This window comes from Halalkalibacter hemicellulosilyticusJCM 9152 (assembly GCF_000513115.1).
GTDB lineage: Bacteria > Bacillota > Bacilli > Bacillales > Bacillaceae_D > Halalkalibacter > Halalkalibacter hemicellulosilyticus.
The window spans coordinates 115343-173013 of the sequence record NZ_BAUU01000003.1 but is presented as its reverse complement, the minus strand read 5'-3'; the positions used below and the strand labels follow the sequence as shown (position 1 = coordinate 173013).

General features: G+C 37.4%; 58 protein-coding genes and 5 pseudogenes (2 of these 63 running past the window's edge). All 63 read right to left on the bottom strand.

Annotated elements, in window-relative coordinates:
- Positions 1-733, bottom strand: a pseudogene (gene truB, locus JCM9152_RS02925) (tRNA pseudouridine(55) synthase TruB); it reaches 189 nt to the left of the window's first position.
- A 62-nt stretch (positions 734-795) separates the two neighbouring features.
- Complete coding sequence (gene rbfA / locus JCM9152_RS02920) at positions 796-1146, bottom strand: 30S ribosome-binding factor RbfA (protein WP_035340663.1); 351 nt, start codon at positions 1144-1146, stop codon at positions 796-798.
- 20 nt (positions 1147-1166) lie between these two features.
- On the bottom strand, positions 1167-1448 hold the full coding sequence (locus JCM9152_RS02915; protein WP_035340661.1) for a DUF503 domain-containing protein: 282 nt from the start codon (positions 1446-1448) through the stop codon (positions 1167-1169).
- Positions 1448-3553, bottom strand: coding sequence for a translation initiation factor IF-2 (gene infB, locus JCM9152_RS02910; RefSeq protein ID WP_035340659.1), 2106 nt, complete (start codon positions 3551-3553; stop codon positions 1448-1450). The genes JCM9152_RS02915 and infB overlap by 1 nt, the downstream gene beginning before the upstream one ends.
- Positions 3554-3569: 16 nt before the next feature.
- Positions 3570-3869, bottom strand: a complete 300-nt coding sequence (locus JCM9152_RS02905) for a YlxQ family RNA-binding protein (RefSeq protein ID WP_035340657.1) — start codon at positions 3867-3869, stop codon at positions 3570-3572.
- A complete protein-coding gene (gene rnpM / locus JCM9152_RS02900; RefSeq protein WP_035340655.1) occupies positions 3869-4141 on the bottom strand; it encodes an RNase P modulator RnpM in 273 nt (90 codons plus the stop codon). The genes JCM9152_RS02905 and rnpM overlap by 1 nt, the downstream gene beginning before the upstream one ends.
- An 18-nt stretch (positions 4142-4159) precedes the next feature.
- Positions 4160-5271 (bottom strand): annotated as a pseudogene (nusA, locus tag JCM9152_RS02895) (transcription termination factor NusA).
- A 32-nt stretch (positions 5272-5303) separates the two neighbouring features.
- Positions 5304-5774 (bottom strand): ribosome maturation factor RimP, encoded by a 471-nt coding sequence (gene rimP, locus JCM9152_RS02890; protein WP_035340653.1) that lies wholly within the window; start codon positions 5772-5774, stop codon positions 5304-5306.
- A gap of 237 nt (positions 5775-6011) precedes the next feature.
- Positions 6012-10309, bottom strand: a pseudogene (locus JCM9152_RS02885) (PolC-type DNA polymerase III).
- A 300-nt stretch (positions 10310-10609) separates the two neighbouring features.
- Positions 10610-12318 (bottom strand): annotated as a pseudogene (locus JCM9152_RS02880) (proline--tRNA ligase).
- Between the two features lie 37 nt (positions 12319-12355).
- A complete protein-coding gene (gene rseP / locus JCM9152_RS02875; protein WP_035340750.1) occupies positions 12356-13612 on the bottom strand; it encodes an RIP metalloprotease RseP in 1257 nt (418 codons plus the stop codon).
- Between the two features lie 28 nt (positions 13613-13640).
- On the bottom strand, positions 13641-14789 hold the full coding sequence (locus tag JCM9152_RS02870) for a 1-deoxy-D-xylulose-5-phosphate reductoisomerase (protein ID WP_035340650.1): 1149 nt from the start codon (positions 14787-14789) through the stop codon (positions 13641-13643).
- Between the two features lie 54 nt (positions 14790-14843).
- Positions 14844-15641, bottom strand: a complete 798-nt coding sequence (locus JCM9152_RS02865) for a phosphatidate cytidylyltransferase (RefSeq protein ID WP_035340648.1) — start codon at positions 15639-15641, stop codon at positions 14844-14846.
- Positions 15642-15655: 14 nt separating this feature from the next.
- Positions 15656-16420, bottom strand: coding sequence for an undecaprenyl pyrophosphate synthase (gene uppS, locus JCM9152_RS02860; protein ID WP_035340646.1), 765 nt, complete (start codon positions 16418-16420; stop codon positions 15656-15658).
- Between the two features lie 145 nt (positions 16421-16565).
- Entirely contained in the window at positions 16566-17123 is a 558-nt protein-coding gene (gene frr / locus JCM9152_RS02855) for a ribosome recycling factor (protein WP_035340644.1), read from the bottom strand.
- On the bottom strand, positions 17123-17842 hold the full coding sequence (gene pyrH, locus JCM9152_RS02850) for a UMP kinase (RefSeq protein ID WP_035340748.1): 720 nt from the start codon (positions 17840-17842) through the stop codon (positions 17123-17125). Before pyrH ends, frr begins: the two co-directional genes overlap by 1 nt.
- 74 nt (positions 17843-17916) lie before the next feature.
- Entirely contained in the window at positions 17917-18798 is an 882-nt protein-coding gene (gene tsf / locus JCM9152_RS02845) for a translation elongation factor Ts (protein WP_035340641.1), read from the bottom strand.
- 148 nt (positions 18799-18946) lie between these two features.
- The gene (gene rpsB / locus JCM9152_RS02840) at positions 18947-19672 is read right to left on the bottom strand and encodes a 30S ribosomal protein S2 (RefSeq protein ID WP_035340640.1); all 726 of its coding nucleotides are present in this window, start codon (positions 19670-19672) and stop codon (positions 18947-18949) included.
- Between the two features lie 154 nt (positions 19673-19826).
- Positions 19827-20294 (bottom strand): DUF6115 domain-containing protein, encoded by a 468-nt coding sequence (locus JCM9152_RS02835; RefSeq protein ID WP_035340638.1) that lies wholly within the window; start codon positions 20292-20294, stop codon positions 19827-19829.
- 11 nt (positions 20295-20305) lie between these two features.
- The gene (locus JCM9152_RS02830) at positions 20306-20614 is read right to left on the bottom strand and encodes a hypothetical protein (protein WP_035340636.1); all 309 of its coding nucleotides are present in this window, start codon (positions 20612-20614) and stop codon (positions 20306-20308) included.
- A gap of 35 nt (positions 20615-20649) precedes the next feature.
- A complete protein-coding gene (locus JCM9152_RS02825; RefSeq protein WP_035340634.1) occupies positions 20650-22032 on the bottom strand; it encodes a flagellar assembly protein A in 1383 nt (460 codons plus the stop codon).
- 17 nt (positions 22033-22049) lie between these two features.
- Positions 22050-22808 (bottom strand): FliA/WhiG family RNA polymerase sigma factor, encoded by a 759-nt coding sequence (locus JCM9152_RS02820; RefSeq protein ID WP_035340632.1) that lies wholly within the window; start codon positions 22806-22808, stop codon positions 22050-22052.
- A 17-nt stretch (positions 22809-22825) separates the two neighbouring features.
- Positions 22826-23314: a chemotaxis protein CheD gene (locus JCM9152_RS02815; protein WP_035340630.1), complete on the bottom strand. Its 489-nt coding sequence runs from the start codon at positions 23312-23314 to the stop codon at positions 22826-22828.
- The gene (locus JCM9152_RS02810) at positions 23307-23945 is read right to left on the bottom strand and encodes a chemotaxis protein CheC (protein ID WP_035340628.1); all 639 of its coding nucleotides are present in this window, start codon (positions 23943-23945) and stop codon (positions 23307-23309) included. Before JCM9152_RS02810 ends, JCM9152_RS02815 begins: the two co-directional genes overlap by 8 nt.
- A 9-nt stretch (positions 23946-23954) precedes the next feature.
- The gene (locus JCM9152_RS02805; protein ID WP_035340626.1) at positions 23955-25025 is read right to left on the bottom strand and encodes a protein-glutamate methylesterase/protein-glutamine glutaminase; all 1071 of its coding nucleotides are present in this window, start codon (positions 25023-25025) and stop codon (positions 23955-23957) included.
- 26 nt (positions 25026-25051) lie between these two features.
- Positions 25052-25906: a MinD/ParA family protein gene (locus JCM9152_RS02800; RefSeq protein ID WP_035340624.1), complete on the bottom strand. Its 855-nt coding sequence runs from the start codon at positions 25904-25906 to the stop codon at positions 25052-25054.
- Positions 25899-27035: a flagellar biosynthesis GTPase FlhF gene (gene flhF / locus JCM9152_RS02795; RefSeq protein ID WP_035340620.1), complete on the bottom strand. Its 1137-nt coding sequence runs from the start codon at positions 27033-27035 to the stop codon at positions 25899-25901. Before flhF ends, JCM9152_RS02800 begins: the two co-directional genes overlap by 8 nt.
- Positions 27032-29068 carry a flagellar biosynthesis protein FlhA gene (gene flhA / locus JCM9152_RS02790; RefSeq protein WP_035340619.1) on the bottom strand — a complete coding sequence of 679 codons (2037 nt, stop codon included), beginning with the start codon at positions 29066-29068 and terminating at the stop codon, positions 27032-27034. The genes flhF and flhA overlap by 4 nt, the downstream gene beginning before the upstream one ends.
- 26 nt (positions 29069-29094) lie before the next feature.
- Positions 29095-30189: a flagellar biosynthesis protein FlhB gene (gene flhB, locus JCM9152_RS02785; RefSeq protein ID WP_035340618.1), complete on the bottom strand. Its 1095-nt coding sequence runs from the start codon at positions 30187-30189 to the stop codon at positions 29095-29097.
- Position 30190: 1 nt separating this feature from the next.
- Entirely contained in the window at positions 30191-30967 is a 777-nt protein-coding gene (fliR, locus tag JCM9152_RS02780) for a flagellar biosynthetic protein FliR (protein WP_035340617.1), read from the bottom strand.
- Complete coding sequence (gene fliQ, locus JCM9152_RS02775; RefSeq protein ID WP_035340614.1) at positions 30967-31236, bottom strand: flagellar biosynthesis protein FliQ; 270 nt, start codon at positions 31234-31236, stop codon at positions 30967-30969. The genes fliR and fliQ overlap by 1 nt, the downstream gene beginning before the upstream one ends.
- Positions 31237-31251: 15 nt before the next feature.
- Entirely contained in the window at positions 31252-31956 is a 705-nt protein-coding gene (gene fliP / locus JCM9152_RS02770) for a flagellar type III secretion system pore protein FliP (protein ID WP_035340610.1), read from the bottom strand.
- Positions 31953-32627 carry a flagellar biosynthetic protein FliO gene (locus JCM9152_RS21210; RefSeq protein ID WP_052015505.1) on the bottom strand — a complete coding sequence of 225 codons (675 nt, stop codon included), beginning with the start codon at positions 32625-32627 and terminating at the stop codon, positions 31953-31955. The genes fliP and JCM9152_RS21210 overlap by 4 nt, the downstream gene beginning before the upstream one ends.
- A 30-nt stretch (positions 32628-32657) precedes the next feature.
- Positions 32658-33020 (bottom strand): response regulator, encoded by a 363-nt coding sequence (locus JCM9152_RS02760; RefSeq protein WP_035340608.1) that lies wholly within the window; start codon positions 33018-33020, stop codon positions 32658-32660.
- A 15-nt stretch (positions 33021-33035) separates the two neighbouring features.
- Positions 33036-34253 (bottom strand): flagellar motor switch phosphatase FliY, encoded by a 1218-nt coding sequence (gene fliY / locus JCM9152_RS02755; RefSeq protein ID WP_035340604.1) that lies wholly within the window; start codon positions 34251-34253, stop codon positions 33036-33038.
- Positions 34246-35238, bottom strand: a complete 993-nt coding sequence (gene fliM / locus JCM9152_RS02750; protein WP_035340597.1) for a flagellar motor switch protein FliM — start codon at positions 35236-35238, stop codon at positions 34246-34248. The genes fliY and fliM overlap by 8 nt, the downstream gene beginning before the upstream one ends.
- A 42-nt stretch (positions 35239-35280) precedes the next feature.
- A complete protein-coding gene (gene fliL / locus JCM9152_RS02745; RefSeq protein WP_052015503.1) occupies positions 35281-35712 on the bottom strand; it encodes a flagellar basal body-associated protein FliL in 432 nt (143 codons plus the stop codon).
- Positions 35713-35925: a flagellar FlbD family protein gene (locus tag JCM9152_RS02740; protein ID WP_035340592.1), complete on the bottom strand. Its 213-nt coding sequence runs from the start codon at positions 35923-35925 to the stop codon at positions 35713-35715.
- 74 nt (positions 35926-35999) lie between these two features.
- Positions 36000-36791 (bottom strand): flagellar basal body rod protein FlgG, encoded by a 792-nt coding sequence (gene flgG / locus JCM9152_RS02735; RefSeq protein WP_035340590.1) that lies wholly within the window; start codon positions 36789-36791, stop codon positions 36000-36002.
- A 71-nt stretch (positions 36792-36862) separates the two neighbouring features.
- Positions 36863-37246: a TIGR02530 family flagellar biosynthesis protein gene (locus JCM9152_RS02730; protein WP_035340588.1), complete on the bottom strand. Its 384-nt coding sequence runs from the start codon at positions 37244-37246 to the stop codon at positions 36863-36865.
- A 13-nt stretch (positions 37247-37259) separates the two neighbouring features.
- Positions 37260-37721 (bottom strand): flagellar hook assembly protein FlgD, encoded by a 462-nt coding sequence (flgD, locus tag JCM9152_RS02725; RefSeq protein WP_035340586.1) that lies wholly within the window; start codon positions 37719-37721, stop codon positions 37260-37262.
- A 12-nt stretch (positions 37722-37733) separates the two neighbouring features.
- A complete protein-coding gene (locus JCM9152_RS02720) occupies positions 37734-39044 on the bottom strand; it encodes a flagellar hook-length control protein FliK (protein WP_035340584.1) in 1311 nt (436 codons plus the stop codon).
- Positions 39045-39086: 42 nt separating this feature from the next.
- A complete protein-coding gene (locus tag JCM9152_RS02715; RefSeq protein ID WP_035340582.1) occupies positions 39087-39659 on the bottom strand; it encodes a MotE family protein in 573 nt (190 codons plus the stop codon).
- Positions 39660-39673: 14 nt separating this feature from the next.
- On the bottom strand, positions 39674-40111 hold the full coding sequence (gene fliJ / locus JCM9152_RS02710) for a flagellar export protein FliJ (RefSeq protein ID WP_035340580.1): 438 nt from the start codon (positions 40109-40111) through the stop codon (positions 39674-39676).
- A complete protein-coding gene (fliI, locus tag JCM9152_RS02705) occupies positions 40108-41430 on the bottom strand; it encodes a flagellar protein export ATPase FliI (RefSeq protein ID WP_035340579.1) in 1323 nt (440 codons plus the stop codon). The genes fliJ and fliI overlap by 4 nt, the downstream gene beginning before the upstream one ends.
- Positions 41427-41990 (bottom strand): flagellar assembly protein FliH, encoded by a 564-nt coding sequence (gene fliH, locus JCM9152_RS22545; RefSeq protein ID WP_235715602.1) that lies wholly within the window; start codon positions 41988-41990, stop codon positions 41427-41429. The genes fliI and fliH overlap by 4 nt, the downstream gene beginning before the upstream one ends.
- Positions 41963-42241, bottom strand: coding sequence for a hypothetical protein (locus JCM9152_RS21200; RefSeq protein WP_052015499.1), 279 nt, complete (start codon positions 42239-42241; stop codon positions 41963-41965). The genes fliH and JCM9152_RS21200 overlap by 28 nt, the downstream gene beginning before the upstream one ends.
- A complete protein-coding gene (fliG, locus tag JCM9152_RS02695) occupies positions 42234-43247 on the bottom strand; it encodes a flagellar motor switch protein FliG (RefSeq protein ID WP_035340578.1) in 1014 nt (337 codons plus the stop codon). Before fliG ends, JCM9152_RS21200 begins: the two co-directional genes overlap by 8 nt.
- Before the next feature lie 11 nt (positions 43248-43258).
- Positions 43259-44845 (bottom strand): flagellar basal-body MS-ring/collar protein FliF, encoded by a 1587-nt coding sequence (gene fliF / locus JCM9152_RS02690; protein ID WP_035340572.1) that lies wholly within the window; start codon positions 44843-44845, stop codon positions 43259-43261.
- A gap of 52 nt (positions 44846-44897) precedes the next feature.
- Positions 44898-45196 (bottom strand): annotated as a pseudogene (gene fliE / locus JCM9152_RS02685) (flagellar hook-basal body complex protein FliE).
- 13 nt (positions 45197-45209) lie between these two features.
- A complete protein-coding gene (gene flgC / locus JCM9152_RS02680; RefSeq protein ID WP_035340570.1) occupies positions 45210-45668 on the bottom strand; it encodes a flagellar basal body rod protein FlgC in 459 nt (152 codons plus the stop codon).
- A 2-nt stretch (positions 45669-45670) separates the two neighbouring features.
- Positions 45671-46072, bottom strand: coding sequence for a flagellar basal body rod protein FlgB (flgB, locus tag JCM9152_RS02675; protein ID WP_035340568.1), 402 nt, complete (start codon positions 46070-46072; stop codon positions 45671-45673).
- A 426-nt stretch (positions 46073-46498) separates the two neighbouring features.
- Complete coding sequence (gene codY / locus JCM9152_RS02670) at positions 46499-47278, bottom strand: GTP-sensing pleiotropic transcriptional regulator CodY (protein WP_035340566.1); 780 nt, start codon at positions 47276-47278, stop codon at positions 46499-46501.
- Between the two features lie 78 nt (positions 47279-47356).
- Positions 47357-48745 carry an ATP-dependent protease ATPase subunit HslU gene (gene hslU / locus JCM9152_RS02665; protein ID WP_035340563.1) on the bottom strand — a complete coding sequence of 463 codons (1389 nt, stop codon included), beginning with the start codon at positions 48743-48745 and terminating at the stop codon, positions 47357-47359.
- 19 nt (positions 48746-48764) lie between these two features.
- Positions 48765-49307 (bottom strand): ATP-dependent protease subunit HslV, encoded by a 543-nt coding sequence (hslV, locus tag JCM9152_RS02660; protein ID WP_035340561.1) that lies wholly within the window; start codon positions 49305-49307, stop codon positions 48765-48767.
- Positions 49308-49331: 24 nt separating this feature from the next.
- On the bottom strand, positions 49332-50231 hold the full coding sequence (xerC, locus tag JCM9152_RS02655) for a tyrosine recombinase XerC (RefSeq protein WP_439644188.1): 900 nt from the start codon (positions 50229-50231) through the stop codon (positions 49332-49334).
- Between the two features lie 159 nt (positions 50232-50390).
- Entirely contained in the window at positions 50391-51698 is a 1308-nt protein-coding gene (gene trmFO, locus JCM9152_RS02650) for an FADH(2)-oxidizing methylenetetrahydrofolate--tRNA-(uracil(54)-C(5))-methyltransferase TrmFO (RefSeq protein ID WP_035340557.1), read from the bottom strand.
- A 114-nt stretch (positions 51699-51812) separates the two neighbouring features.
- Positions 51813-53885 carry a type I DNA topoisomerase gene (gene topA / locus JCM9152_RS02645; RefSeq protein ID WP_035340555.1) on the bottom strand — a complete coding sequence of 691 codons (2073 nt, stop codon included), beginning with the start codon at positions 53883-53885 and terminating at the stop codon, positions 51813-51815.
- A 136-nt stretch (positions 53886-54021) separates the two neighbouring features.
- Entirely contained in the window at positions 54022-54906 is an 885-nt protein-coding gene (gene dprA, locus JCM9152_RS02640) for a DNA-processing protein DprA (RefSeq protein WP_035340552.1), read from the bottom strand.
- Between the two features lie 237 nt (positions 54907-55143).
- Positions 55144-56058, bottom strand: coding sequence for a succinate--CoA ligase subunit alpha (gene sucD, locus JCM9152_RS02635; RefSeq protein WP_035340551.1), 915 nt, complete (start codon positions 56056-56058; stop codon positions 55144-55146).
- 18 nt (positions 56059-56076) lie between these two features.
- Positions 56077-57237 carry an ADP-forming succinate--CoA ligase subunit beta gene (sucC, locus tag JCM9152_RS02630; protein ID WP_035340549.1) on the bottom strand — a complete coding sequence of 387 codons (1161 nt, stop codon included), beginning with the start codon at positions 57235-57237 and terminating at the stop codon, positions 56077-56079.
- 214 nt (positions 57238-57451) lie between these two features.
- Entirely contained in the window at positions 57452-57610 is a 159-nt protein-coding gene (locus JCM9152_RS22540) for a hypothetical protein (protein WP_156314974.1), read from the bottom strand.
- A 55-nt stretch (positions 57611-57665) separates the two neighbouring features.
- Positions 57666-57671: the final stretch of an EscU/YscU/HrcU family type III secretion system export apparatus switch protein gene (locus tag JCM9152_RS02625; RefSeq protein WP_035340546.1), read on the bottom strand. It continues 282 nt past the right edge of the window; 6 of the gene's 288 nt are visible here — the last part of the coding sequence; the start codon falls outside the window, past its right edge; the stop codon is at positions 57666-57668.

Genomic DNA, 57671 nt, shown 5'->3' with positions numbered 1-57671 from the left:
GACCTTCGGAAAATGGTTAATGGCTGTTTCAAAAGGCTGTAAAACCGTATGAAGACTTCCTTTTTCCTTTAAAGATTCTAGTTGCTCAAACGTAAAACTGTCTTCTAATTGATAAGGACCTGCGCCGACTCGAACGAGATCAGACATATGAGCCGGATACCCTAGACGTTTTCCAATATCAACCGCTAATGTTCTCACATATGTACCTTTACTGCATAGAACATTAAACCGAAATACAACTTGATCATTTTTGAGCTCTACATCAGATGTTAGCTGTAATCGTTTAATTTGTACATGACGTTTCGGACGTTCAATCACTTTTCCTTCTCTAGCATACTCATATAATCGCTTCCCGTTCACTTTCACAGCTGAATACATCGGAGGAACTTGAACAATAGAACCAATGAATTCGTCGAGAACCCTCTCAATTTGCTCTTTTGTCCATGATTCAGTAACAGCCTGACTCTCTAATATGTCACCACTTCGATCTTCTGTCGTTGTGGAATAACCAATCGTCAGCTCACCATTGTACTCCTTCTCATACCCTGACATATATTCAACAACTTTCGTTCCCTTACCAATACAAATAGGCAATACACCATTAACATCTGGATCTAAAGTACCTGTATGCCCGACTTTTTTTTGTTTGAAAAATTCTTCTTATTTTCATGACACAATCATGTGAAGTATAGCCTCTTGGCTTATGTAATACAAGAATTCCGCTCTGTTCCATACATAACCTCCACTTAAACCTTAAAAGAGGATAGACGGAAACCTCCTCTATCCTCCTACAAATTAATTATCTTTGCGATTTACATCTTGTAAAAGCGTCTCGATGCGATTACCATATTCAATTGACTCATCAAACTCAAACAGAAGCTCTGGAGTTTTTCGTAACCGAATTCGCTTGCCAATCTCAGTACGGATGAAGCCCTTCGCTTTCGATAATCCTTGTATCGTTGCCTCTTTTTCTTCATCATTACCAAGTGCTGTAATAAACACTTTCGCTTGTTGCAAATCACCCGTTACATCTACTCCCGTAACCGTAACAAACTTCACACGAGGATCCTTTACTTCTCGCATAATAATGTCGCTTAATTCTTTTTTAATTTGTTCACCGACACGATGCGATCGAACATTACCCATGTTTTTTCACTCCTATAAGCCTACAACCATTCAAAGGTCATCACAGTTCGTTCAATAGCAGGTATAGAATCAAGTAGCGCCAATGCCCGTTGCAGTTCTCGTTCACATACTTTTTTATTCATAGACACCGTCACAATCCCAAGTTCAGCGCGTTGCCAAACATCGTGATGACCTACCTCTGCTACTGACAGGTTGTATTTTTGCTTTAATTTTGATTGCACACTTTTAATGACAGAACGCTTTTCTTTTAACGATTGCACATCATATATAAGGAGCTCTAAGCGTACTGAGCCGATAACCATTATCTTTCGATTTCTTGCATGACGTACGCTTCGATGACATCACCTTCTTTAATGTCATTAAAGTTCTCAAGTGTAATCCCACACTCATACCCAGCAGAAACTTCCTTAGCATCATCTTTGAAACGCTTTAGAGCATTGATCTGGCCTTCATAAATGACAATGCCATCACGAATAAGACGAACGGTTGAATCTCTAGTTACTTTTCCATCAGTGACATAGGAACCGGCAATCGTTCCAACTTTAGAAACTTTAAATGTCGTACGAACTTCAACCTGACCAATGACTTTTTCTTCATACTCAGGATCAAGAAGACCTTTCATAGCTGCTTCGATTTCATCAATTGCATTATAAATAACACGGTGTAGGCGCACATCTACTTTTTCTGAGTCTGCTGTGCGTTTTGCATTTACATCTGGTCTAACATTAAAGCCAATCACTATTGCATTAGATGCAGAGGCTAACATTACATCGTATTCATTAATCGCTCCAACACCCGTATGAATAATTTTTACTTTCACGCCGTCCACTTCAATTTTCTCAAGTGAACCTCTCATCGCTTCAACAGAACCTTGTACGTCAGCTTTGATGATAATATTGATTTCCTTTACCTCACCTTGCTGAATTTGATCAAATAAATCATCCAGGCTCACTTTTGAACTAGAAGCAAGATTTGCTTCCCGCTGACGGCTCATACGTACTTCACCGATTTGACGCGCTTTTCTTTCATCTTCAAATGCCTGGAATTGGTCTCCAGCCAGTGGCACTTCATTTAAACCGGTAATTTCAACCGGTGTAGAAGGTCCAACTTGCTTCACACGACGCCCGAGATCATTTACCATAGCTCGAACACGACCAAAAGCTGATCCAACCACAATTGGGTCTCCTACTTTTAATGTCCCTGCTTGGACGAGTAAAGTGGCAACTGCTCCACGTCCTTTATCTAGTTCAGCCTCAATGACTGTTCCGCGTCCCAGCTTATTAGGGTTTGCTTTAAGTTCCTCGACCTCAGAGACGAGCAAAATCATCTCTAGTAGCTCATCAATACCTGTCCCTTCTAAGGCTGAAACATTTACAAAGATGGTGTCTCCCCCCCATGCTTCAGGTACAAGTTCATACTCTGTCAGCTCTTGCATGACACGATCAGGATTAGCTGACTCTTTATCGATCTTATTCACTGCTACAATAATCGGAACTCCCGCTGCTTTCGCATGGCTAATCGCTTCTTTCGTTTGTGGCATGACACCATCATCTGCAGCAACAACTAGAATCGTGATGTCTGTTACTTGAGCTCCACGCGCTCGCATAGTTGTAAAGGCAGCATGTCCAGGAGTATCAAGAAATGTTACTTTCTTCCCGTTTGATTCAACTTGGTACGCACCAATATGTTGAGTGATTCCACCGGCTTCTCCTTCAGTTACTTTTGTATGACGAATAGAGTCTAATAATGTTGTCTTACCATGGTCAACGTGCCCCATAATGGTCACAACAGGCGGTCTCTCTTCTAAGTCTTCCTCTTTATCTTCATCGATAATACTTTCGAAGTCAGTTTCATCGATGACAATTTCTTCCTCTACCTCAACCCCATAATCACCAGCAATTAATTCAATCGTATCTTTATCTAGATCTTGATTAATCGTCGCCATTACACCTAAGAACATTAACTTCTTAATAATTTCAGATGGCTCTTTGTGTATTTTTGCAGCTAATTCTCCTACAGTTAATGATTCTTGATAAGTAATTTTCTCTGGGAGAGGTTTCGGTGCTTTCGACTGTTGATTTTGTTTTGCTTGTTGTTGATGGCCTTTGTTTTGATGACCTTTTTGTGGTTTCTTTTTATTATTCATGTTTCCTTTTTTCTGCTGCTGATTTTGACTATTTTTTTGGTTTGCAGCACGACTAGGATTATGTTGTATCTTCTCGTTTGTGTCTTCCTTTTTTGTTGACTCATTACTCTCACTTTTCCCTTCGAGAGACTCTAACATTTTTGAGTCAAGAACAGACATATGATTTGACACTTCAAACCCTTTTTCTTTTAACTTTGTAATCACTTCTTTACTTGCTACATTCTTCTCTTTAGCATATTCATATATTCGCATTTTCTTCATGTACTTCCCTCCAACATCATTCATCTATTTGAGCGATCAATTTCTTCGCAAAACCACCATCCATTACAGCGACAACAACTCTTTCTGGCTTTCCAATAGACTGTCCAAGCTCAACTCGATTTGATACGAGTCGGATGGGGATATTATAATATTCACATTTATTCATGATTCGTTTTTTAGTCTGATCTGAACCATCTTGTGCAACTAATACTAGCTTCGCAGACGACCTTCTCACCTCAGTAAGAACAAGTTCTTCACCGGTTACAAGTTTTCGGGCTCTTGCAGCTAAGCCTAAAAGCGAAAGCCATTTAGCCATTATTTCCTTCCTTTCTTACTCGCAAGCTGAAGTTGATCATAGACATCAGAATCAACATGAACTTGTAGGTGCCTTGATAAGACATCTTTCTTCTTAGCTAGTTCAAAACATTCATCACTATTTGTAATGTACGCACCACGACCATTTTTTTTGCCTGAAGGGTCAACGGAGACTTCTCCTTCTGGTGAACGAACAATTCGAATCAGTTCTTGTTTCGGTTTCATTTCATTTGTTACAATGCATTTCCGAAGAGGAATTTTACGTTTCTTCATCTTCCACCATCTCCTCTATTAAAAGGGTTGGTCTGTACTATATACGTCTTCATCATTTTCGACAGTGACAAAGCCTTCTTCATCAAACAAACCTAGCTCCTTTGCATCAGATTCACTTTTAATATCTACTTTCCAACCAGTAAGCTTTGCTGCTAAGCGAGCATTTTGCCCTCGCTTCCCAATCGCTAATGAAAGCTGATAATCAGGAACAATCACCTGTGTCATTTTCTCTTCTTCATTTACTTTTACCTTTAAAACCTTTGACGGACTTAGTGCATTCGCAACATATTCAACCGGATCTTCAGACCAACGAACAATATCAATCTTCTCACCTTTTAATTCATTAACGATCGTTTGAACACGTTGTCCCCTTGGCCCTACGCATGAGCTACTGGGTCCACCTCTGGATTATCAGCGTGTACTGCAATCTTTGACCGGTCACCCGCTTCACGGGAAACCGATTTAATTTCAACTGTTCCATCATAGATTTCTGGAACTTCTAGTTCAAATAATCGCTTTAATAGTCCGGGGTGTGTACGCGATATGAGAATTTGCGGTCCCTTTGTTGTCTTCTCGACCTTCGTAATATAAGCTTTTATGCGATCATTATGACGATACGACTCATTTGGCATCTGTTCATTTAAAGGAAGGAGTGCTTCGACTTTTCCTAAATCGACATAAATAAAGCGGTGATCTTGTCTTTGAACGATCCCCGTCATAATGTCCTCTTCACGATCGATGAAATCAGCATATATAATTCCTCTTTCAGCTTCTCGAACACGTTGTGTAACAACTTGCTTAGCCGTTTGCGCCGCAATTCGACCGAAATCCTTTGGCGTTACTTCAATCTCTACAACATCATCAACTTCATAGTTCGGATTTACCTTTTGCGCCTCATCTAAAGAGATTTCTAGCCTTGCATCAAATACTTCTTCCACGACGGTTTTGCGCGCAAAAACACGAATGCTACCATTTTCTCGATTAACATCGACACGTACATTTTGTACCTGATTAAAGTTTCGTTTATACCCTGAAATAAGAGCAGCCTCAATCGCTTCAATGATGACATCCTTTTTAATACCTTTTTCTTTTTCTAACGTAGCTAGTGCATCCATAAATTCGCTATTCATGGAGTTTATTTCCCCCTTCCAAAATTAAGAGCTTAAAATACAATCGCCAATCTTGCATTGGCTACTTTATCAATCGGAATTTCAATAGCGCTAGTTCGTGTTTTAACCTTCATTTCAAGCTCTAGTGTGCTATTATCAAATGAAGTTAAAAGGCCTTCGAATTCTTTAGCACCTTTAATAGGTTCGTATGTCTTCACATAAATATTCTTTCCAATTGCCTTCGTAAAATCCTTTTCCTTTTTTAGAGGACGTTCTGCTCCCGGTGAAGAGACTTCTAGGAAGTAAGCTTGTTCAATTGGATCAAGCTTATCTAGCTTTTCACTTAAATGTTCACTCACTCTACTACAGTCTTCTAAATCAACTCCACTGTCAGAATCAATGAACACACGTAAAAACCAGTTGGGTCCTTCTTTTTTAAATTCAACATCAACTAATTCCAATTGTAAGCTTTCAAGAATTGGTGATACCAATTCTGCAGCCATTTCAGTTGTCTTTTTACTCATTAGTACCTCCTTGCTAAACAGCAACCAAAGGTTCACTCTTCGCTTTTCATAAGTGAATTCACAAAACCTCATTACATTTAGCAATTTATCATGTTCAATTTCATCCCATGGAACAAAGGAAAGAGTGGGTTTCCCCCACTCTTTCTCGTGAATGTATTCTAAGTATTACCATAAATACAATACCATACTCTATACGTCAATGCAATCCTTTAACAAACGTATCGTTAGAAGGTTTACTTAGAACAATGACAATTGATTAGAATCTGGCATATCACCCAAGCAGCCGTGTTCATCCAGATGTTCTAATACGGTCTTTGTTAACTTTGCACGCTGCTGTAAATCTTCCTTGGATAGGAATTCTCCAGCTTCTCGTGCTTTTTCAATATTTAAGGCGGCATTTGTCCCTACGCCTGTCATCGCATTAAAAGGAGGTAATAAGGTCGTTCCTTCTACTTGGAACTCCGTTGCACTAGAACGATAGAGATCAACCTTTTGGAATGAGAATCCTCGCTCGCACATCTCAAGAGCTAACTCAAGAACGGTTAGTACAGCTTTTTCTTTTGGTGCAGCGTCTAATCCTTTTAAGTTAATTTCTTCAATCTTTGCTTTTATTGCACTTGACCCTTTAATCATCGTATCTAAATCAAAATCATCCGCTCTTACAGTGAAATAAGATGCATAATAAAGAATCGGATGATGTACTTTGAAATAAGCTATTCTTACTGCCATTAATACATAAGCAGCAGCGTGTGCCTTTGGGAACATGTATTTAATCTTTTGGCACGAACCGATATACCAATCTGGTACATCATGCTTTTTCATTTCTTCAATCCACTCAGGTTGAAGGCCTTTCCCTTTACGGACAAATTCCATAATTTTAAACGCCAGGGATGGTTCTAATCCTTTGTATATTAAATAAACCATAATATCATCCCGACAACCAATTACGTCTTTCAACTCACAAATACCTTCATAAATTAATTCATTCGCATTGTTTAACCACACATCTGTTCCATGTGAGAGTCCAGAAATTTGGACTAATTCTGAGAATGTGCTTGGTTTTGTTTCTTCGAGCATTTGTCGAACAAAGCGCGTTCCAAACTCTGGTATTCCTAGAGTACCCGTTTTACACATAATTTGATCTTCCGTAACACCTAGTACATCGGGACCACTAAAGATCTTCATCACCTCAGGATCATCGGTAGGAATGGTTTTTGGATCAATTCCACTTAAATCTTGCAGCATTCGAATAACAGTCGGGTCATCATGTCCTAGTATATCAAGCTTCAAAAGGTTATCGTGAATCGAGTGAAAATCAAAATGTGTCGTTTTCCATTCTGCATTTTTATCATCTGCCGGAAATTGAATCGGGCAAAAATCATGAATATCCATATAATCTGGTACAACAATAATACCACCTGGATGTTGCCCTGTTGTCCTCTTCACACCCGTACAACCAGAGACAAGACGATCAATTTCTGCTCCACGCATCATTAAATTATAGTCACTTTGATAACCTTTCACATAACCATATGCTGTCTTCTCAGCAACGGTTCCAATTGTCCCGGCACGGTATACGTATTCCTCACCGAATAATTCCTTTGTATAATGGTGAGCTCTCGGTTGATAGGCACCCGAAAAGTTCAAATCAATATCCGGGACTTTGTCACCTTTAAATCCTAAGAACGTTTCAAATGGGATATCTTGTCCATCTTTTATATAAGCCGTTCCACATTCAGGACAATCTTTATCTGGTAAATCAAATCCTGAACCAACTGAGCCATCATCAAAGAAATGTGAGTGGTGACACTTAGGACAGACATAATGTGGTGGTAATGGATTCACTTCTGTTATTTCTGTCATTGTTGCAACAAATGATGAACCAACTGAGCCTCGGGAACCAACTAAATAGCCATCATTTAACGATTTTTTAACTAATTTTTGTGAGATTAAATAAATGACCGCAAACCCATGACCAATAATACTTTTCAATTCTTTTTCAAGCCGGGCTTCTACAATTTCAGGCAATGTGTCACCATATATACGTCGAGCACGATTGTAACTCATATCACGCATTTCCTGATCAGCGCCCTCAATTTTTGGAGTATAAAGGTCATCAGGAATTGGATGAATTTCCTCGATCATGTTTGCAATATGTTGGGATGCCTCTATGACCGCTTTTTTGGCCCCATCTTCTCCAAGAAATCGAAACTCCTCTAGCATCTCATTGGTCGTTTTAAAGTGGACTTTAGGCAACTGTTGTTTGTTTAATGGATTAGCACCACCTTGAGAGGCAATCAAGATTTTCCTATGAATATAATCTTGATCTTCAAGGTAGTGAACATTTCCAGTTGCAACAACAGGCTTATTTAGTTTCTCACCAACTTCACAATGTTCGCCACAATTTCTTGCAAAGCAGAATCATTTTTGACTAGCTCCTTCTCAATTAAATGTGCATAATTGCTTAATGGCTGAATTTCTAAATAATCATAGAAAGCGGCAATTTCTTCTACCTCTTGCGGTGATTTTTGCATCATTCCTTCAAAAACTTCACCTTTATCACACGCGGATCCGATAAGCAAGCCAGATCGCAGCTTATTTAACTGTGACCTAGGAATTCTTGGCGTCCGAAAAAAGTAATCGACATGTGACATTGATACAAGTTTATATAAATTTTTAAGTCCTTCTTGAGTTTGTGCAAGGATTATACAATGAAAAGGTCTTTGACGATGAACATTTCCTTGCCCCATATGATCGTTTAACTGGTGATGAGAATGAATCTGACGCTCATTTGCGTCTTTTACCATCTTCCATAATAAATACCCTGTCGCCTCAGCATCATAAATCGCACGGTGATGACTAACTAATTCAATATCAAATTTCTTACATAGCGTATTCAACCGATGATTTTTTAATTCTGGGTACAAAAATCGACCTAATTCTAACGTATCAATGACAGGGTTGGGTACTTCTCCTAACCCCATTTTCCGATAGCCAACATTAAGAAAGCCCATATCGAAACTGGCATTATGTGCGACTAAAATCGCATCTCCCACAAATACTTTAAATTTTTCAAGTACTTCTTCTATTTCTGGTTGCCCTTTTACCATATCATCAGTAATCCCTGTTAGATCAATAATCGTATTCGACAATGGTTCATGGGGGTCGGCAAATGACTCAAACCGATCAATAATTTCTCCATCTTTTATCTTAACAGCAGCTAGTTCAATGATTGTGTTATAAACAGCCGATAAGCCTGTTGTCTCAACATCAAATACGACATATTCATCTTCCATCAGAGTTCGCTCTGCTTCGTTATAAGCAATCGGTACCCCATCATCAACTAAATTGGCTTCAATCCCAAACAACACTTTAACCCCATGCTTCTTTCCTGCTGAATAAGCTTCTGGAAAAGCTTGTACAACCCCATGATCAGTGATAGCAATCGCTTGATGCCCCCATTTAGCTGCCTGTTCAACATAACGGCCTGCCGAGGTGATCCCATCCATTTGACTCATAGTAGTATGCAGGTGAAGCTCTACACGCTTCTCTTCTGCTTTCGCTGTGTCATGCTTCTCTTCAGGAACAATTTGATTAACATCATTTCCAATCATAACTAAATCACGTACAAATGTATCATTCTGGACGCCACCTCTTACCTTTACCCACATTCCTTTTTTTATCGCCTGTAATAAAGGAACATCCTCCTTATCTCGAGAAAACATTTTCACTAAGATTGAATCAGAGTAATCGGTGATTTTAAATGTTAACAACGTTCTACCGCTTCGTAGTTCCCTCGTCTCAGCATCGAATACATAGCCTTGAACAGTTATTCGTCGTTCTTCATCCCGAATGGTCTCTAACAAAACAGGTTCATCTTTAATTGAATAACCAATCATGAGATTTTTATCGCTAACCTTCTTCTCTACTTGTTCTTCTTGTTTTTTCTTTTCCAAAATAGCCTCAACCACTTTAGAGTGATCTTCTTTTTTGCGATTTTCGACAAATTGCTCATACTCCTGCTTCGATTCTTGAACATTTGTCTCAAGCTGGACAATTGGCAAACTTAACCGTTTCAAGACATCTTGTAATGGTTCCGTTACTTTGCGCTTAAGCGCAACGGCTTCTGTTTCATTTCTAACCGTAATCATAAGACGACGTCCATCATAACGTGGAACTTGTTTAGCTAATAAGTGTCTAATCCCCTCTGAGATCGATTGTATCTTTGTCACAATGAACGGCCAATATTCTATCCACTCATCTTCAGACATTTCCTTTTGCACGTACACAAACGTAAAATCTACAGATGCAATATGCTCAAATGCTTGTGTTAATTGAACAGAAAATAGCTCATACACAGAAGAAGGTACGATCGTTTTCAACTCAATATGAAAATGCCATCTACGATTCTTTTTATCTATTTGAAGTTTACGAATAAGCCCATTCTCGAAGTGCTGTTGAATCACCTGCTCAGGAAGTTGGATTTGTTGTAATAATAATAATAACCTTTCTTTACGAACCTGCTCCTCAGGCATCATGAACCCTCCCCACTTTCAACATACGTTCATTTTCATATAAAAACCTTACTATAAGACTACTTTATAGGAGGCCACAAAATAAGGACAAATCAAATTTCTCCATACCTTTGATTGGACTAGCAATGACTTCACTCGTTGCTCGCTTGATACGAGAATCTCGCTCGTATAAGCTTTTCAAAAAAGGCAACGGTTGCGCACATTGCTTAAAGGGCACCAAAAAAGTTAAAACCAAACTTTTTCAGTGCCCTTCTTTATAGCAGGGTCTTTGTCGACATTTCAAGCTAAAGTCTAAGGCGTTCATTTCTCCATTAATTGCTTTATTGTTGACTCTAGTTCGTCAACTTTGACCTCTAACATTTCTCCTGTCATCCTTATTTTTACTTCTACTATTTGCTCAGCAGCCCTTTTTCCAATCGCAATTCGTATTGGCAAACCAAATAAGTCAGAGTCTTTAAATTTAACCCCAGCTCGCTCAGGACGATCGTCAAATAATACATCATAGTTCATGTTTCTTAACTGGCCATATAACTGTTCTCCTAGTTCTCTTTGTGTATCATCTTTCATGTTAATCGTAATGAGATGAATATCAAATGGAGATACATTCTTTGGCCACACAATTCCATTTTCATCATGGTTTTGTTCAACAATGGCAGCAATTGTACGTGAGACTCCAATGCCGTAACAACCCATGATCATTGGTTCTGCTTTACCTTGCTCATTCAAAAAGCTTGCTCCTAGCGCTTCACTATATTTCGTTCCAAGCTTAAACACATGACCTACTTCGATTCCTCTTGCAAAACGGATCGTACCTTTCCCATCTGGTGAAGGGTCACCTTCTTGAATGAAACGGATATCCGCATACTGAAGGTCAGAAACATCTCGATCGACATTCACATTTATAAAATGATAGTCTCTATCATTCGCTCCACAAATTCCATTTACGATCGTTTGAACCGAATGATCAGCAATGATTGAAATAGAATCTTTAACTTGAAGAGGACCGATAAATCCAGGTTCACACCCTAAATATTCATTTGTTTGAGCAATTGTAGCCAATTCAATTGATTGAGCATTAGGATACAAGTGGGCTATTTTAATTTCGTTCACTTCATGATCTCCACGTACAAGTATAAGGACGGGTTCTTCATTAATCATAAACAACAATGATTTAATCGTTTGCGAAGCATCAACATTAAAAAATGCCGTAACCTCTTCAATCGTTTTAACATTAGGAGTTTCCTTCTTCTCAACATCTAATACTTGCTGTTCATTATGATTGGTTACTACAGCTTTCACTGGAGCAATTTCAATATTAGCAGCAAAATCTGATCCATCTGAATAAGCGATTGTATCTTCACCAATTTCACTTAGCACCATAAATTCATGTGTATCAGTACCACCAATAGCCCCAGAATCTGCTTCAACCGCTCTAAAATCTAGTCCACATTTTGAAAAAATACGCTTATAAGCTTCATACATTGCTTTATAGCTTTCATCCAAGCCTTCTTCACTCGTATCAAACGAATAAGCATCCTTCATTATAAATTCACGTGAACGTAAAACACCAAAGCGAGGTCGCCTTTCATCACGATATTTCGTTTGGATCTGATAAACATTTATAGGAAGTTTCTTGTATGACTTTATGTCGTCACGTACAAGAGACGTAATAACTTCTTCATGAGTAGCACCAAGAACAAAATCACGTTCATGTCGATCTTGCAGTCTCATAAGTTCAGGACCATATGCCCTTAAGCGGCTGATTCTTCCCAAAGCTCAGCTGGCTGAATAGCTGGCATTAGTACCTCTTGTGCACCAGTTGCATCCATTTCCTCACGAATAATCTCTTCTACTTTTTTTAATACCCTTTTGCCTAAAGGTAAATAAGAGTAAATTCCTGAAGCTGTTTGTCTAATAAGCCCAGCTCTTAACATCAATTGATGACTTTTAATTTCCGCATCAGCTGGGGTATCACGAAGTGTAGGTGATAAATAAGTACGTTGTCGCATCCTCCAAATTCCTTTCTATTTAGATACTTGTTCGATCCTACATAAATAACGTCGTTATATCATTCCATGTTACAACAATAACTAATAACATTAATAAGACAAAGCCAATAAAATGAACAAAGCCTTCCTTCTGTGGGTCAATTGGCTTTCCACGCAAAGCCTCTAATCCAATAAACGTCAATCGGCCACCGTCCATTGCTGGTAAAGGCAATAAATTAATAATACCTAAATTTACACTTAATGCAGCTGCCCATTGCATTAATACAAATATTCCTAATGCTGCCGCTTCACCTGTGTAATTATAAATACCTACCGGGCCTGAAACGTAGTCTAATTTAAATTCTCCAGTAAACAACATTCCTAACACTTCAAAAATCATTGAAGCAAACATGTATGTTTGAGTGAAACCAAATTGTACAGCTCCTACGATCGAGAATTCAGTCGGACCACGAATACCAACAAAGCCCTCATTTTCTCCAAACTGCCCTTCTCTAACTTCCGGAACAACAGGAATGATTAATGTTTCACCTTCACGCTCTACTTCAAAAATAAGTTCCTCATTTGGGTGTTCTTGAATGATCGACGTCATTTCTTCCCACGTTGATAATGAATGATTATTTATAGACAAGACTACATCATCTTTTTGCAACCCTGCAGCAATCGCTACCCCATCATTAGTCACATCGCCAATTCTAGCTTCATCAACAGGCATACCTTGCAATAAAGCATAAGCAATTAAAATAACAACCGCGAGAACAAAATTCATTAATGGCCCTGCAAATATAGCCATCGCTCGTTGGCCTACGGATTTAGATCCAAACTGACGATTCCACGGTGCAATTTGAGTAGCTTGTTCATCTTGAATATAATGAGCTTTCTCATCAATTTCATATTGAACAAGTTCTCCCTCTTGGTTATAAGCTTCCACAATTAACTGCTTTTCCAAATCTATCCTTTCCACTTGCACAACTTGTGCCTCAGGATGCTTTGATTTGTTATTAATGATTATTTGAGAAACTTTTCCTTTTTGATTAAATACTAAACCAATCTCGTATCCTGGTTTAATATGAATCATCTCAGGGTCTTCACCAGCCATTCGAACAAACCCACCGAGCGGCAAGAGTCTAATTGTATAAACCGTTTCGTTCTTTTTAAAAGAATAAATTTTCGGACCAAAACCGATTGCAAATTCACGGCAAAGTATTCCTGCACGTTTAGCAAAATAAAGGTGTCCCCATTCATGAATGGATACGAGAAGGCCAAAAATAACAATGACCGCTAAAATCGTTTGAATAGATTGCATCTAATGACGACCACCTTTCTTATTTAATCAATGTATCAATAAATTGACGTGTTTCTAAGTCTACTGCTACTATTTCTTCTAGTGATGGTTGTTGAATCGCTTCATGTTCAGTCATAGCTTGTTCTATTACTGACTCAATTCCAAGAAACGACAAACGGTTTTGAAGAAAGTAAGAAACCGCTACTTCATTTGCCGCATTTAACACCGTCGGCATCGTCCCACCAATTCGCCCTGCTTCATATGCGAATTCTACACAACGATAGCGTTCGACATCCATAGCTTGAAAATGTAATTGTCCGATTTCTGATAGTCTTAACCGTTCATTAGTGAAATTTTGAAATCTATTTGGATAAGTCAGAGCATACTGAATCGGTACTTTCATATCAGGCGTTCCTAATTGCGCAATGACGCTTCCATCAATGTATTCAACCATTGAATGAATAATACTTTCTTTATGTAATAATACGTCAATCTTTTCGTATGGTATATCAAATAACCAATGTGCCTCTATAATCTCTAACCCTTTGTTCATCATCGTGGCAGAGTCAATTGTAATCTTAGCTCCCATTGACCAATTAGGATGCTGCAAAGCCTCTTGAACGGTTACGTCTTTTAAATCAGAACGAGAACGGTCTCTAAAGCTTCCACCTGAAGCGGTTAATATTAACTTATCAATTTCGCTTTTTTGTTCACCTTGTAAAGCTTGAAAAATAGCTGAATGCTCACTATCAACTGGCAGTAAAGGAACATTAGCACGTTTTGCTTCATTCGTCACAATATGACCTGCTGTCACAAGAGTTTCTTTATTCGCAATCGCTATCGTTTTCCCTTCACGAATAGCCGCTAACGTAGGAGCTAATCCTACACTACCGATGACCGCATTTACAACTATGCTCACTTTCGAAATAGTTGCAACTTCACTTAGTCCTTCGTTCCCCCAAACGATTTTTGTATCACTTGGAACTTGATGAACTAACTTGTCATATTCAGTCTTTGACATAACCGAAACAACTGACGGCTTAAATTCATGTATTTGTTCAATTGCTAGATCAATATTACGTCCAACTGACATAGCCTCAAGTGAGAATTGTTTAGGAAACTGTCTAATTACATCAAGAGTTTGTGTCCCTATCGAACCTGTCGCACCTAATAAGCTAATATGCTTCAATCTTTTCACCTACATTATTTCAAAGATTCTTCTTACTAAACAAACGATATGATTTTAAATTAGCTGAAGCAAATGTAAAATCGGCATCACATAAATCAAACTATCAAATCGATCTAATATCCCACCGTGACCAGGTAATACATTCCCGGAATCCTTTACAGCATAGTGGCGCTTTAAAGCTGATTCTACTAGATCTCCTAATTGACCGAGTACTGATGCAACAATAATCACAACCAAAGCGAGATAAAAACTAGAAAATAGTGGATATATAAGATGGAAAGTAGAACCGATTAATACCGCACCAATAATTCCACCAATCGACCCTTCGATTGTTTTCTTCGGACTAATATCTGGCCATAATTTATGCTTGCCTAGTGAGCGACCAACAAAATAAGCTGAAGAGTCGGTTGTCCATATAATGAGCAATACAAAGAAAACAAGCATCATACCTACATCGGGTATTTCCCTTGTTACAATTAAGTAGTGAAACCCAAAGCCAACATAGACCGATGACACGATGACAAAGCCAACTTCATCAAATGTAAACGTATTTTTTGTAAGAACCGTAAACATTAGTAAAGCCAAAATCACAAAGATAAACACTTCTACTTTCGTAAATGAAAATGGAATAACTTGATCATACCATACTGTTGGTACAAGTAATAGCCACATTGATAGCAAGCTTATAATTCCCATTAACGAAATTGGTCTGATCTTTTTCATCTTTAAAAGCTCAATCATAGCAATCGATGCGACAATCGTTATAAAAAGTGAAAACAACCAACCACCGATAATGACAAAGCTAACAAATAATGCTCCACCAATGACTCCTGTAATAATTCGCTGCTTCAAAACCTCGCCCCTCTCTATACACCGCCGTATCTTCTCGCACGTTTTTGATAGACGAAGATCGCTTCAACCAAATGCTGCTCACTAAAATCCGGCCACAGTACTTCCGTAAACCAAAACTCACTATAAGCAACCTGCCAAAGCATAAAATTACTTAATCGAATTTCACCACTCGTACGAATGAGTAAATCTGGATCACGTAATTCAGCTGTCATTAAATGCTCAGATAATAAATTCTCATTCACTTCGTCTGACTTAATATTTCCTTGCTCTACTTGTTCACTAATTTTTTTTACCGCAACTGCTATTTCATATCGACTTCCGTAATTAAAAGCAAAGTTTAATATGAGTCCGGTATTACCAGAAGTTTGATCAACGGCCTTGTTAACAGCGTTTTTTGTTTGTTCTGGTAATGCATCAATACTTCCCATTAAACGCACTTTCACATTTTCTTTCATTAATTGTGGCAACTCAGTCGCTAAGAAACGTTCGGGAAGCTTCATTAAGAAATCAACTTCTGTTTTTGGACGCTTCCAATTTTCCGTTGAGAATGCGTAGAGTGTTAAGACTTCAACACCTAACTCATTTGCCTTTCGTACAACTTTATTAATGACCTTCATGCCTTCACGATGCCCAGCAATTCTCGGTAAGCCTCTATTTTTTGCCCAACGACCGTTTCCATCCATTATGATAGCAATGTGTTTCGGTATATTCGTTGATAAATGCATTTCCTCTTCATCATTCGAACGTTTCGTTCTCCAATTTGTTAATTTATCAAGCATGTTAAGCGCCCTCCATCTACTTACAGCAGGTTCAACATCTTACATAACTGTACACTTACTCGTTATATGGTATGGTACAGAATGAAAGTGGAAAAACCCCCTATAAAAAAGAGGGTCTTTAATCTCTATTTTACATGGATCGATCTTACACTTCCATGATTTCTTTTTCTTTATGGTCGGCAACATCATCAACCTTAGCTGTATACGTATCTGTTAATTTTTGCATTTCATCTGTATAGCGACGAAGATCATCTTCGGTTAAGTCACCATCTTTTTGTCCTTTTTTCAGTGTGTCATTTGCATCACGACGTACGTTACGAATAGCAACCTTTGCCTCTTCAGCTGATTTCTTCACTATTTTCACTAAATCTTTACGACGCTCCTCTGTTAATGGTGGAATCGTTATGCGAATAATAGAACCATCATTAGCAGGTGTTAAACCTAACTCTGATTTTAAAATTGCACGCTCAATTTCACCAATTGAAGACTTATCAAATGGTTGAATTGTCAATAAGCGCGCTTCTGGGACCGAAATTGTTGCAAGTTGATTTAATGGCGTTTCAGCTCCATAATACTCAACTGTTATACGATCTAGGAGAGCAGGATTTGCTCGACCAGCTCTAAGCTTAGCTAAATCCCTATTTAATGAATCAATCGCCTTTTCCATTCTTGATTTAGCGTCATTAATAATTTCCTTTGACATTATTCATTCCCCCTGACAATTGTTCCAATTTCTTCACCTATAACGGCTTTTTTAATATTACCTTCTTCCATAATCGAAAATACAATTAATGGTATGTCATTGTCCATACAAAGAGATGATGCTGTTGAGTCCATAACAGCTAAACCTTCTTTTAACACATCCATAAAGGAGAGCGATGTATATTTTTTTGCGGAAGTATCGACTGATGGATCTGCGCTGTAAACACCATCGACTTTATTTTTTGCCATAAGGATCACTTCTGCCTCTATTTCAGCTGCACGTAATGCAGCAGTTGTATCAGTAGAAAAATAAGGGTTTCCTGTCCCAGCAGCAAAAATAACAACACGTTTCTTCTCAAGATGGCGAATAGCCTTTCGACGTATATACGGTTCAGCTACTTGACGCATTTCAATCGAGGTTTGCACTCTCGTTTCAACTCCAATATCTTCAAGCCCATCTTGCAATGCTAATGAATTCATGACAGTTGCAAGCATCCCCATATAGTCAGCAGTCGCACGATCCATTCCTTTTGCACTACCTGCCATACCTCGCCAAATGTTTCCACCACCAACTACAACAGCTACTTCAACATTTAATTCGACAATTTCTTTAATTTGTTTGGCAATAGATTGTATAACTAATGGATCAATTCCATATCCTTGATCACCAGCTAAGGCTTCTCCGCTTAATTTTAAAACTACTCGATTATATGATTTCATAGTGACCTCCGCTCGAACCTGAAGTTTTACCATCTTCTTGTGAAAAAGGGACACACCTTCGTGTCCCTTCATCTTTATTTTTTCACTTGAGACATAACTTCTTCAGCGAAGTTGTCTTCACGCTTCTCAATTCCTTCTCCAACTTCATAGCGAATGAAACCTTTTACTTCAGCACCTTTTGCTTTTACATATTTGCCGACCTTTTGATCTCCATCTTTAACAAATGCTTGATCATTTAAACATACTTGTTCAAAGAACTTTCCAAGTCGACCTTCAACCATTTTTTCAACAATATTTTCTGGCTTACCCTCATTAAGTGCTTGTTGCTTTAATACTTCGCGTTCACGATCTACTTCATCTTGAGCAACTTGATCACGCGATACATACTTCGGGTTAATAGCAGCGATATGCATAGCAATATCTTTAGCTAATTCACTATCAGATGTGCCTTCTAGAATGGTTAGTACACCAATGCGTCCACCCATGTGCAAATACTCGCCAAATGTATCACCATCCGCTTTGGATACTACTACAAAACGACGTAATGAAATTTTCTCACCGATTTTAGCAATAGATGAATTAATAAACTCTTCAACTGTTTGTCCAGCAGTAAACTCTTGTCCAAGTGCTTCTTCAACAGTATTAGGTTCATTTTTTAGTACAAAATCGGCTAGATCGTTAACTAATTTTTGGAAATTTTCGTTTTTAGCAACGAAATCTGTTTCAGAGTTAATCTCAGCAATAACCGCTTTATTACCTTCAGATTTAACAATTGTTAACCCTTCTGCTGCAACGCGGTCCGCCTTTTTAGCAGCTTTTGCAATCCCTTTTTCGCGTAGGAAATCAACTGCCTTTTCCATATCGCCACCTGTTTCTGTAAGTGCTTTTTTACAATCCATCATTCCAGCACCTGTTTTTTCACGTAGTTCTTTTACCATACTCGCCGTTACTGCCATAAATAACGCCTCCTTTTAATTGTCTTTATGTATCATGTGAAAAGTATTGTGTAATAAAAAATGACATACTAAGAATTGAATAAATTCTTAACTTCTAAAAAAGTGGTAAAGGGTAATCCCCCTTTACCACCCCATTTGAGTACAATAATTAAGCTGTTGTCGTTTCTTCTTCTTCCTCAACCTCTTCAGCTTCAGCAGAAGTTGCTTCAATGACTGCATCGGCCATTTTACCAGTTAATAATTTAACTGCACGAATGGCATCATCGTTACCTGGAATGACATAGTCAATCTCATCCGGATCACAATTCGTATCAACAATTGCAACAATCGGAATGTTTAACTTATGTGCTTCGGCGATTGCAATACGCTCCTTACGAGGATCGATGACAAACAACGCATCAGGAATGTCTTGCATATCTTTAATACCGCCTAAGAACTTTTCAAGACGATCCATTTCCTTTTTAAGAAGAATAACTTCTTTCTTAGGAAGAACATCAAATGTACCATCTTCTTGCATTTTCTCAAGTTTCTTAAGACGTGCAATACGTTTTTGAATAGTCTCGAAGTTTGTAAGAGTACCACCTAACCAACGTTGGTTAATATAATACATACCGCAACGTTCTGCTTCATCTTTGACAGAGTCTTGAGCTTGTTTTTTCGTACCTACAAACAATACCTTTCCACCGTCAGCAGCTAAGTCACGAACAAATTGATATGCTTCTTCAACCTTCTTAACTGTTTTTTGTAAATCAATAATGTAAATTCCGTTTCTTTCTGTGAAGATGTAGCGATCCATTTTAGGGTTCCATCGTCGAGTTTGATGACCGAAATGAACACCCGCTTCTAATAATTGCTTCATGGAGATTACTGCCACATCCAACACCTCCTTCATTTATGGTTTTTTTCCTCCGCTATGATCATTTTTATGAAAGACTGGATTCAGCACCTTTTCATAAATCAAATAGCGTGTGTGATTAACACCGAGGATTACTATACCACATTGACACTAGTGGCGCAAGTATGGATTGTCATGATTGATGAAATTTCAAAATAAGCTCGACTTCACCTTTTCCCATCTTTAATTTTTTGGCAATTTGCTCGGAAGTGAGACCGGACTGTGCTAATTCTAATACTTTTACTGTATAGGATTTTTCGTATGTTTCTTGTTCACTTATATTTATAGGAGGAATATACGGCGAATCTTCTTCTTCTTTCTCCTCTAGCTTTATTGAATCATTTGAAGCTTTCGTTAACTGTTTCTCCTCTAAACTCATTGTCGCTTGATGGTTATTTCTTTGTATCTTCTCAAGCAATCGTTCATTCTCTTCTTTCATTTCCGTTGTATACGCTACTAATATGTCTTCCAATTCTGATTGTAGCTGATTCATTCTATCAGGCTGGCTCTGTACATGACGTATACGCTGTAATAAAATCATTATCCATAAAAACGTAAAACCATGCAGTAATAAACTAATGACTACTAATAATTCAAGCATACAATTCCCTTCTATCCTGAAAAATCAATAAAATTTCCTTTATAAGGATGCTTTTGTTTTGTAGGCTCTTCTTGTTTTTTTTGTTTTCTTTCTTGATTACTCTGTTCTTGTTGCTCGGATTCTCGATCCTTATGAAACCTAGACTGCTCAGATTCGTCTGATTGCTTCACTTGCTGACGTAACTTTCTAGCTTCTTCTTTCTCTTGCTGAGCAATCACGTCTTGTGATATTTGACCTCGTTGCTGAAGTTGCTCTTGAATTTTACCTGATTTTTGTGATTGAGGAAAAGACCCTTGTACTTCAACTGGACGTATACTCATGACTATCCTCTCCAATCCAAGTAAACGCTTACTTGTTATTTCGTTATGATTTTAATTTCGCTATCTTCCATTTTCACAGTCGGTCTAGAGTAATTAGATCTCAGTGTTCGTTTGTATTTACCAAAGTGAACAGATACATTACCATACATCTTCTTTTCGGCCATCACATGACCTGTTCCTTCCTTGGCAATCATATCCTCTAATTCAGCATATCTTTCTTGAATTTTTTGTTTTTTTTCATTATTTTCTTGATATGAGCGTAACACTTTTAATTTTGTTTGTTTATCTCTTCCTTCTAATGTTCCATTTTGCTTCTCTTTTGTTAAAAATGTTCTTAACAATTGAGTGAGCTTTTTTAATGAATCATTAATTTCACTCATTTCTTTTTCAAGAGCTTTATGCTCATCAATTGTATCTTTTGTCAGACCGATAAATAAGTCTGTTTGTGTATGCATATCATTTCCAATCTCTTTCGCTTTAATCGTTTCGATTGCGGAAATAGATCCGCCTACTATAAGGCCTCTTCCCCGATTACAAATGACCATTTTCCCTGATGTTACTTGACTATGTAAGATCGTTTGGGTTACTTCAACTATCCCACCAGCTTTAACGGTTCCCTCATTTATAAAAGCTGTTTTAATGTCTTTTTCAGCCTCAAGATAGCTTTTATGCTGTCCTACTACTCCTGAACCGATAAAGATAGAGCCACCAGAAGTAAGGGTTGCTGCTTCAACTGTACCAGTAACTCTAATGTCCCCTACTGCATTTACTGAATAACCAGCCGGAACATTGCCATTAATGATCACATTACCTACAAAATCAACATTTCCTGTTTTCATGGAAAGGTCGCCTTTAATTTCATATGTAGGATGTACATGAACCGTATATTTATCGACACTAATTTGACCATTTATTAAAGAATAAAGCTCCAGCTCATCTTCACTAATTTTCGTATTTTTTCCTTTCGCAAGCTTAAAATCACGACCTGGCTTAGCGGGTACTTGTTCGTTATTTATATTTATACCGTCTTCACCCAGAGTTGCTTGAATTTTCTCTCCTACTTTTTCACCAATTTCAACTGTTGGAATGTTCACAACATCTCGCATATCAATATTTTCATAGCTTTCTATATCTTTTGCTTTTTCACTAAATGAAATTGGCTTCAAATAAGCATTATGACCATCTTTTGGAGCTTTTCCTTTTGCTACTACAAGCTCTTGACTAATAATCGGTGTGTTCACAAAGAGGTTTAATACTGATTCATCAATTCCATAGACAACGTCATGGTCATATAACAAGCGTTTTAAGTCTTCTGCTGTGACTTTGTCGTCTTCATTTCTTTTTTCTACTTGTCGAATAGTTGCATTCATTTTATCCTTAGAAACGATTACTTCATAGAACTCTGCTACATCTACCATCCCGCTTTTCACCCTCTTTAACGTTTTTTTTTCATTACTTGCTGTAACCGAAATAAAGCCTTAGAATGAATTTGTGAAATTCTAGAAGTCGAGAGATTAAGAATTTGACCGATTTCAGTAAACGTCATCTCATCAAAATAAAAGAGACTAATCACAAGTTGTTCTTTTTCAGTTAAACGCTTAATGACTTCTGATAGTTCCTGTTTTGTTGCTTCTTCAACCAGTTTATCTTCAGGTTTCTTTGTTTGTCTATCTTCTAATGTTGTCGCATACGTTTCGTTTCTTTCTTGATCTTGCGGTCGTTCATCCATTGACAATAACGAAGCCGTATAATACTCTGTCATCACTTGTTCAACTTCTGCTTTATCCATGTTTAACTCGTTGGCCACTTCTTCACTTGTAATGAACCTTCCATACAATTGTTCGAGTTTTTCAATAGTCGATTCGACCTTTTTAATTTTGTCTCGAATCGAACGAGGTAACCAATCCTCTTTTCTTAACCCATCAATGATTGCACCTCTTATACGAAAGGAAGCATATGTATCAAACTTCAAGTCGCGCTCAGGATTAAATTTTTCAAGTGCATCATATAGACCGTACATTCCATGACTAATTAAATCTTCTCTTTGAACATTTTTTGGCAAACCGACCGAGATTCGTTGTACATGATAATGGACGAGTGGCATGTAATGTTGGATCAATTCGTTACAAGCTTCTCTCGACCGTTCTTCTATCCACTTATCCCATATTTTTTGATCTGCTGCTACTTGTGCCATCTCATCACCTCTGTTTGTTAAATTTCTTTCGTCCCTTGGTTGACCGTTCGAATATGCAACAAATTAGAAACTGGGTTGAATTCAATCGTTCGACCACTTTTCCCACCAACATCTTCAGAAACAATTGGTATATTCAGAGATTCCAACAATTCTCTAACAGCCTCAACATTTCTTGGCCCAATTCTCATCATCTCATTCCCAGTTGAGAATGAGAACATCTGTGCACCTCCAGCCATTTTAGCTTTTAAAAAGGCCGATCTAGCACCCTTTTTCTTTAAATCTTGTATCAAAGCTGGTATTGCAGTATCAGCATATTTAGCAACATTTGGCGGTGATTGTTTACATAATTTTGAATTAGGCAACATAATATGTGCCATTCCTGCAACATTTCTTTGACCATCAAATATGATTAACCCGACACAAGAGCCGAGTCCCGATGTACGAATCGTATTTGGAGGAGTGACAATATTTAAATCAGCCATGCCAACCTTAATAACGTCACTCATCTATTTCCACTCCTAACGCTTTGAAGATCGTTTGAAATGAGCCGGGATCTGGTAATAAAAAGAAATGACCTGAAACCTTTTCAGATTCTTCATCCACCTCAACAATTTCCGTATCAATCACAATTGCAAAATCTCCCACCTCTGATATTGGGATTAAACCATAGCTTAAAATAGCTCCTGCCATATCAATACTTACACCAGGAACTGACGGCTGCAAATCTAATTGAGTAAAATCTGAAAAAGAAGATAGATAAGAGCCTGCTAAAATATTTCCAACTTCCAAAAATGCTGAAATACCCATTTCATCAAAAGGAGGAGATACAAGCTGGAAATGATCATTTCCAATTAATCGTCGAATCATTTTTTCAATATCAGCAATGTTCGCTATAAAATACATACTACCTGGAGCTTCCCCTTCAATACGTAAGAAGATTGCAGCTACCTCTGTATCAGCTCCTCCCACTTGATCGGGTATTTCTTGTAATGAAACGACCCGAACATCTGGTACACTCATATCAATCGTTTTATTTAATAAGAGTGACAAGCTTGTGGCAGCATTACCGGCACCGATATTACCAATTTCTTTTAATACATCTAAATGAAATGGCTGTAATTTTTTAAGGTCATCCATTTTATTCCCCTACCCTCGGCAATATTGTGTAATATAATGACTAATGCTCTCAACCCTTACAACTTCATCCGCTAATTTATTGGCCACGATTGATTTAGGCATTCCATAAACGACACAAGTTTCTTCAGCTTCAGCAATGGAATAACAATTATGTCGCTTTTTTAATTCTTTTAATCCAATCGTACCGTCTGTTCCCATTCCAGTCATCACTACCGCAATCACGTCAATTTGATTAATTTGGGCCAAAGATTCAAACATCGTATCTACCGAAGGGCGATGCCCTTTTCTTGGTTCATCTAAAGTTGTTTGAATCGATAAAGCCTTAGACTGAACGACCAGTTTCAAATGTAAGCCACCTGGAGCAATATAAACATGTCCATTCTCCAGCACATCTCCTGATTTAGCTTCTTTAACAGTAAGCTCTGACAAGCGATTAAGCCTATCAGCTAACGACTTAGTGAACCCAGCTGGCATATGCTGAACAACTAAAACCGGAGCCTGTATGGATGCAGGAAGTTGACTAATAACTGTTTTTAATGCTTTCGGTCCTCCAGTTGAAGTACCAATTGCTATTATTTTCTGTATTGAAGATTTTCCAACCACAGCTTGTCTATCTTTTTTAATCAACGATGGTTCAACTTTCTTAGGACGATGTTCGTTCTGTAGAGCTTGGACATTTGCTTTTGAAGCATAATAAACTTTTTCTTTTATTTCGTCCGCCACTTTCCCAATATCAAGTGAAATCGCACCCGATGGCTTTGTAATAAAGTCAACAGCCCCTACTTCCATTGCTTGTAAAGTTGTTTCGGCCCCTATTTTTGTTTTACTACTAATCATGACAATAGGCATTGGCCTTTTTTTCATAATCCATTTCAACGCATCTAATCCGCTCATGATTGGCATTTCAACATCAAGTGTCATCACGTCAGGGTCAAACTCTTCAATTTTCTTAATCGCATCTTCACCATGTCTACCGGTTGCAATAACTTCCATACGCGGGTCAGAGTTAATAATGTCGGAGATGACTTTTCTCATAAAAGCAGAATCATCTACTACTAGTACACGAATTAATTGATTCATGTTATCCCCAACTTTCCACGTTATTTTTACTTATTCATAAATACCTTCATTTTTTTTATAAATTGTCCAAACTTTGAAGGTGTAGACTCCTTGATCCCTAAATAAGAAGATGCCATTTGAGCAATTGACTGACTTGCCCTTGTTTGAGGGTATAAAATAACGAATGGCTTTTGTGCCTTAACAGATTTCGTTACTTTATCGTCAAAAGGAACATACCCTAATGTGAGTAAATGCTTGCCTAAAAATTGTAATGTGACTCGCTTGAAGTTTTGCTCGGTATCCCTTGCTTCCTTTTCAGATTCAGCACGATTAATGAGCAAATACATCGGTATGTGTTCATCACTTAAATGAATATACTTTACCATTGCATAAGCATCTGTAATCGATGTTGGTTCAGGGGTTGTCACTACGAAAATTTCATTTGCTGCCAAAATAAATTGCATGCTAGCCTTTGTTGCACCAGCACCCATATCCAAAAAAACATAATCAAAATGCTGACCTATTAACTCTAACTGATTAAAAAAGCGCTGAATTTTTGATTCAGTTAATTCTACAAAAGATGAAAAGCCAGAACCTCCAGCGATGTAAGCTAGTCCATCCTCATCCGTTTCAATAATATCCCAAATAGATAGCTCATTTTCTAGCGCATCCATGATGGTATAGGTTGAGGATACTCCCATTAATATATCCAAATTAGCCATACCTATATCTAAATCGAAAATAGCTACCTTCTTACCTAAACGTGTCAAAGATAGTGCAAAGTTCAAACAAACATTTGATTTGCCAACCCCTCCTTTGCCACTCACAACTGCAATAACTTTCGCTTCTTTCGTTGCTTCAGAGGCAACCATTTTTCTTAAATTCTCAGCTTGATCATTCATCTTTAGCCCTCCCATTGATGGAAGAAGCAATTAATTCAATCGAAGCTGTCATAATATCATCCGGCACATTTTGGCCTGTAGTCACATAAGTAAGAGGTATATTATATTCAAATGGAATATTGACCATCGCGCCGTGTGTACTCGTTTCATCTTTTTTTGTCAAAATAACAGAAGAAATGGAGATAAGGTTAAATTGCTCAATGATCGCCTTCATATCTTCATACTTAGAAGTGAGGGAAAGAACTAAGTGTGTTTCAGTATCTTGATCAAAATTCATGACTTTCGATAGCTCTTCGACGTATAGAGAATTCCTGAAATTCCTTCCAGCAGAATCGACTAAAATTAAATCATAATGTGAATACATATCAATCCCTTTTTTAAAATCATCAATTGAATAAGCAACTTTTACAGGAATATTTAAAATTTTTGCATATGTTTTCAATTGTTCTACCGCTGATATTCGAAATGTATCAGTCGTAATTAAAGCTACCTTCTTTTCCTCCTGAAGTGTCGCTATGGCTGCTAACTTAGCAATAGTAGTCGTTTTTCCTACACCTGTTGGCCCAACAATGTTAACAATTTTTTTATGAAAAGGTTGGCCAAATGAAAGATTAGCAAAAAGTGTTTTTAAAATAGAAGAATAGTCGACTTTCAATTGAAAATCCTTTTCTTCGTTTTCATACCAATCTTTCATTAATTGTTTTATGATGACCACTCTTGCAGACTTCAATACTCCCTGACCTGCTAAATGATTTTCGACCTCTTGAAACGGGCGCGGATACTCAAGATCATTTTTAGATTTTGGTTCCATTTCACTTATTAACGTTTTTAACTGTTTAATTTCATTTTTCATTGAAAGTTGTTGATTTTCGGTACTTACGTTTAGTTGTTTTGCTTGTTTCGGTTGTTGCTTTAAACGAGATGCTGGAGTTAACGCCTTTGATTTAGGTTGACTCCCAAGTGGATCAATCGCCGCAATTACTTCGAGCTTTTTCTTCGTAAACATCCCGAGAAAACCACCCGTATCCACTTTCTTTGAATGTAAAATGACTGCATCTTCGCCTAATTCCGAACGAATAGAATGCATGGCCTCAGCCATATTTGTAGCGATAAATTTCTTTACTTTCATTCACCATTCACCACCCCTACACTTTGCACCTCTATATCCGCTTCTAATTCATTATAAGAAAGCACCGGCACTTGAGGTAAGTAACGTTCAATCAGCTGTCTTACATACATTCTTACTGCTGGAGAACAGAGAATAACAGATGTTTGCCCCATTTGAGCTAACCGATCTGTTTCTGAAGCTGCCGACTCCAAAATTCGTTGAGACTCATTTGGATCCATAGCCAAAAAGTTTCCATGCTCCGTTTGTTGAATCGAATCTGCAATCTTCTTTTCAATCGTGCCACTTAATGTCACAACATATAATGGCTCTCCTGGAGTTGTCATTTGCTTAGAGATTTGCCTTGATAACGACTGTCTTACATATTCTGTTAAAAGATCCATATCTTTCGTCATCGATCCATAATCGGCCATCGTCTCGAAAATAGTAGGTAAATTTCGAATAGAGACATTTTCCCTTAGCAAATTCGTCAACACTTTTTGAATTTCTCCAGTTGATAACGAGCTTGGCGTTACTTCTTCCACAAGAGCTGGGTAAGTTTCTTTCAAATGATCAACTAATTGCTTGGTTTCTTCTCTACCTAATAATTCATGTGCATGCCTTTTCACTACCTCTGTCAGATGAGTTGATACAACAGAAGGAGGGTCTACAACCGTATAACCTGATAGTTCTGCTTGTTCTTTCATCTCTTCACCAATCCAAAGCGCAGGCATTCCAAATGCAGGCTCTACTGTCTCTATTCCAACAATCGATTCATCTTCCACTCCAGGGCTCATTGCCATATAATGATCTAACAGCAATTCACCCTTTGCTATTTCATTACCCTTTATTTTAATTGTATATTCATTAGGCTGTAATTGAATATTATCTCTTATCCTGATGACCGGGACAATCATGCCTAATTCTAATGCCATTTGCCGTCTAATCATGACGACACGATCAAGTAAATCGCCACCTTGATTAGCATCTGCTAATGGTATTAAACCATATCCAAATTCAAATTCGATTGGGTCGATTTGTAGCAGATTGACTACACTTTCAGGAGACTTCATATCATCTTCTGTCTCTTCTTCATTTATGACATCTTCTTCCTCAGTCGTTTTCAATTCATTTTGAGAAAGCATATACCCACCTATAATAAGTAAAATCGCTATAGGAAATGTAACAATTGGATAAATCGGTGTGACGATACCTAGCATTAGAATCGTTCCACCAGCAACATAGAGCATTTTAGGGTATGCAAAAATTTGCTTCGTCACATCATACCCTAGACTGCCTTCAGAAGCCGCTCTTGTTACGACAATTCCTGTTGCTGTCGAAATTAATAACGCTGGGATTTGACTTACTAAACCGTCCCCAACAGTAAGTAATGTAAATGTCGTTACTGATTCATCAAAGGTCATTCCTTGTTGCATCATACCGATGATGAATCCAAAAATTAAATTAATAATAACGATGACGATACCAGCAATAGCATCCCCTTTAACAAACTTACTAGCACCATCCATTGAACCGTAAAAATCAGCTTCTTGTTCTATTTTTTCTCGCCTTTCCTTCGCTTCTGCATCTGATATCATTCCAGCATTTAAATCAGCATCAATACTCATTTGCTTACCAGGCATCGCATCTAACGTAAAACGCGCACCTACTTCTGATACTCGTTCTGCCCCTTTCGTAATAACAAGAAACTGAATGACGACTAAAATTAAGAAAACGACAAAACCAACAAGAGCATTTCCACTAACAACAAAGCTACCAAAAGTATCTATGACATTACCTGCTTGAGCCTCGCTTAAAATAGAACGAGTAGTAGAAACATTTAAACCGAGACGAAACAAGGTAACGAGCAACAGTAAAGTTGGAAAAATGGAAAATTGCAAAGGCTCTCGAGTATTCATTGCTACTAATATAATAATAAGAGCAAGAGAAATATTAATAATAATTAAAAAATCTAACATGATTGTTGGTAATGGTATAATTAACATCGCGATGATTAAAATAACACCAAGTAAAACCGATAAATCTCTTACTCCCACAAAACTTCTCCCCTTACGTCAACAAACTAATTGACTTGTTTGTTTTTCAATCGATAAACATACGCTAAAACTTCTGCGACTGATTTAAATAATGCCTCAGGCACTTGATCACCAATTTCTGCTTGATGATACAAAGCCCTTGCCAATGGTTTATTTTCAACAGTAATTACATCATGTTCTGATGCAATTCCTTTAATTTTCTGTGCAATAAGATCGACACCTTTTGCAATAACAATAGGTGCATCAGAGACCGATTCATCGTAACGAAGAGCGACTGCAAAATGGGTTGGATTCGTTATAACAACATCTGCCTTCGGTACTTCTTGCATCATCCGTTGCATCGCCATTTCCATTTGTTTTTGTTTTCGTTTCGATTTAATCCTCGGATCCCCTTCCATATTTTTATGTTCATCTTTAATATCTTTTTTTGACATTTTAATTTGTTTTTCATGGTCATATTTTTGATAAATATAATCGGGTACTGATAGTATGAGTAGCAAAATGGCTACAGAAATACCTAACAATGCCGTCAACTGTGCAATTAAACCAAAGCCTTCCATAACACTTTTTTGTGATAACAACATGACGTCCTCTAGACTGAACCAAATAATCGTAAAAACGGTTATTCCCGCAAAAGATATTTTTAACAATGACTTTACGAGTTCAACAATAGCTCTTACTGAAAAGATTCGCTTTGCTCCTTGAATAGGGTTCAATTTAGAAATCTTCATCTTTAATGCTTCGGGAGCAAATAAAGGACCTACTTGAATATAACTAGCAAAAACACCGGCAATCATCGCAATTAACATAATAGGAGAGAATGTTAAAGCAGCCTGAAATAGCAGTTCAATAAACAGCGTTTCGATAAATGGCTCGTTTACGGTTTCTAATAAATAGGTTTGAAACGTATGTTTCATCAGATTCGTAAGTGTCTCTCCAAAATAACTTCCGAAAAACCAAAAACATAAAAATACAAATAAGAGTATAATTGCAGTATTAACATCATTACTTTTAGCTACTTGCCCCTTCTTACGAGTATCCTGTCGTTTTTTAGGAGTTGCTTTTTCCGTTTTTTCATCTGCGAAATATTGCAAATGAAGTTTAAATGGATATGCTTTCAATTTAGCCCCCTCCTAATAATTGCAGCAACGTTCTCATCGCTATAATCATCTGTTCAAACAATTGCTGTACGATGATAAAGAATACGCTGACGTACACGGTCAATAACAATAGCCCTACTGTGATTTTCAACGGTAAACCAACGACAAAAACATTCATTTGCGGCACAGCACGAGAGACCATCCCTAAGCCAACATCAACAAGAAAGAGAGATCCGACAATAGGAAATGCCATTTGAAAGGCAATAATAAACATTGAATTGAACGTTATCACAACATACTGAATGATATTTTCTTGACTAAATGGTAGAAAGAGTTGATCAATCGGAACAAATTGATAACTGAAAAAAATACCATCTAACAATAAATGATGTCCATTCATAAGAAGCATAAATAAAATAGCAAATGCATATAAGAAACTCCCAGTAAGCGGGGTCTGTGCACCAGTCTGTGGATCAACAACATTTGCAATCATAAAACCCATACTATAATCGATAAACCCACCTGCTACATGAATGGCATACATGATAATAGATGCAATCAATCCAACCATTAAACCAACAAGAGCTTCCTTCATCACTAACAGAAAATAGGTTCCATCTATCACAACAACTGGATTTTCCAACGTAAAAACCATCACCCAGGCTAGAAAACAGGCTAATCCAATTTTAAACGTATTTGGTAATGAATGATGGGCATAGATTGGTAAAATCGCAAAAAACGCCAGAATACGAACTAGAATTAATAGAAATGCAGGCAAAACATTTACAAATTCAACCATTATCCTATAAACCGATGAAGATTACTAAAAATTTGATAGGCAAAATTCGTAACAGTAGAAAGCATCCATGGTCCAAATACAATAAGAGCAACAAATACTCCAACAATTTTAGGAATAAACGCTAACGTTTGTTCCTGAATCTGTGTTGTTGCTTGAAAGATACTCACAAAAAGCCCTAAACCTAATGCAACTAAAAGTAAAGGACCTGCAACAAATAAGACAACCCAAACCGCATTTTCCGCCATACTTATAATAAATTCTGAACTCACAACCAACACCACCCGCTAACTAAAACTAATAAGCAAAGATTGAACGATTAAATACCAGCCATCTACTAACACAAACAACAATATTTTAAATGGTAATGCAATCATAATTGGTGGAAGCATCATCATCCCCATCGACATTAAAACACTTGCAACAATCATATCAATAACAAGAAATGGTACAAAAATGAGAAAGCCAATTTGAAAGGCCGTTTTCAACTCACTAATCGCAAAAGCAGGAACAAGGGCAGTTAACGGAATATCATCTAAAGACTCCGGTTGCTCAAGCCCTGCATACCCCATAAATAATGCAAGGTCTCTTTCTCTTGTATGTGACGCCATAAATTCCTTTAACGGCACTACAGCAAGTTCAAATGCTTCATCTTGATCAATTTCTTCATTGATTAGTGGTGTTAACGCTACTTCGTTAATTTCTGCAAAAATAGGAGCCATAATAAAAAATGTTAAAAATAGTGCCAATCCAATAATAACTTGGTTTGGAGGCATTGTTTGTGTCGCTAGCCCTTGTCTAACAAACGATAACACGATCACAATCCTTGTGAAACTAGTCATTAAAATTAAAATGGCAGGTGCCAATGACAAAACCGTTAATAGTAAAAGAAGTTGAATCGTTGTTACAACCCCAGTAGGCTCTTCCGTAATAAAATCTAAATCCAATCCAGGCAACGGGTTGATTACTGAAATGATGAAAAAATCCATCATTTATGATCACGCTCCCTTACCTCATCATGAACCTTCTTTTGAGCTTTAGAAACTTCTCCTAACTGTTTAGTTAACAGCTGTTTAAATGCATCATGATTTGTTGAATTTGCTTCTAAACTACCTTTATCTTTTCTAAACCAACTCATCACTTTATCAATAGGCTGATCAAAAGATTCCATTGTTTGTTGCTGTTGTGACATCATTTTATTTACCTCTTCTGGATCAGTAATTTCTTTCAATAATTGAATGGACTCACCTACTCCAACAACTAAGATTCGATCGTTCACACGAACGATTTGAACAGATCGATTCCCACCTAATGGAACACCGCCCATCGACTGCAATATTTGAGTTGACCGAAAAGATTGCGAACGTTTCCCAACAAAACGCAAAAGTACATATAGTAAGATAATGACGAATGCCAATGCTAAAATGGTTTGGGCAAACATAGCAAAAGTATTCGTTTCAGGGAAAATAGTTTCGTCAACCTGACCTGCTTCAGGCTCTTCGGCTGACGGGGATGGTTCATCCAATTCTTGACATTCCCCATTGATAAATTGAGTCACGCTACATTCATCAGAAGAAACCTGATTTTCAGCAAATACTGAAAGTGGCATCATTCCCCAGATTATTAATACGATCACACCCACCCATCTAGCCTTAAACAACATCTTCACAACTTACCCCCATTTACGTTCCGTTTATGCAAGTGTTTTTTCAATTGCTTCTAACACTCGATCTGCTTGAAACGGTTTTACGATAAAATCTTTTGCACCAGATTGGATAGCATCAATAACCATTGATTGTTGTCCCATTGCCGAGCACATGATTACCTTTGCTTGACCATCATGTGCGATAATTTCTTTTAATGCGGCAATTCCATCTTTTTCAGGCATCGTAATATCCAATGTCACTAAATCAGGTGAAAATTCTTTATATTTTTCAACCGCTTGATTTCCATCTGCAGCTTCACCTACAACCTCATAACCATTTTTCGATAGAATGTCCTTAATCATCATTCTCATAAAAGCTGCATCATCAACAATTAATACTTTTTTCGCCACTATCTTTCACCTACTCTACTTTTTTAAATGATTAATTCGCGCTTCTTGACTTACAATATCAAGAACCCTAACACCAAAGTTTTCATCAATCACTACAACTTCACCTTTGGCTATTAGTTTCTGATTAACTAGTATATCGACTGGCTCGCCAGCTAATTTATCAAGTTCAATAATTGACCCTTGTGAAAACTCTAAAATTTCCTTAATCGAGCGCTTCGTTCGTCCTAATTCAACAGTTACCTGTAAAGGAATATCAAGTAACATATTCAAATTATTAGATTCTTCGTGTGACAACTGGTGATTTTCAAATTGGGAAAATGCAGCAGGCTGTACGTCAACATCTCGCTGATTAAATTGACCTCCTAAATGTTGCTGTCCACGATTAGCATAACTAGGCTGAGGAGCTGATGTTGAGTTAGAATAAGAGTTATTTTCAGGATAAGGCTGATTTCTTGAATGAGTCTCGCCTTGAGAAGTTGCTTGTTGTTGAACAGGTTCACCAGCTTGCTTTACTACCGGCTCCTCTTCAGGAATACTCGGATTCATTAATTCATTCACAAGCTCTTTAGCAAACGAAATCGTAACTAATTGCATAATCGTTGAATCTATTAAACTTCCGACCGTTAACCTAAAAGAAATTTTAACTAAGATATCGTCATCAGGAACATGCTTCGTTCCCTCATTATTTTTCACATCCATTAAATCAATTCCAGGAGGAGAAATATCAACTCGCTTATTAAAAATCGTTGACATCGATGTAGAAGCTGATCCCATCATTTGATTCATTGCTTCTTGTACAGCGCTTGTATGCATTTCATTTAACTCTTCATCGGGGTTTGTTCCATCTCCACCAAGCATTAAATCAGCAATAATGGCAGCATCCGATGTATTCATAACAAGCAAGTTCATTCCTTCAAAGCCCTCTGTGTAATTTACGTGAATGGCTACATGAGGTCTTGGGAATTCATCTTCCAATTCGTCTCTCCTAATAATGGATAAGGTCGGAGTTGTAATATCCACCTTCTGACTTAACAATGTTGACAGTGCAGTAGAAGCACTCCCAAATGAAATGTTTCCTATTTCACCAAGTGCATCTTGTTCAACATCGGACAAATAATCAGAAATACCTAAATCACTATCTGAATCAGATTGTGAACTATCCTCATCTTCACTACTTGAGACACCTTTTAATAATTCGTTTATTTCATCTTGGGATAGCATATCATCATTCATCTTCTTCAACCTCCTCAATCAATTCCGTTACTTGTACAGATACACGATTCTTTAAGATACCTGGTTGTGCATAATATTTTTTCTCTCCACCTACAAAGACCCCTAACGGCTCTTCGATAGATTGATTCAATTCAATAACATCACCTTTAGTTAAACTTAAAAATTCTTGAATCGTAATTTCTGAATCTCCAAGCTCAGCTTGAATGAGTAACGGAGCTTTCTTTACGCTTTGCTCAATTTTTTCTTGTTCGCCTTCGTCTCGATCTTTTTTCTTCTCTTGCATCCAATAGTGCATGGAAAGCTTGGGTAAAATACTTTCTAACACAACATGTGGCAAACAAATGTTGATCATACCAGAGGTCTCTGCAATCGTTGTCTGCAACGAAATGACAACAACTGTTTCATTTGGAGATACCATCTGTAAGAATTGCGGATTTACTTCTATTTCTTCCATCACAGGGTCTAATTCAATAATAGAACTCCAAGCTTCTTGAAAGCTATCAAGTGTCCTTTGAAATAATTGTGACATAATCTTCATTTCGATTTCTGTTAATGAATCGACTTTATTAATACTTGATCCTTTTCCTCCAAGCAAACGATCTAACATCGCATATGCGATATTCGGGTTGATCTCCATGATTAAGCGACCGTCTAATGGATAAGATTCAAAAACATTTAAGATTGTCATCGAAGGAATGGAACGCACAAACTCTTCGTATGGTAATTGATCAACTGACGTCACAGATATTTGTACATATGACCGCAGTTGTGCTGAGAAATAAGTTGTTAATAACCGAGCAAAGTTTTCATGAATTCTCGACAAACTCCTAATTTGATCCTTAGAAAATCTTAATGCTCTTTTAAAATCGTAAACTTTAACTTTTTTTTCAGTTTCTTCTTTTTTTAATTCATCAGCATCCATTTCCCCTGTGGAAATAGCTGATAGCAAGGCATCGATTTCGCCTTGAGATAAAACGTCAGCCAAGTGCCTCACCTCTCCATCCAATTAAGCAGTAAAGCAAGGTTATTATTGTATGACCCAACTTGTCGTGTAGACTTGAACCACTTCACCTTCTTGCATTAATGCATTAATTTCATCTCGTATACTATTTTCAAAATCGACGATTCCTTCATTACCAGCTAGCTCAGAAGAGCGTTTGTTTGATAATGAACGTAATAATATGTTGTTAATTTGAAAATCACGTTTTTGTATTTCTGAAAGTGCTGATCTGCTATCCACCTGTATACGAAAAGTGGCTCGAATAAAATCGTTAGATTGTAAATTTGTCGTAATTTCATCCGTATCGAAAGATAAGTTTATAATCTCATCAATCGTTGGCTCCTGCCCTTCTTTTGGACTATCTAAAAATTGATTAAATAAGACAAATACAATAACCCCAAGTAATGTCAGCGCAGCTAAAATGATTAACATAATATTGACTAATTTATTCTTAAACAATCATGCGCCCCCCACATCTTTATATGTTGCTAAAAGACCTATACTTTTAAACTGTTTATTAATTAATACTTTGACATCTTCTATTTCATCTTTAACAACAATTTTTTTCCCATTCACAAGTGTAATGGTTGTGTCTGGAAATGCCTCCATTTGTTCAATTAGAAGGACATTCAGGTAAAATGATTTTCCATTAATTCTTGTAAGCTCAATCATAATTGATAAATGGACTAGGAGTTTGTATCCTAGTCCAACCCTCCTTAGCATTTCCTATGTGGTCAATTCATTCATTAACGTTTTAAATTAACTAACTCTTGTAGGATTTCGTCTGAAGTCGTAATAATTCTAGTATTCGCCTGAAAAGCACGTTGAGCCACAATCATTTCAGTGAACTCTTCAGATAAATCTACATTTGACATCTCTAATGTTCCAGCGACTACTACTCCAGTACCTTCATTACCTGGAGTCGTGATATTGACTGCACCCGAGTTAGGAGTAACTTGATAAAGGTTATCTCCTTGCTTTTGAAGACCTTCTGGATTTGCAAAATATGCTAATGAAATCGTACCTGCTTCTTGTAAATCACCATCTACATCAACATAGTTTACGACACCAGTTTGTCCAATACTAAAGCTACGCGCATTTTCTGGAACTATAATAGGTTCATCATCTTCATCGAGCACATATAGACCGCCAGAAGTAACAATTGCACCATCTTCATCGAAATAAAAGTTTCCAGCACGAGTATAAAAAATAGCCTCTCCATCTGTAACACGGAAGAACCCATCTCCAGAAATACCCAAATCTAACTCTCGATTCGTATTTTGTAAACTACCGCCAGTATGAATCGTATCAATAGAACCAAGCATTGAGCCAAGCCCTACTTGCATAGGGTTTGTTCCCCCTAGACCAGCTCCAGGAGCAGATGCACCAGCGATCTGTTGATTAATCATGTCTTTAAATGTCGCACGGCCTTTTTTAAAACCAAATGTATTAACATTGGCAATATTATTCCCAATTACATCTAACTTCGTTTGCATATTGTTCATACCCGAAATACCAGAATACATCGATCTTAACATTATACATATCCTCCTTTTTATAGACTGCATCTATCGCTCAGCAGTCAAAGACTTCCCTTAACGGGTCCAGTCTAGTCAATTAAAATCGTACCATTAATATTTGAGAAAATTTGTGATTTCGCTTCATTTCGATTAAGAGCTGTAATAATTGTATGAGTTTGCGCATTAACCAATAGAGTAGCATCTTCTGTAATAACAACAGACTCTTTAATTCCTTTTTTCCTTGCCTCAACCACCTTGTTTTCGATCTCTATCCATTTGTTAGCATCAATTGAAATGCCTCTTGATTCCATTCGATTTTTTGCATGTTTTGTAAATACTAATTGTGTAGCATTGTTTAGTTCGGTTTGAAAAACTTCTTTAAAATTTTTCTTTTTCGCATGACTTTCATTAGTATTAACGTTAGGTGATTTCGGAAGAGTTGGTAACGAATGCCATTGAACCCTTGGATCCATACATTCACTTCCTTTATTCTTCTATTGATGTTTCACTAATTTGAACAACCTGATCATTACTAATCCATCGATCATTTTCTAGTAAAATGCGAATTTTACCATCGCTTTCTAAACGAACTGATTTTACTTTATGATTTTCGTATACGGTTTCCGTACGATATTGATCAATTTCAACTTCACGTTTCCATTGAACGGTTTTCCCAATTAACTCACTATGCTGTACTAAGCTTTGACTTTTTTGTAAATGAACAAAATGTTGCATTGCTTGATTCATATTTGTCATTTGCTCTAAGGAAGAAAATTGAGCCATCTGCGCAATGAATTCTCGGTCGTCCATTGGATTAGACGGATCTTGATTTTGTAATTGAGTAATTAACAATTTCAAAAAATCATCTTTTCCTAAAATACTTTGATTCGTATTTTGCGGTTGCTGCTGTCTTTCTTGTAAATATAAACTTTCGTTTACCGTTGGCATATCATCACACACCTAAACCTGTTCATTTATTGAGTAAAGACTATCTTGAAACTCCTCATGAAACTCTCGATTTTCTTCTTGACCGTCCTCATTCGCATCTTGACGTTGCTGTTGTGAAGATGAACCTTCTTTGTCCTTTTCTTTTTCCAATTGAGACTGTTGATGCGTTATCTCTATACGTTCAACTGGAAGCTGCTGCTGAACAAAAGCTTGTCTTAATTGCGAAAGCTGGCTTTCAATTAGTTCCTTTGCGGCTGATTGACTAACCATTATTTTGGCAGATAACACCCCATTGATTTGCGTTAATTGTACATCCAAACGCCCTAAATGCTCAGGATGCAACTTTACGGAAAGGGATTGTACGCCTTCTTTAGAATGAGTCATCGTAGCATGTCTCAATAGGTTTTGAAATTGCCGCATGAATTGTTGCTGTTGAATTTCACGAGGCATTTGTTCACCCACATGAATCGTCGCTTGATCAGTTCTTATTGTATACGAACCGATTTCAGATAATAATGGATTAAACCTCAGCTCTTTCGGTAAAGAAAGCATCGTTGATTCAACTTTTCGCTCACTAACTTGATTTTCCTTATTTCTTTCTTCAATCATGGATTCTACTAACCTCTTAACAATCTGACTGATCGCTAATGGACTTGTATCTACTTGCTGACTGTTTTGATTTAGAGAAAGTTCATTAAAGAACCGATTACCACTATTTCCGTTACCATTATCTTGATTTTGAATTAGCATTCTAAGAAACTGCTTTAAGGTTCTATCTTGATCAAGAAGTAATTGATTGTCGCTTCCTTGTTCTGTGCGTGTCTGTTGCGAAATTAATGGTTCATTCGCACTAGCAACGTGACTTTGAATTAAACCTAAAATGAACTGTCCTAAAACGGTAGAATTTAAAGTAGTATGTCCTAAGTTGTCTCTTTCATTTTCATTTTTGTATTTCTGCCACATTCCGATCAAACTCATAATCAATTGCTCGTCAACAGTCGACTCCGCTTCAGTCCACTCATCACCTTCAGTTATTTCACCTTGAATATTTTCAGAGAGCTTGCTCCATATTTGACTTACGTCAGGTTGGGAAAACCAATCTTGAAATTCTACAACATCCGGCAAATCTAATTCTTCCAAAAGCTCTTCTATTAAATCCTGACTCATAGAGTCGTGTACTACTACTTCCTCGTCACTCTCTAATAATCGACCTAACACATTAGAAAAATCCGCTTCATCGCTGATTGATTTAGTATTGCTCCCCTGAGTTTGAACTACAAGGTTTGGTTTCTGGTATGCCAGTGCCATCATCAACTGATTCACCTTTTCATTTCACCTCCTTTCACATAAGAGAAGGAACCTCATTTATTCGTTCAGTTTTCTTCTTAAATATTCAACAATTTGGGTATCATCCATTTCCTCTAAAATAGCTGCCCGATGCTCAATTGATACGTATCTTAAATGCAAAATAGCTTCATCCGGGTCAATTTGACTCAAGACATTCGCAGCTTTCTCTTCAGACATTAATTCATATAATTTCCCTATTTCTTCAAGTGATTCTTGAATAGCCATTTCTTGTTGACCTTGAAACACAAGTTCCTCTTGAAGGTCAGCAATTTCATCCTGAAGTTCTAAAATCTCTAATTCTTTTCGTTGTAATTCTGATTCCAATCTTGTAATTTCATTTCCACTTTCAACTAAATTAGCCTCAGCTTGTTCAAGCTGTTCTGTAGTATGGTTTTCTAACTCTTCGTCTTCATCCTGAACCCAATTAGATACTATAGGTATAGTTGAACCGATTTTTTGAGCTTGACCAATAACGTCAAATCCTACTAAAGAAAAAACAAAACCAAACAACACTAAACCAAATATAATTGGAATGAAAATAACTAAAAAGAATAATTGAAACTTATTATAAGAACGTTCCTTATCACTCATTTTCCCACCTAATTTCAACGATTCGCATATGCTTGAATCGATAACTCATTCATTTCTAGTAATTCGATTCGTTTCGATTCTTCTTTGTATTGCTCATGTTCTCGTTGCTTCATTTTTTCATATTTTTTCATTTCAACAGTTGCGCTCATTAATTGTTCCTGACTATTCATCATTTTCAAACGAGCCTCTTGAGTTTGTTGTTGCAAAACCAAAATTTCTTTTTCTAGTTGTGACAATGTTGTTTCTTGAAATTGAATAGCCTTAATCGACGTTCCTTGTTGCAATTGATTTCGAGCCATATCCTCCAAATCTTCCTTCTTTTTCAAAAGATGATACAGCTCAGTAGCTACCTTTTCAAATTGATCAGTTGCCTCTTTATATGCAGCTTCAAATTCATTTTTTTGTGATTGTTTAAGCTCTAGAATTTTTTGTAATGTGTATTGAAAACTCATGACCGACCACCATTTCCTAACATTTTAATAAGCGTTTGTATTGATTGATCAATGGTTGAATTTTCATCTGTTGATTGTTTAAGAAATGATACAATTTGAGGCTGCATCATAATAGCTTGATCAATTTCAGGTGAGCTACCTTTTTTATAAGCCCCAATGTTAATAAGGTCTTCATTGTCTTCGTATACAGAAACGAAATATCGCAAACGCTCAGCCGCTTTTCTATGATCTTCCGTTACGATGTCAGACATCACTCTACTAACACTTTTTAGAACATTGATTGCTGGAAACTGCCCTTTCTGAGCTAATTTTCGATCTAACACTAAATGTCCATCTAAAATTCCACGGACCGCATCAGAAATCGGCTCATTTAAATCATCACCATCAACTAACACTGTATAAAACGCAGTAATAGAACCTTTTTCATCTGTTCCTGAGCGTTCTAATAAACGGGGCAACATAGCAAACACTGACGGAGTATACCCTTTGGAAGTAGGCGGCTCCCCTATTGCTAAGCCAATCTCTCGCTGTGCCATTGCTACACGCGTTACAGAGTCCATCATTAAGTTAACATCCATACCTTGTTGACGAAAATATTCAGCAATGGCAGTAGCGGTCATTGCCCCTTTTATCCTCATTAAAGCAGGTTGGTCTGATGTTGCTACAACAACAATAGAGCGCTTCAACCCTTCTTCACCTAAATCTCGCTCAATGAAGTCCTTCACTTCACGTCCACGTTCACCAATTAATGCAATGATATTTACATCAGCTTCGGAGTTTCTCGCTAACATCGATAATAATGTACTTTTACCTACGCCACTCCCTGCAAAAATACCTATCCTTTGCCCTTTTCCAACTGTAAACAACGAATCAATGGACCTTACTCCTAATGACATTAATTCTTTAATTCGTGGTCTTTTTATAGGATTAGGTGGGTCGTTATCTGTTTGAAAATTGGATAAACCTTTTGGTAACGACTCCTTCGTTAACAATTCACCACAACCATCTACAATCGAACCTATTAGCTGAGTGCCTATTTTAATTTCTAATGGTCTTCCAGTCGCTTCAACTAAACTGCCAGGAGCTATATCTGATATTCCATTTAATGGCATTAACAAAACAAATTCATCTCTAAAGCCCACGACTTCTGCTCTTACTCTTGTCATTGAATTTTTTCCTGTTGTAATATAGCAAAGATCTCCAATAGAAGCTTGTGGGCCTTTCGATTCAATCATTAGACCAATGACTCGCGTTACTTTTCCGTACCATTTAAATGGAGAAAGCTGCGGAATTAATTCTGGTAAAGATTGAACATTCAACGTGAATCCTCCTTGAGCTTTGCTAATAATTGTGATTTTAACTCCTTTAACTGACGATCCATACTTGCATCAATACGTCCATGCTTTGTTTCAATGACACACCCCTGTTTCATCAATCCAGCATCAGGATAAATAAATACATGATCACAATGGCTTAATAATTCCACCAGTTCTTCCTGCTGACTGACTGTAAGCTCATACCAATCAGGATGGACATAAATTTTTACATCTTCATGTTCACGAACTTCATTTATTACCTGCTTTAACATGCTTGTCCAATTTCTTTGATCGTCTAATAATTGATCCCCGATAATCCGTTTTGCCAAAGCCGTTGCTAATTCAACGATTAAAGGCTCGGCTTCTTCAATTCGGTGGTTAAATTGCTGCTCTGATTGAGTTACAATATCTTTCGCCTGATCAATTAATTCATTATAGGATTGAAGACCGTCGTTTTGACCTTTACTAAAGCCCTCTTCATATCCATTTTGTTTCGCTTGCTCAAAGATCCGGTCTTTTTCTTGCTCAGCATGTTCTAACTGCTCTTTAATCTGTTGTCGAATATCGTCAGCTTCTTGGTGTGTTGATGAATGATTGCTTCTGCTTCTGCTTTTTGCCGCTCTATTTCTTTTTCTAAGTGATTTATAGTACTTCTTTCATCTTCTGCTGGATAACCTTGCTCGTTCTCTAAGTTAGTATCCATCTCTTGACTATGACTTATTTCATCATCTCGTTGAAATTTTTTTAAAATAGAAATCGTTTTTTTTGACGACTGATTGGTATAAGAATGAGTTGATTTGATGATCTTAGACAATAATATCGTCTCCTCCACCACGTGCAATTACGATCTCCCCAGCTTCTTCTAGTGTTCTAATAACAGACACGATTCTCGTTTGTGCTTCTTCTACATCCTTTAAACGAACTGGCCCCATAAATTCCATTTCGTCTTTAAATGCTTCAGCCATTCTTTGAGACATGTTACTAAAGATAATTTCTTTAACTTCCTCACTTGCTACCTTCAGAGATAGTTGTAGATCTTCATTTTCAACATCACGAATGACCCGCTGAATACTACGATTATCTAATGTCACAATGTCTTCAAACACAAACATTCGCTTCTTAATTTCCTCTGCTAATTCTGGATCTTGTATTTCCAATGCATCTAGAATCGTTCGTTCTGTACTTCGATCAACACTATTTAACACTTCGACAACTGATTCAATACCACCAGCCTCGGTGTAATCTTGAGTTACAGTTGAAGACAACTTTTGTTCAAGAATCGCTTCAACTTCATTAATGATTTCCGGAGACGTACTATCCATAACAGCAATTCTTTTCGCGACATCTGCCTGTACCTCTTGAGGTAATGCTGATAATATTTGACCCGACTGCTCTGATTCTAAGTACGATAAAATAAGCGCAATCGTTTGTGGATGCTCATTTTGAATAAAATTTAGAATTTGAGATGGGTCTGCTTTACGAGCAAAATCAAAAGGTCTTACTTGTAAATTAGAAGTTAAACGATTAATAATTCCCATCGCATTTTCTTCACCTAATGCCTTTTCTAATATACTTTTTGCATAGCCTATTCCACCTTGAGCTATATAATCCTGTGCTAACACTAAAGAATGAAATTGTTCGAGTATTTCTTCTTTTAATTCACTATCCACTTTACGAACGTTAGCGATTTCAAGTGTTAATTTCTCAATTTCTTCTTCTGAAAGATGTTTATACACTTGAGCTGAAACATCTGGACCAAGAGAAATCAGAAGTATGGCAGCTTTTTGCCTTCCTGTAATTCCTTTTTTCGATACAGCCATTTACTTCCCTCCTAATCTTCCGATAACCAAGTTCGTAGTAATTTAGAAAAGTCTTCAGGTTTTTCTTTAGCCAGCTTTTCTAGTTGTCTTCTTTTTGCTGCTCCTTCAGATGTATCTTCATCAGGTAAATCCGGTAAATCAAATGGAGCATTCGTAGCTAATGATTCGTCGACTGAGTCTTCTTCACGCATTCTTCTATTTCTCATTACTATAAACAGTAAAAGCAATATTAGAGCAACTAACACTCCACCAACAACGTAGACCCATGTTGAAATTGTCATCATTGGCTCTTGATCCATGACTACTCTTCCATCGAAAGGATGAGAGCTTACAACAATTTTCCCCTCGATTTCGTCCTCTGTTAATTCATCTGCGTAAACACTTGAAATACTTGTACGAACAATCGTTCCTAATATTTGTTGGATATCGTTAAGTTGATCTTGCGGTAAAGTTTCTAATCCTTCTGGTGGTTCAACCATCACTTGGATACCGAGATCACGAATTTTATAAGGACTTTCTACGATATCGCGATTAATGCGATTAACTTCATTATTAATTCGTTCCTCAGTCCGTTCCCAATCGACCGGTCCTTGTCCTAATGCTCCAGGGTAGTTAGGAATGCCATCACCAGTACCTTCAACTCCACCTTCTTCAAACCCCTCACCACTATAGGCCTCTTCAATTCGTTCAATACTGACAGCAATTCCTTCAATATTGTCAATATCTACAGGCTCGACTAATTCCTCTGTACGATTTTCTTGGGTAAAATCAATATCTGTTGTAACAGAAACCACGACACTATCTTGTCCAACCATAGTTCCTAACATTTGATGCAGGTTACGTGTTAAATCACGTTCAATTTCATTTTTAATAGCTCTCTGCTGTTCAAAAGCAGTTAAAGTTGTTTGTGTTTCATTATCTTGATCCTCATAATAATAATCATTAAACATTTGATCAGAAATGACGATATTATCAATAGGCAAATTTGGTACACTTCTCGATACAAGATGATATAATGCTCTTACCTGACTAGAATCAAGTTGATGCCCTGGAGCTAAGTCTAAAACAACCGCAGCTGTAGATGAATCCTGAGCAGCATTTAACCAAACACTTTCTTCTGGAAGTGTGATCATTACATTAGCATTGTTCACACCGTTCATATTTCGAATGAGCCTAGCTAGCTCTGTTTGCATGGATGCACGTTCCATGACGTTAAACTCATTATCAGTCATACCAAATCCCATTTGATCTTGAATAAAAGAGTAATCAATTGTTCCACTACTCGGTAAGCCTTCTGCAGCCAACTCCACTTTTAATGTATCAACGAGATCCTTTGGGACTAATATCGACGTACCACTTTCTGACACTGTAGAAGGAACTCCTCTAGCATCAAGAGTTTCTTTTATTTGACCCGTCTCTGCTAGAGTTAAATTACTATACAATGGTTCGTAGTTTGTCCTCGTCGAAAAAAAAGCGACCAATGCTAAAGCTAATATAATTGAAACAATCGCAGATATAATGACAACTTGTTGCTTCTTTGAACGTTCTTTCCACAATTCATTTATTTTCTCTTTATAATTCATCAATTTCTCGTTCATGTGTCCTCCTGAATCAAAACAAGTAACAACGCCCCTTTATTGGGCACAAGTATTACACTTGCATTCTCATAATCTCTTGATATGCTTCAATTACTTTATTCCTTACTTCTATCGTCGCTTGCAACGAAACACTAGCCTTTTGACCAGTGATCATTACATCATGTAAGTCTCAATCTCACCTTTTACTAATAGCTCTGTTTTATGCTGTGATTCCTTTTGAAGTTGATTGACATCCGAGATCGCTTCATTTAACGCTTTTTTAAATGACTCCTGCGCTTCACCAGGGGTATATGTATTGCGATTAATACCCGAAAGCTCTCTTGTTTCAAATGGTGTTAATCTAACATCCATTGTTACTCACTCCTTATCGACCTATCTCAAGTGCTTTTAAAAGCATGTTCTTTGTTCCATTTAATGCCGTTACATTGGCTTCATACGATCTTGTTGTCGACATTAAATCAACCATTTCACGTAGTGGATCGACATTAGGCATTTGTACATACCCTTCTTCATTCGCATCTGGATGATCTGGATTATACACTTGCTTAAAAGGTGTCTGATCATTAATGATTCGGTCTACTTTTACTCCATGACCAACAGTTGATTCTGTCTTTCCCATCGCTCTTTTCAATTGATTAGAAAAAGATGAAGTTTCATTTGGTGATGTAACAACCATTTTTCGCCGATAAGGTTCCCATTGGCCATCCACCATATTTGCTCTTGTCGAATCGGCATTAGCTATATTTGCTGAAACGACATCCATACGTAATCGTTTCGCCGTCAGAGCTGATGCACTAGTATTAAATCCATGAAATATGGTCATTATTAACGGCCTCCTCTAATGACAGACTCAAGGCTTTGGAATCTTCCATTCAATCGATCAATTAAAGCATTGTAATAGATTTGGTTTTTAGCTAATTCAGACATTTCACGGTCAACATCAACATTATTACCATTATGATTAAATTCAGTTTGTCTATTTTCAGTCACGATTGGACCTGAGTTTCGCACCGATTTAAATTCATAATGTTGTTCATGTGTTCTGTTTGCTTTCAATCCAGCTTGATTTACAGCATCATTTAACAAATGCTTAAATTCCACTTGCTTCGCTTTATAATTGGGCGTGTCGACATTAGCGATATTTTGAGAGATAGCATTTTGTCGAACTTGCGCACCATTTAACCCTGTTTCGAGCGCTCTAAAGGAAGAACTTCCGAAGAGATTCATACGGGTACACCCCTTTTTTGTCAAATTATGCGTTCGTTTTTATACATTTTTCTACACGTTCTATGAAAATTGTAATAAATATAGAACAAAAAGTCTAACCCATATTTCACAAAATGCTTTTTCACGACGAAAGGATCATATAAGAATAGTTCATTAGTCTTAATTCTACATGATTTACCTATTTTAATCGACATTTTTTTAAAAATATGTCGATTTTTCATTCGAACTACCCATTGTACAACGATAGAATGGATCATAAGAATTGTTTTACTATTAAGCTCTATTTTGTATTCAAAGGCAAAATAGAAATAATTACATAAATTTTTTTAGTTATTAAAACATACTTTTTTCCTGTTTGTATACTTTAGGTAAATATTTTCAGCATAAAAAAACCAACAGAGTTATTACAACCTGTTGGTTTTCCACTTACTTACTATTCACTCGTTCTAATTCAATGAGAAATTTATCATTTAATACTTTAATGTACGTTCCTTTCATTCCTAAAGAACGCGATTCAATTACTCCAGCACTTTCAAGCTTTCTTAATGCGTTAACAATGACTGATCTCGTTATTCCTACGCGATCAGCAATCTTACTTGCTACGAGTAAGCCTTCTCGTCCATCTAACTCGTGAAAGATATGGTCAACAGCTTCAAGCTCACTATAGGATAAGGAGCTAATCGCCATTTGGACAACTGCTTTGCTACGAGCTTCTTCTTCAATTTCCTGTGTTTTTTCATGGAGGATTTCCATCCCAACGACGGTTGCACCATACTCCGCTAAGACTAAATCATCATCATTAAACGTGTCATTTAATCTCGAGAGAATTAATGTACCGAGTCGCTGACCTCCTCCTTGTATGGGTACAATTGTCGTTAAACCATTTTTAAATAAATCTTTATTTTCAACTGGAAATGCTGTGAATTCACTGTCAATTCCGATGTTAGCAGACGTATGATCAATTTTAAATAAACCTTCTGTATACTCTTCAGGAAAACGTCTTTCTTCTAACATTCTCTTCATTCGTTCATTTTCAATTTCTTGTTTAATCGCATACCCTAGCAATTTCCCTCTTCGACTAACGACAAATATGTTAGCAGCAATCGTGTCACATAACGTCTCAGCCATGTCATTAAAGTTAACATGCTGACCAACTGTCTTTTGTAGCATTTCATTAATTTTTCGTGTTCTTGATAATAGATTCATTTCATTGCCTCCTCTTATCTACAGGACCAATCTGTTTCTTTTCAATTTTAGTCTTTAACCATCCCATTACATTCTTAGCTATAAGATAAAGCGACTTAAATCGCGATTTTTTGCGATTGTTGCCAGTTTTTCTTCCACATACTCTGGAGTAATAGCAATTTCTTCTAAATTGATATCTGGCGCTTCGAAGGAAAGGTCCTCTAACAAACGTTCAAGTAATGTGTGCAGCCTTCTGGCACCTATATTTTCAGTATCTTGATTGACCTCTGTTGCAATTGTCGCAATCTTATGAACAGCATCGTCTGAAAAGACCACTCTTATACCTTCCGTTTCTAGAAGTGCACTATATTGCTTTAATAAGGCGTTATTAGGCTCAATTAAGATGCGGACAAAGTCATCGACTGTTAAATTAGACAATTCTACACGGATAGGGAATCTCCCTTGAAGTTCAGGTATTAAGTCAGATGGCTTGGCAATATGAAAAGCACCTGCACCGATAAATAAAATATGATCTGTTTTAATCGCTCCATATTTTGTCATAATCGTTGAGCCCTCTACTATCGGTAAAATGTCTCGTTGAACCCCTTCTCGCGAAACATCAGCTGATTGCTGCCCCTTACTTGCAACTTTATCAATTTCATCAATGAAAATAATCCCTAACTGCTCAGCTTTCGTAATCGCTTCTTGATTCACCTCATCAGGATCAATTAGCTTTTGGGCTTCTTCGTCAACAAGAACTTTTCGAGCATCAGAAATGGGAAGGCGACGCTTCTTACGTTTTTTAGGTAGCATTCCTCCAAGCATCTCCTGCATATTCATTCCCATCTGTTCCATGCCAGCCCCTTGGAACATATCCATAAAATTCTGTGATTGTTCATCAACTTCAATTGTAACCAAATGATCTTCTAATTCACCTAATGCAAGCTTATGAGCCATTTTGCGTTTAGTTTCTTTTAGTGAATCTACTTCTTGAGGTTCACTTTCATTCTCTTCATTCTGCTGTCCAAAAATCATTTCAAAAGGGTTTTTATAAGAAGTTGATTTTTTTCCGGTTGGTACGAGTAATTCGACAATTCGATCATTAGCCATTTTTTCTGCTTGTGAACGCACCTTTTCAACCTTTTCCTTCTTGACAATTCGAACACTAGTCTCAACCAAGTCTCGTACCATAGATTCAACGTCACGACCAACATAACCGACCTCTGTAAATTTCGTTGCTTCGACTTTCACAAATGGAGCACCCACTAGTTTTGCAAGCCTTCTTGCAATTTCTGTTTTACCAACACCTGTCGGACCAATCATTAATATATTTTTAGGTGTAACTTCGTCTTTTAATTTCTCATCAAGTAAACTACGACGATAGCGGTTTCTTAAAGCGATAGCGACCGATTTCTTCGCTTGTTCTTGACCAACAATAAATTCATTTAACCGATCTACAATTTGTCGTGGAGTTAAATTAGCTTCCAATTTGTTCACTCCTATCGTTTTAATGTAATTCTTCTAACGTAATATGTAAGTTTGTATACACACAAATTTCTCCAGCAGTCTCCAATGATGCCCTTGCGATATCAGAGGCAGTTAGTTCAGGAGCATGATTTTTTAATGCGCGACCAGCGGACAAGGCATAATTGCCACCTGAACCGATCGCAATAATCCCATCATCAGGCTCAATAACCTCACCTGTCCCTGAAACGAGCAATAGGCTTTCTTTATTCATAACGATTAGCATAGCTTCAAGTCGACGAAGCACCTTATCATTTCGCCATTCTTTCGCTAACTCAACCGCAGCTCTTTGAAGGTTTCCATGATATTCTTCAAGCTTCCCTTCAAATTTTTCAAATAGTGTGAAAGCATCTGCAACTGAACCAGCAAAGCCAGCAATAACCTTTCCTTGAAATAATTTTCTAACTTTCTTTGCTGTATGCTTCATCACAACAGCATTTCCAAACGTCACTTGTCCGTCACCAGCCATCGCACACTTTCCATTATGATGAATAGCAAAAATAGTTGTAGCATGAAAATCGCTCATTTCTTCTCCTCCTTCTTTATTCGTTTATGCCCTTGGATGGTGCTGTTTATACACATCACGTAATCGTTCTTTTGTCACATGGGTATAAATTTGGGTTGTCGATAAATGCTCATGACCTAATAATTCCTGTACAACCCTTAAATCAGCTCCATTATTTAATAGGTGTGTAGCAAAGGAATGGCGGATATCATGAGGACGTAACTTCTTCTGTAATGCAGTTTGATCCATTCTCTTTTGCATAATCGTTCGAATACTTCGTTCAGATAATCGTCCACCACGGTAGTTCAAAAAAAGATGCTGATTCGAATCTTTCGTCTTTTTAAATAATTGCGCTCGACCATTGTGAATATATGTATATATAGAATCTAAAGCGTAAGAGCCTATTGGAACATAGCGTTCTTTTTGACCTTTCCCCATGAGATAAACAGTTCCAATTGAAAAGTCTATATGTTCTATGAGCAACTGACTACACTCACTTACACGCATCCCCGTCGCATATAATAATTCTAAAAGTGCTCGGTCACGTTGGTCAATTGGACGATGACCTGAAAGCCCTTCAAATAAATGATTCATTTCTTCCTCATACAAAAAGTTAGGTAATTTATGTTCGGATTTAGGTAAATGAATAAACGTAAAGACATTATCCTTTACCCTTTCTTCTCGTTGATGAAACGAGTAGAAGCTTCTTAAGGTTGAAATTTTTCTTGATACCGTTTTTCTCGCATACTTTTTTTCAAACAGCTCTGTTAAATACTTTTTTACATGATCCGAAAGAACATCTGTATAGCAGACTACACCTAACTTCTCCATAAAATGAGTAAAATGGAGTAAATCACCTTCATAATTTCGCACCGTATGGATTGAACAATTTTTTTCCATTTGAAGGTACTGAATAAATAATTGTATCCAATTCGACTTTTGCAGCATAGGACACTCCTTCACCTTCATCATAAATTGAATTTTCATTTATCAGCATTTCGAATACTATTTCAATCTAGTCGATAGTGCACATTGGTTAAAAACACCACTTCAAGTAAAAAGCTACTAAATTTTATCATGATTTAGTAGCCCTGACAATCTTATTTACACTTTTTTCACAAAATTCTGAATTGTATCTAATGCTCTTTCAGCTAATTGTTCGTATCTTTCCTTCTTATTTTTAATTCGCTTTTCCAACGGAGGTAACAGACCAAAATTAGCATTAATCGGTTGAAAATTCTTCGGATTCGCCGTTGTAATATACTGGGCCATACTTCCAATCACTGTCCATTCAGGAAAGGTAACTAGCTCTTCCCCTTTTAACAGCCTAGCCGCATTAATGCCTGCAATAAGCCCCGCTGCAGCAGATTCCACGTATCCTTCAACACCTGTAATTTGTCCAGCAAAAAATAGTTCTTCTTTATGCTTATACTGATACGTCGACTTTAATAAATTTGGTGAATTAATAAACGTATTTCGATGCATCACTCCGTAACGAACAATTTCTGCTTCCTCTAACCCGGGGATAAGTCGAATAACATCTTTTTGTGGTCCCCACTTTAAATGTGTTTGAAATCCAACAATGTTATATAACGTTCCAGATGTGTTATCTTGCCTTAGCTGGACAACCGCAAATGGTCGTTTTCCTGTTTTCGGATCCTCTAGTCCAACTGGTTTCATAGGTCCAAATAGCATCGTTTTACGGCCACGATTTGCCATCACTTCAATTGGCATACAACCTTCAAAGAATATCTCTTTTTCAAATTCCTTAAGCGGAACCGTTTCGGCAGTAGTTAATGCTTCATAAAAACGATCAAATTCTTCCTCAGTCATTGGACAATTTAAATAAGCTGCTTCGCCTTTATCATATCTTGATTTCAAATAAACCTTATCCATATTAATTGATTCTGTTTCGATAATAGGAGCCGCTGCATCATAAAAATATAAATACTCTTCTCCAGTTAAGTTGCGAAGCTGCTTTGATAATGCTTCTGAAGTAAGCGGACCTGTTGCAACAATCGTTGGTCCTTCTGGAAGCTCCGTTATTTCTTCATTAAACACGGTAACTAATGGATGGTTTTTAACCTTTGACGTGACCATCCCAGCAAATTCGTGCCGATCAACTGCCAATGCACCTCCTGCAGGGACTGAAGCATGATCAGCAGATTGTATAATAACAGAATCAAGAGTTCTCATTTCTTCCTTAAGAACACCTACTGCATTTGTTAATGAATTCCCTCTTAATGAATTACTACATACTAATTCAGCAAATTTATCTGTATGGTGAGCTGGTGTTTGTTTAACAGGTCGCATTTCATATAAATGAACATGAATTCCTCTTTTTGCTAGCTGCCATGTCGCTTCACTTCCTGCAAGACCAGCACCAATAACATTTACGTACGGTTGTGACATCTTCGTTCCTCCAATATGACGATACAATCTAATGTTGCCATTATAACATGTTCAAGGGGCCAAGCAACAAGAATACCATTCTTGTCTTAGCCCCTTTCTCATACTTTATTTAAACTAATTCGTTTCTTCACGGTAATCACACGACGAACACTCTACATGGACACCTTTTTTTGATTTCTTCTCAACGAGCATACTGTTACATTTCGGACAAGGTCTGGCAATTGGCTTATCCCATGAAATGAATTCGCATTCTGGGTATCGGTCACATCCATAGAAAATACGACGTTTTTTACTTCGACGCTCAACGATATTTCCTTCCTTACAGGTCGGACACTTTACGCCAATATCTTTGACAATCGCTTTTGTATTACGACAGTCTGGAAAATTCGAACACGCCATAAATTTTCCATAACGTCCCATTTTATAAACCATTTCATGCCCGCATTTTTCACAATCTTCTCCAGCAGGCTCATCACGAATTTCAACTTCCTTCATTTCCTCTTCCGCAACAGCTAAACGTTTTTCAAATGATCGGTAGAAGTCATCAATAATGTTCACCCATTCATTGGCACCTTCTTCAATGGAATCTAAGTCACCTTCCATTTTAGCAGTAAACTCAACGTCCAAAATCTCCGGAAAAAATTCAACAATTAACTCAAGTACAATTTCTCCGAGTTCTGTTGGGACAAAACGTTTATCTTCTAATGCAACGTATCCACGCCTTTGGATTGTATCTAGTGTAGGTGCGTATGTAGAAGGACGACCAATTCCGAGCTCTTCCATCGTTTTAACAAGCCTTGCTTCGGTGTAACGAGGTGGAGGTTGTGTAAAGTGTTGACTCGGTTCTATTTCATCCTTCTCAACCGTTTGCCCCTCTTCTAAATTGGGCAAAAATCGATCCTCTTCTTTTTTTCCATCGTCATTACCTTCAATATACACTTTCATAAAGCCTGGAAATTTGATTTTTGAACCAGTCGCTCGAAATAGCACACCATTTTGCTCGATATCAACTGACATCGTATCCATCACAGCTGGTGCCATCTCACTAGCTACCATCCGTTCCCATATAAGCTTATATAATCGATATTGATCTCTAGATAAGTAGCTTTTTATTGTTTTCGGGTCTTTATCTACTGATGTAGGTCGTATGGCTTCGTGTGCATCCTGAGCTTTCTTATCTGATTTGACTTCACGTTTACCTTGACGTGTGTACTCTTCTCCATAGGCTGCTATAATGTAAGTTCGGGCTTCTTGCTGAGCCGTTTCAGAAATACGCGTTGAATCAGTTCTCATGTATGTGATCAAACCGACTGTGCCTTCTTTACCTATTTCAACACCTTCATATAACTGTTGCGCAATCATCATCGTTTTCTTCGCTCTAAAATTTAACTTTCGAGCTGCTTCTTGTTGTAGGGATGACGTAGTAAACGGATTAACTGGATTACGTTTTCTTTCCTTCCGCTTCACAGATGTCACATTATAACGATTGGAATTAAGCTTAGATAAAATGTGCTGCACATCCTCTTCGCTTCCTAGCTCTTTCTTCTTTCCGTCTAAACCATAAAACTTAGCATCAAATGATTCTTTCCCAAGTAAAAATTGAGCTTGAATGTTCCAATATTCTTCAGGATTAAAGCTTTGGATTTCTTTCTCTCGCTCTATAATCATCTTAACAGCAACAGATTGAACTCTACCTGCACTTAATCCTTTCTTCACTTTCTTCCATAATAATGGACTAATATTATAGCCAACCAACCGATCAAGAATTCTTCTCGCTTGCTGAGCATCAACTAAATCCATATTAATTTGACGTGGTGTCTTGAATGCTTCCTTAATCGCATTCTTTGTAATTTCGTTAAAGACAACGCGACATTCAGAATGTTCATCCATGTTCAGACTATGAGCAAGATGCCAAGCGATTGCTTCCCCTTCTCGATCGGGGTCAGCTGCTAAATAAATTCGTTTTACTTTCTTTGCAGCTGTCTTTAATTCCTTTAATACTGGTCCTTTTCCTCTGATGGTAATATATCTTGGTTCGTAATTCTGTTCAACATTAACTCCCATTTGACTTTTTGGTAAGTCTCTAACATGTCCCATTGATGCTTTGACAATATATTTTTTCCCTAAATATTTCCCAATGGTCTTTGCTTTTGCGGGAGATTCTACGATTACTAAATAATCGGCCATATAAGACTCCCTCTCTAAGAATAATTAAAATCTTCCCTATTATGGAACAGGTTTTCTTCATTTGTCAAACTTCTTACTAAAAAAAATGAAATATTTCTTGCTTATAACGTAGAAATATAACGGTAATTTGACAAAATTATTCATGGAAACGAGGTAATTCTTCAAGTAAATCATGACTATTTAGGATCAATTTCGCGCCTTCTTGAATAAGTCGATTTGTACCTTTAGATGTGTCCGAAAAAATAGAACCTGGAACAGCAAAAACATCTCTACCTTGCTCTAACGCCTGATCTGCCGTAATCAATGAGCCACTTTTTTCTTTTGCTTCGACAACTATAACTCCTTGAGATAGTCCACTAATAATGCGATTCCTAGCTGGGAAATGCCACTTACGCGCAGAGGTATGGGGAGGATATTCAGAAATGACACAATTTTTTTTCGACATTTCGAGAAATAGAGCTTCATTCTTCTTAGGGTAAATATGATGAAAGCCTGAGCCTAACACCGAAATGGTCTTTCCATTATAGAAAATAGCTGCCTTATGAGCCAATGTATCGATCCCTTCAGCAAGGCCACTAACAATCGTCCAATCTTCTTTAATTAGTGGACCTACTAAATGATAAACCTTTTTGCTACCTTCGTTACTCGGTCGCCTTGTTCCAATAACAGCTATACAGTTTGAATTGAACAAATAGTCTATTTTACCTTTTACATAAAGCACAAAAGGGGGATCGTGAATGGTTTTTAATGTCGGAGGATAATTAGAATCTAAAATCGTGATCGGGATAATTTGTTGCTTTTCATACTGATGAATGAGGTTATTAGGAGGATACGCATGGAGATCATGATAAAGAGCTTTCGCACGCTGATCTGTTAATTGAAATGTCTTTTGGAGCTGCGGGAGCGTATACGTATAAATCAACTTTAAATCAGGATCTTTTTTTAATAAATAATAAAGTAATTTCCACGTTACACCTCGACAACTATGTAGATGAATTAATCGATTACGCCAATCATCCATAACAAACTCCTTTCCACCATGCATGTCATTAGATTAAGTAAAAGAAGAGGCTAAAGACATAAATGTTTTATTTTGTGAGAATCCGAACAAATAAGATGTCGATGCAAATAAAAGAGGTCTCACCTTTGCTCTTCCCCGCAGAATTCTACTCATATTCCACCCTCTAAATTCGCACAACGTTCAGATTTTCAGCTAAACACATTCGTTATGTCCCAGCCTCATTCCTCTTTCTTCTCTTTACTTAGTTGCTTTATGAGTCGTACATTTCTCTAATAAATCATTCGCTTTTAATACAGAGATAAGCGTCTCACCCATTACAGATGGCGTTTCTGCAACTTTTATACCGCAACTCTCAAGCGTTTTAATCTTTTCAGATGCTGTACCTTTACCACCTGAAATAATCGCTCCAGCATGGCCCATACGCTTTCCAGGAGGGGCTGTTTGACCACCGATAAAGCCTACTACAGGCTTTTTCATGTTTGCCTTCACCCATTCAGCCGCTTCCTCTTCTGCTGTACCACCGATTTCACCAATCATAATAACCGCATACGTATCAGGATCTTCATTAAATTGTTCTAACACATCAATGAAGTTCGTTCCATTAACTGGATCTCCCCCAATTCCTACAGCGGTCGATTGACCAATTCCGTTCGTTGATAATTGATGTACGGCTTCATATGTCAGCGTACCAGAACGAGATACTACGCCCACATGACCCTTCTTGTGAATGTAACCTGGCATAATACCAATCTTACACTCTTCAGGTGTAATTACTCCTGGGCAGTTAGGGCCTACTAGGCGTGTCTTCTTACCTTCAAGGTAACGTTTCACACTAACCATATCCATCACAGGAATCCCTTCTGTAATACAAATCGCTAAATCTAATTCAGCATCTGCTGCTTCCATAATCGCATCTGCTGCAAATGCCGGTGGAACATAAATGACAGTAGCGTTTGCTCCTGTTGCTTGTACTGCTTCTTCAACTGTATTAAACACAGGAATCCCTTCTACCTCTGTCCCGCCTTTACCTGGCGTCACCCCACCAACGATATTTGTACCATACTCTACTGCTTGCTGTGTATGGAATAATCCAGTTGCACCTGTAATACCTTGAACAATTACCTTTGTATCTTTATTAATGAGGATACTCATTCTCCACGTCCCGCCTTTCTATTGTACTAATGACACGATTTTTTGTGCGCCGTCAGCCATTGAATCAGCTGCTGTAATATTAAGACCAGATTCGTTTAAAATCTTCTTACCTAGATCAACGTTTGTACCTTCCAAACGAACAACTAAAGGAATATCTAAACCAACTTGCTTCGTTGCCTCAATAACACCTTCTGCGATAATATCGCATTTCATAATACCTCCAAAGATGTTAACGAAGATACCCTTTACGTTTTCATCTGATAGGATAATTTTAAACGCTTCTGTTACTTTTTCAGCTGTCGCGCCACCACCTACATCAAGGAAGTTTGCAGGATCGCCATTATAGTGTTTAATTATATCCATCGTCGCCATTGCTAATCCAGCACCGTTAACCATACAACCGATATTACCATCTAAAGAGATATAACTTAAATCATATTTCGAAGCCTCGATTTCTTTTACATCTTCTTCTTCAAGATCACGGTAATCAACAATGTCCTTTTGGCGGTATAAAGCATTCGAATCAAAATTTAATTTCGCATCGAGAGCCATTACTTTGCCATCGCCTGTCGTAACAAGTGGGTTAATTTCAGCAATGGAACAATCTTTTTCAACAAATACTTTGTATAGACCCATCATAAATTTAACAGCTTGACCAACTAGCTCTTTTGGAATATTAATGTTAAATGCTAATCGACGTGCTTGGAATCCTTGAAGGCCAACAGCAGGATCGACAACTTCTTTAAAGATTTTCTCAGGAGTTGCTTCAGCTACTTCTTCAATTTCGGTCCCACCTTCTTCTGATGCCATCATTACTACTCGTGAAGTTGCACGATCTAACACAAGTCCTACATAGTACTCATTTTTAATATCGCATCCTTCTTCAACGAGTAAGCGCTTTACTTCTTTACCTTCTGGACCTGTCTGATGAGTAACAAGCGTTTTTCCTAAAATTTCGTTAGCGTATGTACGAACTTCATCAAGGCTCTTCGCTACTTTAACGCCCCCCGCCTTTCCACGACCACCTGCGTGGATTTGCGCCTTCACAACTGAAACACTTGATCCTAATTCCTTCGCTGCCTCTACTGCTTCTTCAACAGAAAATGCTACTTTTCCATTCGGTACAGCAACACCATACTTACGTAGAAGCTCTTTCCCTTGATACTCGTGGATATTCATTCTCTCTCCAGCCTCCTATCAATTACATGTATGCCGTAGCATCACTTCAAGATTTGTATGAAATCCTCTACCATTTTATCATGGATTGGATTGTTATGGGAGATAAAACCCTTACAAAAAAAAAGAATTTAAAAAAATCAGCGAATTCTGTCTTTCATTAACGATTTTTATCAAACGATGAAAAAAGAACGAGCATGCGCGATGCTCGCAAAATTCATGTTTTCTTTCGTATTGGCGAATCTTCCTCGTGCTGTTTTTCTTTTTGGCTCTTATTCGATTTTTTCTTAAACAATAAAGCTTTCGCATCCATTTCTTGCACGCTATGAGGATGAAGTTCATGACCAAATTCTTGTTGTTTTTCCTCGTTTTTCATACATTCCCTCCAAATGAATCCGTCTCATAACTTATCATACTCAACTTAGTGGCGATCATTC

Excerpts from the sequence above, each read along its gene's own strand:
- rbfA (WP_035340663.1), bottom strand. The coding sequence starts at position 1,146 with ATGGGTAATGTTCGATCGCATCGTGTCGGTGAACAAATTAAAAAAGAA.
- JCM9152_RS02915 (WP_035340661.1), bottom strand. The coding sequence starts at position 1,448 with ATGGTTATCGGCTCAGTACGCTTAGAGCTCCTTATATATGATGTGCAA.
- infB (WP_035340659.1), bottom strand. The coding sequence starts at position 3,553 with ATGAAGAAAATGCGAATATATGAATATGCTAAAGAGAAGAATGTAGCA.
- JCM9152_RS02905 (WP_035340657.1), bottom strand. The coding sequence starts at position 3,869 with ATGGCTAAATGGCTTTCGCTTTTAGGCTTAGCTGCAAGAGCCCGAAAA.
- rnpM (WP_035340655.1), bottom strand. The coding sequence starts at position 4,141 with ATGAAGAAACGTAAAATTCCTCTTCGGAAATGCATTGTAACAAATGAA.
- rimP (WP_035340653.1), bottom strand. The coding sequence starts at position 5,774 with ATGAGTAAAAAGACAACTGAAATGGCTGCAGAATTGGTATCACCAATT.
- uppS (WP_035340646.1), bottom strand. The coding sequence starts at position 16,420 with ATGCTTGATAAATTAACAAATTGGAGAACGAAACGTTCGAATGATGAA.
- frr (WP_035340644.1), bottom strand. The coding sequence starts at position 17,123 with ATGTCAAAGGAAATTATTAATGACGCTAAATCAAGAATGGAAAAGGCG.
- pyrH (WP_035340748.1), bottom strand. The coding sequence starts at position 17,842 with ATGAAATCATATAATCGAGTAGTTTTAAAATTAAGCGGAGAAGCCTTA.
- tsf (WP_035340641.1), bottom strand. The coding sequence starts at position 18,798 with ATGGCAGTAACGGCGAGTATGGTAAAAGAACTACGTGAAAAAACAGGT.
- JCM9152_RS02835 (WP_035340638.1), bottom strand. The coding sequence starts at position 20,294 with ATGCTTGAATTATTAGTAGTCATTAGTTTATTACTGCATGGTTTTACG.
- JCM9152_RS02830 (WP_035340636.1), bottom strand. The coding sequence starts at position 20,614 with ATGAGTATACGTCCAGTTGAAGTACAAGGGTCTTTTCCTCAATCACAA.
- JCM9152_RS02825 (WP_035340634.1), bottom strand. The coding sequence starts at position 22,032 with ATGGTAGATGTAGCAGAGTTCTATGAAGTAATCGTTTCTAAGGATAAA.
- JCM9152_RS02820 (WP_035340632.1), bottom strand. The coding sequence starts at position 22,808 with ATGGCACAAGTAGCAGCAGATCAAAAAATATGGGATAAGTGGATAGAA.
- JCM9152_RS02815 (WP_035340630.1), bottom strand. The coding sequence starts at position 23,314 with ATGAGTGACGTTATTAAGGTTGGCATGGCTGATTTAAATATTGTCACT.
- JCM9152_RS02810 (WP_035340628.1), bottom strand. The coding sequence starts at position 23,945 with ATGGATGACCTTAAAAAATTACAGCCATTTCATTTAGATGTATTAAAA.
- JCM9152_RS02805 (WP_035340626.1), bottom strand. The coding sequence starts at position 25,025 with ATGAATCAATTAATTCGTGTACTAGTAGTAGATGATTCTGCTTTTATG.
- JCM9152_RS02800 (WP_035340624.1), bottom strand. The coding sequence starts at position 25,906 with ATGAATGATCAAGCTGAGAATTTAAGAAAAATGGTTGCCTCTGAAGCA.
- flhF (WP_035340620.1), bottom strand. The coding sequence starts at position 27,035 with ATGAAAGTAAAGAAATTTATCGCTACAAATATGGCTGAGGCCATGCAT.
- fliR (WP_035340617.1), bottom strand. The coding sequence starts at position 30,967 with ATGGTTGAATTTGTAAATGTTTTGCCTGCATTTCTATTAATTCTAGTT.
- fliP (WP_035340610.1), bottom strand. The coding sequence starts at position 31,956 with ATGATGGATTTTTTCATCATTTCAGTAATCAACCCGTTGCCTGGATTG.
- JCM9152_RS21210 (WP_052015505.1), bottom strand. The coding sequence starts at position 32,627 with ATGTTGTTTAAGGCTAGATGGGTGGGTGTGATCGTATTAATAATCTGG.
- fliY (WP_035340604.1), bottom strand. The coding sequence starts at position 34,253 with ATGAATGATGATATGCTATCCCAAGATGAAATAAACGAATTATTAAAA.
- JCM9152_RS02740 (WP_035340592.1), bottom strand. The coding sequence starts at position 35,925 with ATGATTGAGCTTACAAGAATTAATGGAAAATCATTTTACCTGAATGTC.
- flgG (WP_035340590.1), bottom strand. The coding sequence starts at position 36,791 with ATGTTAAGATCGATGTATTCTGGTATTTCGGGTATGAACAATATGCAA.
- JCM9152_RS02730 (WP_035340588.1), bottom strand. The coding sequence starts at position 37,246 with ATGGATCCAAGGGTTCAATGGCATTCGTTACCAACTCTTCCGAAATCA.
- flgD (WP_035340586.1), bottom strand. The coding sequence starts at position 37,721 with ATGCCAACGGTAAACGAAAGTTTATATTTACAAGAAAGACAGCAGCAA.
- JCM9152_RS02715 (WP_035340582.1), bottom strand. The coding sequence starts at position 39,659 with ATGAGTGATAAGGAACGTTCTTATAATAAGTTTCAATTATTCTTTTTA.
- fliJ (WP_035340580.1), bottom strand. The coding sequence starts at position 40,111 with ATGAGTTTTCAATACACATTACAAAAAATTCTAGAGCTTAAACAATCA.
- fliG (WP_035340578.1), bottom strand. The coding sequence starts at position 43,247 with ATGGCTGTATCGAAAAAAGGAATTACAGGAAGGCAAAAAGCTGCCATA.
- fliF (WP_035340572.1), bottom strand. The coding sequence starts at position 44,845 with ATGAACGAGAAATTGATGAATTATAAAGAGAAAATAAATGAATTGTGG.
- flgC (WP_035340570.1), bottom strand. The coding sequence starts at position 45,668 with ATGACCATATTTCATGGATTTAATACTAGTGCATCAGCTCTGACGGCG.
- flgB (WP_035340568.1), bottom strand. The coding sequence starts at position 46,072 with ATGAATCTCTTCGGAAGTTCTTCCTTTAGAGCGCTCGAAACAGGGTTA.
- codY (WP_035340566.1), bottom strand. The coding sequence starts at position 47,278 with ATGAATCTATTATCAAGAACACGAAAAATTAATGAAATGCTACAAAAG.
- hslV (WP_035340561.1), bottom strand. The coding sequence starts at position 49,307 with ATGAGCGATTTTCATGCTACAACTATTTTTGCTATTCATCATAATGGA.
- trmFO (WP_035340557.1), bottom strand. The coding sequence starts at position 51,698 with ATGTCACAACCGTACGTAAATGTTATTGGTGCTGGTCTTGCAGGAAGT.
- topA (WP_035340555.1), bottom strand. The coding sequence starts at position 53,885 with ATGGCCGATTATTTAGTAATCGTAGAATCTCCCGCAAAAGCAAAGACC.
- dprA (WP_035340552.1), bottom strand. The coding sequence starts at position 54,906 with ATGGATGATTGGCGTAATCGATTAATTCATCTACATAGTTGTCGAGGT.
- sucD (WP_035340551.1), bottom strand. The coding sequence starts at position 56,058 with ATGAGTATCCTCATTAATAAAGATACAAAGGTAATTGTTCAAGGTATT.
- sucC (WP_035340549.1), bottom strand. The coding sequence starts at position 57,237 with ATGAATATCCACGAGTATCAAGGGAAAGAGCTTCTACGTAAGTATGGT.
- JCM9152_RS22540 (WP_156314974.1), bottom strand. The coding sequence starts at position 57,610 with ATGAAAAACGAGGAAAAACAACAAGAATTTGGTCATGAACTTCATCCT.